At 64.8% G+C, this 57,376-nt stretch carries 56 protein-coding genes (1 of these 56 cut by a window edge); 30 read left to right on the forward strand and 26 right to left on the reverse strand.

What is annotated here, in order from left to right; all coding sequences use genetic code 11:
• The 3 genes from CH275_RS29100 to CH275_RS04455 form a co-directional block, all read left to right on the forward strand.
• Nucleotides 1-103 (forward strand): biotin/lipoyl-containing protein (locus tag CH275_RS29100; protein WP_143546678.1); only part of this gene is annotated, 103 nt, incomplete at its 5' end.
• A gap of 66 nt (nt 104-169) precedes the next feature.
• Entirely contained in the window at nt 170-586 is a 417-nt protein-coding gene (locus CH275_RS04450) for a DUF1707 SHOCT-like domain-containing protein (RefSeq protein WP_094675608.1), read from the forward strand.
• Nucleotides 583-1,269 carry a haloacid dehalogenase type II gene (locus CH275_RS04455; protein ID WP_094675610.1) on the forward strand — a complete coding sequence of 229 codons (687 nt, stop codon included), beginning with the start codon at nt 583-585 and terminating at the stop codon, nt 1,267-1,269. Before CH275_RS04450 ends, CH275_RS04455 begins: the two co-directional genes overlap by 4 nt.
• Nucleotides 1,270-1,282: 13 nt before the next feature.
• Here the strand turns inward: CH275_RS04455 and CH275_RS04460 are convergent, their stop codons facing one another.
• The 3 genes from CH275_RS04460 to CH275_RS04470 all read right to left on the reverse strand — a co-directional run bounded on the left by CH275_RS04460 (nt 1,283) and on the right by CH275_RS04470 (nt 3,356).
• The gene (locus tag CH275_RS04460) at nt 1,283-1,801 is read right to left on the reverse strand and encodes an AAA family ATPase (protein WP_256990852.1); all 519 of its coding nucleotides are present in this window, start codon (nt 1,799-1,801) and stop codon (nt 1,283-1,285) included.
• Nucleotides 1,802-1,922: 121 nt separating this feature from the next.
• The gene (locus CH275_RS04465; RefSeq protein WP_094675612.1) at nt 1,923-2,750 is read right to left on the reverse strand and encodes a hypothetical protein; all 828 of its coding nucleotides are present in this window, start codon (nt 2,748-2,750) and stop codon (nt 1,923-1,925) included.
• Between the two features lie 249 nt (nt 2,751-2,999).
• Nucleotides 3,000-3,356, reverse strand: coding sequence for a VOC family protein (locus CH275_RS04470; protein WP_143546679.1), 357 nt, complete (start codon nt 3,354-3,356; stop codon nt 3,000-3,002).
• Between the two features lie 258 nt (nt 3,357-3,614).
• Between CH275_RS04470 and CH275_RS04475 the strand changes: the two genes are divergently transcribed.
• Nucleotides 3,615-4,121: an alpha/beta fold hydrolase gene (locus CH275_RS04475; RefSeq protein ID WP_094675614.1), complete on the forward strand. Its 507-nt coding sequence runs from the start codon at nt 3,615-3,617 to the stop codon at nt 4,119-4,121.
• Between the two features lie 55 nt (nt 4,122-4,176).
• Here CH275_RS04475 and CH275_RS04480 read toward each other — a convergent pair whose 3' ends face one another.
• The gene (locus CH275_RS04480) at nt 4,177-4,710 is read right to left on the reverse strand and encodes a nucleotidyltransferase family protein (protein WP_094675616.1); all 534 of its coding nucleotides are present in this window, start codon (nt 4,708-4,710) and stop codon (nt 4,177-4,179) included.
• Between the two features lie 177 nt (nt 4,711-4,887).
• Here CH275_RS04480 and uraD (CH275_RS04485) point away from each other — a divergent pair, with 177 nt between their 5' ends.
• From uraD (CH275_RS04485) to pucL, 4 genes are read left to right on the forward strand one after another with little or no spacing between them, the layout of a single operon-like run.
• On the forward strand, nt 4,888-6,792 hold the full coding sequence (uraD, locus tag CH275_RS04485) for a 2-oxo-4-hydroxy-4-carboxy-5-ureidoimidazoline decarboxylase (protein ID WP_094675618.1): 1,905 nt from the start codon (nt 4,888-4,890) through the stop codon (nt 6,790-6,792).
• 10 nt (nt 6,793-6,802) lie between these two features.
• Nucleotides 6,803-7,306, forward strand: a complete 504-nt coding sequence (gene uraD, locus CH275_RS04490; RefSeq protein WP_032376866.1) for a 2-oxo-4-hydroxy-4-carboxy-5-ureidoimidazoline decarboxylase — start codon at nt 6,803-6,805, stop codon at nt 7,304-7,306.
• A complete protein-coding gene (uraH, locus tag CH275_RS04495; protein ID WP_094675620.1) occupies nt 7,303-7,629 on the forward strand; it encodes a hydroxyisourate hydrolase in 327 nt (108 codons plus the stop codon). The genes uraD (CH275_RS04490) and uraH overlap by 4 nt, the downstream gene beginning before the upstream one ends.
• A 1-nt stretch (nt 7,630) precedes the next feature.
• Nucleotides 7,631-8,551, forward strand: a complete 921-nt coding sequence (pucL, locus tag CH275_RS04500) for a factor-independent urate hydroxylase (RefSeq protein ID WP_094675622.1) — start codon at nt 7,631-7,633, stop codon at nt 8,549-8,551.
• Between the two features lie 10 nt (nt 8,552-8,561).
• Here the strand turns inward: pucL and CH275_RS04505 are convergent, their stop codons facing one another.
• Together CH275_RS04505 and CH275_RS04510 are read right to left on the reverse strand one after the other, a co-directional pair.
• Nucleotides 8,562-9,194, reverse strand: a complete 633-nt coding sequence (locus CH275_RS04505; RefSeq protein WP_094675624.1) for a DUF2461 domain-containing protein — start codon at nt 9,192-9,194, stop codon at nt 8,562-8,564.
• A gap of 9 nt (nt 9,195-9,203) precedes the next feature.
• Entirely contained in the window at nt 9,204-10,817 is a 1,614-nt protein-coding gene (locus CH275_RS04510; protein ID WP_256990853.1) for a PucR family transcriptional regulator, read from the reverse strand.
• Between the two features lie 157 nt (nt 10,818-10,974).
• Between CH275_RS04510 and CH275_RS04515 the strand changes: the two genes are divergently transcribed.
• Both CH275_RS04515 and CH275_RS04520 read left to right on the forward strand, forming a co-directional pair.
• Nucleotides 10,975-11,787 (forward strand): FAD binding domain-containing protein, encoded by an 813-nt coding sequence (locus CH275_RS04515; protein ID WP_094675626.1) that lies wholly within the window; start codon nt 10,975-10,977, stop codon nt 11,785-11,787.
• Nucleotides 11,784-14,498 (forward strand): molybdopterin-dependent oxidoreductase, encoded by a 2,715-nt coding sequence (locus CH275_RS04520; RefSeq protein ID WP_094675628.1) that lies wholly within the window; start codon nt 11,784-11,786, stop codon nt 14,496-14,498. The genes CH275_RS04515 and CH275_RS04520 overlap by 4 nt, the downstream gene beginning before the upstream one ends.
• Here the strand turns inward: CH275_RS04520 and CH275_RS04525 are convergent.
• The 3 genes from CH275_RS04525 to CH275_RS04535 all read right to left on the reverse strand — a co-directional run bounded on the left by CH275_RS04525 (nt 14,470) and on the right by CH275_RS04535 (nt 16,899).
• A complete protein-coding gene (locus CH275_RS04525; RefSeq protein WP_032376860.1) occupies nt 14,470-14,907 on the reverse strand; it encodes an Lrp/AsnC family transcriptional regulator in 438 nt (145 codons plus the stop codon). The two genes, CH275_RS04520 and CH275_RS04525, sit on opposite strands and share 29 nt — an antisense overlap.
• Nucleotides 14,908-15,004: 97 nt before the next feature.
• Nucleotides 15,005-15,715: a CPBP family intramembrane glutamic endopeptidase gene (locus CH275_RS04530; protein ID WP_094675630.1), complete on the reverse strand. Its 711-nt coding sequence runs from the start codon at nt 15,713-15,715 to the stop codon at nt 15,005-15,007.
• Entirely contained in the window at nt 15,715-16,899 is a 1,185-nt protein-coding gene (locus CH275_RS04535) for an NAD(P)H-binding protein (RefSeq protein ID WP_094675632.1), read from the reverse strand. The genes CH275_RS04530 and CH275_RS04535 overlap by 1 nt, the downstream gene beginning before the upstream one ends.
• 54 nt (nt 16,900-16,953) lie before the next feature.
• Here CH275_RS04535 and CH275_RS04540 point away from each other — a divergent pair, with 54 nt between their 5' ends.
• Nucleotides 16,954-17,556: a ribulose 1,5-bisphosphate carboxylase large subunit gene (locus CH275_RS04540; protein ID WP_094675634.1), complete on the forward strand. Its 603-nt coding sequence runs from the start codon at nt 16,954-16,956 to the stop codon at nt 17,554-17,556.
• A 3-nt stretch (nt 17,557-17,559) separates the two neighbouring features.
• On the opposite strand, the gene CH275_RS04545 is transcribed toward CH275_RS04540, so the two are convergent.
• Nucleotides 17,560-18,678: an acyl-CoA dehydrogenase family protein gene (locus CH275_RS04545; protein ID WP_094675636.1), complete on the reverse strand. Its 1,119-nt coding sequence runs from the start codon at nt 18,676-18,678 to the stop codon at nt 17,560-17,562.
• A gap of 376 nt (nt 18,679-19,054) precedes the next feature.
• Between CH275_RS04545 and CH275_RS04550 the strand changes: the two genes are divergently transcribed.
• A complete protein-coding gene (locus CH275_RS04550) occupies nt 19,055-20,284 on the forward strand; it encodes an aminotransferase class I/II-fold pyridoxal phosphate-dependent enzyme (RefSeq protein ID WP_094675784.1) in 1,230 nt (409 codons plus the stop codon).
• Complete coding sequence (locus tag CH275_RS04555) at nt 20,281-21,846, forward strand: NAD-dependent epimerase/dehydratase family protein (protein WP_094675638.1); 1,566 nt, start codon at nt 20,281-20,283, stop codon at nt 21,844-21,846. The genes CH275_RS04550 and CH275_RS04555 overlap by 4 nt, the downstream gene beginning before the upstream one ends.
• On the opposite strand, the gene CH275_RS04560 is transcribed toward CH275_RS04555, so the two are convergent.
• Complete coding sequence (locus tag CH275_RS04560; protein WP_094675786.1) at nt 21,830-22,351, reverse strand: J-domain-containing protein; 522 nt, start codon at nt 22,349-22,351, stop codon at nt 21,830-21,832. The genes CH275_RS04555 and CH275_RS04560 overlap by 17 nt on opposite strands.
• A 97-nt stretch (nt 22,352-22,448) precedes the next feature.
• Nucleotides 22,449-22,700: a modification methylase HgiDII gene (locus tag CH275_RS04565; protein ID WP_094675640.1), complete on the reverse strand. Its 252-nt coding sequence runs from the start codon at nt 22,698-22,700 to the stop codon at nt 22,449-22,451.
• Between the two features lie 97 nt (nt 22,701-22,797).
• Between CH275_RS04565 and CH275_RS04570 the strand changes: the two genes are divergently transcribed.
• Entirely contained in the window at nt 22,798-27,375 is a 4,578-nt protein-coding gene (locus tag CH275_RS04570; RefSeq protein ID WP_256990854.1) for an ATP-dependent helicase, read from the forward strand.
• A gap of 37 nt (nt 27,376-27,412) precedes the next feature.
• Nucleotides 27,413-28,195, forward strand: coding sequence for a DNA-formamidopyrimidine glycosylase family protein (locus CH275_RS04575; RefSeq protein WP_094675790.1), 783 nt, complete (start codon nt 27,413-27,415; stop codon nt 28,193-28,195).
• Nucleotides 28,196-28,348: 153 nt separating this feature from the next.
• On the opposite strand, the gene glpD is transcribed toward CH275_RS04575, so the two are convergent.
• The 3 genes from glpD to CH275_RS04590 form a co-directional block, all read right to left on the reverse strand.
• Complete coding sequence (glpD, locus tag CH275_RS04580; protein WP_094675642.1) at nt 28,349-30,079, reverse strand: glycerol-3-phosphate dehydrogenase; 1,731 nt, start codon at nt 30,077-30,079, stop codon at nt 28,349-28,351.
• 85 nt (nt 30,080-30,164) lie between these two features.
• On the reverse strand, nt 30,165-31,406 hold the full coding sequence (locus CH275_RS04585; RefSeq protein ID WP_094675644.1) for an aminotransferase-like domain-containing protein: 1,242 nt from the start codon (nt 31,404-31,406) through the stop codon (nt 30,165-30,167).
• 139 nt (nt 31,407-31,545) lie between these two features.
• A complete protein-coding gene (locus CH275_RS04590; RefSeq protein ID WP_094675646.1) occupies nt 31,546-32,949 on the reverse strand; it encodes an NAD(P)H-quinone dehydrogenase in 1,404 nt (467 codons plus the stop codon).
• Nucleotides 32,950-33,130: 181 nt separating this feature from the next.
• Here CH275_RS04590 and CH275_RS04595 point away from each other — a divergent pair, with 181 nt between their 5' ends.
• Entirely contained in the window at nt 33,131-33,595 is a 465-nt protein-coding gene (locus CH275_RS04595) for a gamma-glutamylcyclotransferase (RefSeq protein WP_094675648.1), read from the forward strand.
• A gap of 13 nt (nt 33,596-33,608) precedes the next feature.
• On the opposite strand, the gene CH275_RS04600 is transcribed toward CH275_RS04595, so the two are convergent.
• The 4 genes from CH275_RS04600 to CH275_RS04615 form a co-directional block, all read right to left on the reverse strand.
• On the reverse strand, nt 33,609-34,073 hold the full coding sequence (locus tag CH275_RS04600; protein ID WP_094675650.1) for a TrmO family methyltransferase domain-containing protein: 465 nt from the start codon (nt 34,071-34,073) through the stop codon (nt 33,609-33,611).
• 14 nt (nt 34,074-34,087) lie between these two features.
• Nucleotides 34,088-35,281, reverse strand: coding sequence for a M20 family metallopeptidase (locus CH275_RS04605; protein ID WP_094675652.1), 1,194 nt, complete (start codon nt 35,279-35,281; stop codon nt 34,088-34,090).
• Nucleotides 35,278-36,441, reverse strand: a complete 1,164-nt coding sequence (locus tag CH275_RS04610; protein WP_094675792.1) for a M20 family metallopeptidase — start codon at nt 36,439-36,441, stop codon at nt 35,278-35,280. The genes CH275_RS04605 and CH275_RS04610 overlap by 4 nt, the downstream gene beginning before the upstream one ends.
• Before the next feature lie 111 nt (nt 36,442-36,552).
• Nucleotides 36,553-37,257 carry an enoyl-CoA hydratase/isomerase family protein gene (locus CH275_RS04615; RefSeq protein WP_094675654.1) on the reverse strand — a complete coding sequence of 235 codons (705 nt, stop codon included), beginning with the start codon at nt 37,255-37,257 and terminating at the stop codon, nt 36,553-36,555.
• A 119-nt stretch (nt 37,258-37,376) separates the two neighbouring features.
• Between CH275_RS04615 and CH275_RS04620 the strand changes: the two genes are divergently transcribed.
• Together CH275_RS04620 and CH275_RS04625 are read left to right on the forward strand one after the other, a co-directional pair.
• A complete protein-coding gene (locus CH275_RS04620; RefSeq protein ID WP_094675794.1) occupies nt 37,377-38,171 on the forward strand; it encodes a purine-nucleoside phosphorylase in 795 nt (264 codons plus the stop codon).
• Nucleotides 38,168-39,769, forward strand: a complete 1,602-nt coding sequence (locus tag CH275_RS04625; protein ID WP_094675656.1) for a phospho-sugar mutase — start codon at nt 38,168-38,170, stop codon at nt 39,767-39,769. Before CH275_RS04620 ends, CH275_RS04625 begins: the two co-directional genes overlap by 4 nt.
• Nucleotides 39,770-39,782: 13 nt before the next feature.
• Here the strand turns inward: CH275_RS04625 and CH275_RS04630 are convergent, their stop codons facing one another.
• Together CH275_RS04630 and upp are read right to left on the reverse strand one after the other, a co-directional pair.
• The gene (locus CH275_RS04630) at nt 39,783-40,631 is read right to left on the reverse strand and encodes a DUF2797 domain-containing protein (protein ID WP_256990855.1); all 849 of its coding nucleotides are present in this window, start codon (nt 40,629-40,631) and stop codon (nt 39,783-39,785) included.
• An 80-nt stretch (nt 40,632-40,711) separates the two neighbouring features.
• Entirely contained in the window at nt 40,712-41,335 is a 624-nt protein-coding gene (gene upp, locus CH275_RS04635; RefSeq protein ID WP_094675658.1) for a uracil phosphoribosyltransferase, read from the reverse strand.
• 132 nt (nt 41,336-41,467) lie between these two features.
• Here upp and CH275_RS04640 point away from each other — a divergent pair, with 132 nt between their 5' ends.
• The 5 genes from CH275_RS04640 to CH275_RS04660 are packed head-to-tail and all read left to right on the forward strand — an operon-like array spanning nt 41,468 to nt 44,917.
• On the forward strand, nt 41,468-41,800 hold the full coding sequence (locus CH275_RS04640) for a type VII secretion target (protein WP_143546680.1): 333 nt from the start codon (nt 41,468-41,470) through the stop codon (nt 41,798-41,800).
• A 5-nt stretch (nt 41,801-41,805) separates the two neighbouring features.
• Nucleotides 41,806-42,948 (forward strand): C40 family peptidase, encoded by a 1,143-nt coding sequence (locus CH275_RS04645; protein ID WP_094675660.1) that lies wholly within the window; start codon nt 41,806-41,808, stop codon nt 42,946-42,948.
• A gap of 26 nt (nt 42,949-42,974) precedes the next feature.
• A complete protein-coding gene (locus CH275_RS04650) occupies nt 42,975-43,313 on the forward strand; it encodes a hypothetical protein (RefSeq protein WP_094675662.1) in 339 nt (112 codons plus the stop codon).
• Nucleotides 43,310-43,624, forward strand: a complete 315-nt coding sequence (locus CH275_RS04655; RefSeq protein ID WP_094675664.1) for a YbaB/EbfC family nucleoid-associated protein — start codon at nt 43,310-43,312, stop codon at nt 43,622-43,624. The genes CH275_RS04650 and CH275_RS04655 overlap by 4 nt, the downstream gene beginning before the upstream one ends.
• Nucleotides 43,625-43,639: 15 nt before the next feature.
• On the forward strand, nt 43,640-44,917 hold the full coding sequence (locus tag CH275_RS04660; RefSeq protein ID WP_094675666.1) for a primosomal protein: 1,278 nt from the start codon (nt 43,640-43,642) through the stop codon (nt 44,915-44,917).
• 20 nt (nt 44,918-44,937) lie between these two features.
• Here CH275_RS04660 and CH275_RS04665 read toward each other — a convergent pair whose 3' ends face one another.
• Nucleotides 44,938-46,062: an adenosine deaminase gene (locus CH275_RS04665; protein ID WP_094675668.1), complete on the reverse strand. Its 1,125-nt coding sequence runs from the start codon at nt 46,060-46,062 to the stop codon at nt 44,938-44,940.
• Nucleotides 46,063-46,306: 244 nt separating this feature from the next.
• Here CH275_RS04665 and CH275_RS04670 point away from each other — a divergent pair, with 244 nt between their 5' ends.
• Nucleotides 46,307-47,809: an APC family permease gene (locus CH275_RS04670; protein WP_094675670.1), complete on the forward strand. Its 1,503-nt coding sequence runs from the start codon at nt 46,307-46,309 to the stop codon at nt 47,807-47,809.
• A gap of 21 nt (nt 47,810-47,830) precedes the next feature.
• Nucleotides 47,831-48,685, forward strand: a complete 855-nt coding sequence (locus CH275_RS04675) for a universal stress protein (RefSeq protein WP_094675672.1) — start codon at nt 47,831-47,833, stop codon at nt 48,683-48,685.
• A gap of 75 nt (nt 48,686-48,760) precedes the next feature.
• Here the strand turns inward: CH275_RS04675 and CH275_RS04680 are convergent, their stop codons facing one another.
• Complete coding sequence (locus CH275_RS04680; protein WP_373453677.1) at nt 48,761-50,182, reverse strand: NAD(P)/FAD-dependent oxidoreductase; 1,422 nt, start codon at nt 50,180-50,182, stop codon at nt 48,761-48,763.
• Entirely contained in the window at nt 50,179-51,684 is a 1,506-nt protein-coding gene (locus CH275_RS04685) for a gamma-aminobutyraldehyde dehydrogenase (RefSeq protein WP_094675674.1), read from the reverse strand. Before CH275_RS04685 ends, CH275_RS04680 begins: the two co-directional genes overlap by 4 nt.
• A 142-nt stretch (nt 51,685-51,826) precedes the next feature.
• Here CH275_RS04685 and CH275_RS04690 point away from each other — a divergent pair, with 142 nt between their 5' ends.
• Both CH275_RS04690 and CH275_RS04695 read left to right on the forward strand, forming a co-directional pair.
• A complete protein-coding gene (locus tag CH275_RS04690) occupies nt 51,827-52,291 on the forward strand; it encodes an Lrp/AsnC family transcriptional regulator (RefSeq protein ID WP_032376836.1) in 465 nt (154 codons plus the stop codon).
• Nucleotides 52,288-53,655, forward strand: a complete 1,368-nt coding sequence (locus tag CH275_RS04695) for an aspartate aminotransferase family protein (protein WP_094675676.1) — start codon at nt 52,288-52,290, stop codon at nt 53,653-53,655. The genes CH275_RS04690 and CH275_RS04695 overlap by 4 nt, the downstream gene beginning before the upstream one ends.
• Nucleotides 53,656-53,664: 9 nt before the next feature.
• On the opposite strand, the gene CH275_RS04700 is transcribed toward CH275_RS04695, so the two are convergent.
• Nucleotides 53,665-54,948, reverse strand: coding sequence for a thymidine phosphorylase (locus CH275_RS04700; protein WP_094675678.1), 1,284 nt, complete (start codon nt 54,946-54,948; stop codon nt 53,665-53,667).
• Nucleotides 54,941-55,354, reverse strand: coding sequence for a cytidine deaminase (locus tag CH275_RS04705; protein WP_094675680.1), 414 nt, complete (start codon nt 55,352-55,354; stop codon nt 54,941-54,943). The genes CH275_RS04700 and CH275_RS04705 overlap by 8 nt, the downstream gene beginning before the upstream one ends.
• 334 nt (nt 55,355-55,688) lie before the next feature.
• Between CH275_RS04705 and sdhC the strand changes: the two genes are divergently transcribed.
• The 3 genes in view from sdhC to sdhA are tightly spaced (at most 16 nt apart) and all read left to right on the forward strand, a layout consistent with a single transcriptional unit that may run on beyond the window.
• Complete coding sequence (gene sdhC, locus CH275_RS04710) at nt 55,689-56,030, forward strand: succinate dehydrogenase, cytochrome b556 subunit (protein WP_032378103.1); 342 nt, start codon at nt 55,689-55,691, stop codon at nt 56,028-56,030.
• Nucleotides 56,030-56,482: a succinate dehydrogenase hydrophobic membrane anchor subunit gene (locus CH275_RS04715; protein WP_094675682.1), complete on the forward strand. Its 453-nt coding sequence runs from the start codon at nt 56,030-56,032 to the stop codon at nt 56,480-56,482. Before sdhC ends, CH275_RS04715 begins: the two co-directional genes overlap by 1 nt.
• A gap of 16 nt (nt 56,483-56,498) precedes the next feature.
• On the forward strand, nt 56,499-57,376 hold the 5' portion of the coding sequence (gene sdhA / locus CH275_RS04720; RefSeq protein ID WP_032376833.1) for a succinate dehydrogenase flavoprotein subunit. 874 nt of this gene lie beyond the right edge of the window; only the first 878 of its 1,752 coding nucleotides appear in the window; it begins with the start codon at nt 56,499-56,501; the stop codon falls past the right edge of the window.

The raw sequence follows: 57,376 nt of genomic DNA on the forward strand, positions 1-57,376 counted from the left end.
GGAAAACCCCGTCACCGCCCACAAAGCAGGCACCGTCACCGGCCTGACCGTCACCGCAGGCGACGCCATCACCCAAGGCACCGTCCTCACCGAAATCAAATGACGACATATCGGTAGCGACGCGAAATTCGGCACTGTTCCATGGCGCGGATAGCGTTACCCTGTAGCAATGTCCGAGCTTCCGGAAATTCGTATCGGCACTGTCGATCGGGAAAAGGCACTGGAGGCGCTGAGCCTGCACTTCAGCGAGGGTCGTCTCACCGTTCCCGAATTCGACGAGCGCAGTGCCACCATCGCTTCCGCTACGACGCGCGGGGAGCTCGACAGGGTATTCGTCGACCTCCCCGCTGCGTCGGCTGCGCCTCAGACCCCTGATCGACTGGAGAAGTCACCCGCACCGACCGAGCCCGCCTCCGGAATCGATTGGCGTGCAGTGGTGATGCCGCTGGTCATCTTCGGTTCACTCGCCTTGTTCTTCCTCACCGATTTCGACCAGAAGTGGCTCTTCTTCCTCCTCATCCCCGTGGCCGGTGCTCTCCTGTCTGCAAGCGGACATTCCAAGGGCAAGAAGACGAAAAATCGTTGAAGGCACTCCTGTTCGACGTCTTCGGTACTGTCGTCGACTGGCGTACCAGCATCGCCCGTGAAGTTCGGTCCCTCGGTGTTCCCGGGGTCGACGGTCACGCCTTCGCCGACCGCTGGCGCAGCATGTATCAACCGGCGATGGACGAGGTCAGATCCGGTCGAAGGCCCTTCACCCGGCTCGACGTGTTGCATCTGGAATCTCTTCGAGTCGTACTGTCGGAGTTCGACGTTCGGCTGGCCGAGGATAGTATTACCGCGCTGAATCAGGCGTGGCATCGATTGGATCCCTGGCCGGATTCGGTCCCCGGACTCAACCGGCTGCGCACCGAATTCATCATCGCCCCGCTCTCGAACGGGAATATCTCGCTGCTGCTCGGCATGGCCAAGAACGCCGGACTGCCGTGGGATGCAATCCTCGGCGCAGAACCGGTACAGGCGTACAAGCCCACCCCTGAGGCCTATCTGCGGACCGCGGACATTCTGGGTCTGGAGCCGAGCGAATGCATGATGGTGGCCGCGCACAACAGCGATCTCGTGGCGGCAGCCGACTGCGGGTTCGCGACGGCGTTCGTCGCCCGTCCGCTCGAACACGGGCCCAGCCAGACCGCGGACCTCGTTGCGGAGTCGGACTGGACCTACAGCGTCGACTCGATCGAGTCTCTGGCATCAGAACTGGGCTGCTGACCGCACTCGGCGCTCAGTGACCCGCCAGAGGAATCAGCTGGTGCGCAATCCATGCGTCCACGTCCCGGTGCGACCGGAAGCGAACAATCGTCAGCTCTGGGCGGTCCACACTCAGTCGCTGCACCCGCTCGGAAGTCGACCGATAGGTGTTCCATGCCCATCGGATGATGTGCTCACGGTCGAGGACGATGCGGTGCAGTGGCGGCTCGGTGTTCCCGTTCCACAGCTCACGCCTACCGAACCTGCGGCGTAGCGTCCGAATTGTCACCTGCCGCATGACTGTTCGACGCGGTAGGTCGAGCCACAGGAACAGCTCGGCTCGAGCCGCGAGACGGTCTCGGACGATGCTGTATTGCCACTCGGTGACCCACGACTCGCCCGCGACGAATTCGTCGACATCACGCTCGAAGGTCGGACGCGGCGTCCAGTTCGGGCCGTGGAACAGGCTGTCGATCTCGACGTGTTCGATATCGAGCAAACACCCGAGGCGAGCGGCCAGCGTTGTCTTGCCGGAACCGGACGTCCCAGCCACGACAATCCTCGAGGGGCGTCGGGACACCGCATCGTTCGGTCCGAGAATCACGGAGACGACGGTAGCGAATTGTGAGCACCGATGCGGTGTCGAGCGTGCTGTACCCGACTGGTTTCTCCCTCTAGGGTTGGGCACCCAGCGCCACGATCGCTTCCGCCATGTGGTTCACGAACTCTCGACGCGACGACTCGGGCAGCCGGTCGAGTGAGAGGTACGGGTTCAGGTCTTCGAGCTCGACCAAGAGCAGAGCTCCGTCGACGGTGCGGCATGCGTCCACCCGGGTGATCCCGTGTTCGATGTCGTTCCAGTCGACGAATAGTTGCGCGAACACTTCGTCCTCAGCAGTAGTCGAGTACGGCTCCAGGTCCCAGCGTCGGCCAGGGTCAGGAGCGTACAGGGAGTATTGCAATGTGCGGCCGATGAAGTAGAACGACACTTCGTACACGAAATCGATTCGCGGCTGAATGAGATTGTGCTGCTCTACTTCCGACAGTTCGGCGCGCCGGATGTTTCGCATACCGATCGAGTCGGCGCCCCATTTCGGTTTCACCACATAGGTATCGACTTCGGGTAGACACGAGACGTCCCGCGGGCTGTCGACGGTAGGGATAACTGGAAAACCATCTGCAAAGAGATCGACCAGGTACTGCTTGCCTCTCTGGTCGCCTTTGCCGGTGAGCTGGGTGAAGACCCTCGCGTCGTTCTCGCGCGCATGGCGAGTGAACGCGTCGAATGCATCCTGGTACCCCAGCACAGGCCCGGAGTTCCGAACAACGACAACATCGAAGGCGTCCATCAGCGCACGCGCTTCGAGCGGGTGACACAGCGCAATGTCGACCCACTCGCGGAGCTGCGACGACAGAAAGATGTCCTCGTCGCAGTAGCGTCGGCCACTCGACAGATACGCCAAGTCGGTGACGAAGAGAACGCGTGGACGGGGTGCACACATCGGGCAAATCCTACCGGGCTCGAGACGAGACGATGTTCGATTGCGCGCCATCGGATAGGCCTGCGGTGTCGGCTCGCATCCCACCGGGGCCCGGTTTCACTCGAACCTCGATCTCGAAGTTGGCGTCGACCACCATCTGCGCAGCGGCGTCGGGGTCCAGTCGTCAGGCGTACGAGACGTAATGGCCGGCTGGCATAGTTCTACGCAACGGTGTCGCCGGCAGTCCTCGTCATCGAAACATGCTGCTGCTCAGCAACAACCGCTACGGTACCGGCTCACCCGGGGGGTCAGATACGAGTGGGTCAGCATCTCGAAGAAGTGTCCGGTGGGGTCACGAAAATACACCCCACGGCCACCGTGGCCGGTGTTGACGGTGCCGGGTTCGGTCATCCGAGGGTCGGCCCAGTGTTCGAAATGCGTAGTGCTGGAACTGAATGTCATCGAAGGGGGCTCGGCGAATTGAACGAGAGTGCCGTCGGTGAGCTGCACGTTGACGAACGGCCCCCACGACGGCGCCTCTGGCAGAGCGAACAGCTCGCGAAAGAACGCCGCAGAGTCGGAACTGTTCTTCGCAATGACGGTGGTGTGATCGAACGAAATGGACATGCGCTGCCTCCTGGGCAGTACGACGCCTCCATGTCTGACGCAGTCCGTCATCGACACGCGACGCTGAGCCGGATGGTTCCATGCACGCCTGTTCGACGTCAACCCCCTCGTGCGCGTTTTGCGTACCTCTGACTACGCAAAACGCGCACGACACATGTGTGTGTGGCGACCGGTGAATTCACCGGCGAGCACCGGTCTTCTTCGGTGACAGCATTGCCGAGGATTCGGTGACAGCGTTACCGAAGAGAGGAACCCAGGATGGTCGGTCGACTGCTGTTCGTTCACGGTGCCGGCGGATTCGTCGACGACGCACCGCTGGCGAACGGGCTTGCGCAGGCTCTGCACCTCGACCTGCACATGCCCGAACTGCCCGACAGCGCCATGGGTTTCGAGGACTGGGCCGAACCGGTTCGGCAGCACCTGGACCGGCTCGGACCGGAGGACTCGGTGATTGCGCATTCCTTCGGCGCGTCGATCCTCGTCAGAGTCTTGGCAGAATGCCGCAGGAAACGGCCTCAGCGGGCCGCTCTACTGGCGATGCCGGACTGGACTCCGCGTGGGTGGGACGTCGCCGTCTACGCGTTCACCGACCCGGAGCCCGAGACCGATCTGACACTCGTTCACTGTCGGGACGACGACGTCGTTCCTATTTCTCACCTGGCGCTGAACTCTGCTGCTCTCCCGTCTGCGACGGCGGTCGAATACCCGACGGGTGGTCACCAATTCGACGGCAGGATCGCGGCACTCGTCGCTGCCTGGGCGTAGCACCCCCTCGTGCGCGTTTTGCGTAGTCAGAGGTACGCAAAACGCGCACGACCGGTTACTGGTAATCGTGGTCGATTCCCGTTGCCCAGTGCGAACATTCGACGGCAATCACATCGTCTCGTCCGCGGAGGAAGTCCCGGGCACCGAAGTCGCCCGACGCCGATGCCACGGCTGCGTCGACATGTCGACGCGCCAGGACCACAGGATGACCGGGGCGACCGTCGAACACGGCTCTGGCGAGACCGGTCTCCTTCGCTGCGGCGAGCACTGCCTGCACCACCTCGGGTCCGACGTCCGGGGTGTCGACCACATGCACCACCGCGTACTCCGCGTCCGACGCCGCCGCCAGACCGGCAGCGAAGGATGCGCTCATGCCCTGCTGCCAGTCGGGCGTGTGCACCGCGATCGCACAGTCAGGTACGGGCGTGTCTGCGGCACCGAGCACCACGACCACGCGATCACAGCCGCCGTCGCGCAGTGCCCGCACCGCCGTTCGAAGCCACAGCCCGTCGTGAGCGAGTACTTTCGGCGATCCGTACCGCGTTCCGGCACCCGCGGCCAGCAGCACCCCGACGGCGAAGTCCGACACCCTCGCTCCTTTCGTTGTTCGGTCGAGTCTTGGACGTTCGCACAACGTCCACGTCGAGTACGTCCGAAATTTTGTGCCTGCTCGACTAGCGAGGATAGGCGCGATGACCGATTCTTAGTGCACTTCTCCTGCAGCGTCGCAGGATCCTGCCCTGTTGCTTCCGCGAGGAGCCCACCCATGTCCGTTCAGCCCACCAGACGCAAACGCGTCCATCCCGTCGACGAAGTTCTCCCTGTTCCGAAACTTGCCGCCTACGGGTTCCAACACGTCGTGGCGTTCTACGCCGGCGCTGTGCTGGTGCCGATCATCATCGGCAGTGCGATCGGACTGACCAACGAACAGCTCATCCACCTGATCAATGCGGACCTGTTCACCTGCGGTATCGCATCGATCATTCAATCGGTCGGGTTCTGGAAGATCGGTGTCAGACTCCCGCTGCTACAGGGGGTGACGTTCGCCGGTGTATCGCCGGTGATCGCGATCGCGCTGGCCAACGGCGGCGGCACCGAGGGGTTGCTGTACGTCTACGGTGCCGTCATTGTCGCCGGACTCGTCACCTTCTTCATGGCTCCGTACTTCAGCAAGCTGTTGCGCTTCTTCCCGCCCGTCGTGACCGGTACCGTCATCACGATCATCGGTGTCGCGCTGCTCCCGGTGGCCGTCAACGATGCGGTGACCAATCCCGCTACGCACGAGCAGGATCCGACGAACGGCCGGTGGATGGCGTACGCGATCGGCACGCTGCTGATCATCGTGCTGATCCAACGTTTCTTCAAGGGCTTCATGGCCACCATCGCGGTGCTGCTCGGCCTGGTGATCGGTAGTGCTGTCGCATTCGTACTGGGGGACATGAACTTCGACGGCACCTCGGAAGCATCGTGGGTCGGTTTTACCCAGCCCTTCTTGTTCGGTGTGCCCAAATTCAGTGTCATTGCCATCATTTCGATGATCGTCGTCATGCTGATCATCGCCGTCGAGACCACCGGCAGTGTGTATGCGACGGGTGAGATCGTCGGCAAGCGCATCAAGAAAGACGACATCGCAGCGACTCTGCGCGCGGACGGAGTGGCCACCGTAATCGGCGGTACGTTCAACTCGTTCCCGTACACGGCTTTCTCGGAGAACGTCGGCCTGGTGCGCCTGACCGGTGTGCGCAGCCGCTGGGTGGTGGCCACGGCAGGCGGCATCATGATTCTGCTGGGCTTGCTACCCAAAACGGCAGCCGTCGTGGCATCCATCCCGGCGCCGGTGCTCGGCGGAGCCGCACTCGCCCTGTTCGCGACCGTCGCCGTGGTCGGAATCCAGACCCTGTCGAAGGTGGACTTCACCGATCACCGCAACCTGATCATCGTCGCCACGAGCCTCGGGCTCGCGATGCTCGTGACCATTCAACCGTCGGTCTCCGAGGGCGTGCCGGATTGGCTGGAAATGTTGTTCGGCAGCGGCATCGTCCTGGGCGCGGTCTCCGCGATCGTGCTCAACGTGTTGTTCTTCCACATCGGCAGCCGCGGTCAGGCCGTTGCGGGCGGTCCGGGTAAGGGCATCACCCTCGACAAGGTCAACGAGATGTCCGCCGAGGACTTCGCTGCCACGTTCGGCGGCTTGGTGCAGGGCACTCCGTGGGTTGTCGAGCGCGCCTACCAGCAGCGGCCTTTCGCCGATGCTCACGGTCTGCGGGAGGCCTTCCAGGAGGCACTGTTGGCCGGCACAACCGAGGAACAGATCGAGCTGATCAACAGCTACCCCGATCTCGGCAGCGAGGACGCCACCGGCACCCTCAATGCCGCAGATCACGTCGGCCTGTCCAACCTGGAAGAGGACGAGCACGACAACATCGTCCAACTTGCCGCCGAATACCGCGAACACTTCGGCTTCCCGCTTGTGATCTGCGCGCGGGAGACCGAACGCTACGATCGAGTCCTGGCCAACGGTTGGTCCCGCGTCGAGAATGCGCCGTCGGCAGAGCGGTCGTTCGCGATGATCGAGATAGCCAAGATCGCGAACTACCGATTCGACGATCTCGTGGCCGATGCCAACCCGATCGCGGCCGCGCGGTTCGGTCGCATCAACGACTTCAGATAGCGAGCGCGAGTTGCTACACGAATGGATAGGGCTCGACGGGTTCAATCGGCTCAGTGATCGGCAGGCGATGCACGCGCTCTACGAGTGCTGCGCGTCGTCGATCTGGGCCCGTCGAGTAGCCCAAGGCCGACCGTTCGACAGTCGAGATCTACTGTTGGACAGGGCAGATCGAGTGCTCGCCGAGCTACCCGAGGCCGAGATCGACCACGCACTCGACGGTCATCCCCGCATCGGTGGAAAGGCCGACAACCCGTCGTCGAAGCGCGAGCAGGCCGCGGTGACGACTGCAGGCACCGAGGTGCGCGAGAAGCTGGCGGCGGGCAACAGAACGTACGAGGACAAGTTCGGGCACGTCTACCTGGTGTGCGCCACCGGCAGGTCCGCGGAGGACCTGCTCGCTATCCTCGAGGAGAGGCTCGACAACGATGCCGAAACCGAGAGACGGGTGCTCCGCGTGGAACTGGCCAAGATCAATCGAATTCGCCTCGGCCGCATGCTGGGTCCGGAGCAGTGACCGGCCTGTCCACACACGTGCTCGACGCCACCTCGGGGACACCGGCGGTAGGGATGCGGGTTCGGTTGTTCCACCCCGAGAAGGGCGAGATCTCCACCGCGACCACCGATGGAGACGGACGCATCGGCGAGGTCGTTCCCGGGCCGATGGATCAGGGTATCTACCGTCTCTCGTTCGACACGGGCGACTATTTCGAGGCAACGGCGACACCCAATTTCTACCCGGAGGTGTCCATCTCGTTCACCGTGACCGATCCCGATGCCCACTATCACGTCCCATTGCTGTTGTCCCCCTTTGCTTATTCGACCTATCGCGGGAGCTGACATGACCGACCTGACCGGCAAGATCGTCCTCGGATCCAATCAGTACGGCAAAGCGGAGAACCGTGTGGTGCGGATCTATCGGGACTCGCCTCGGCACGAGATCCACGACATCAACGTCTCGAGCGCGCTACGCGGCGACTTCTCCCCCGCGCATCTGGTGGGCGATCAGTCCAATGTTCTTCCCACCGACACCCAGAAGCAGACCGCCTACGCGTACGCCAAGACCAAGGGCCTACTGCACCTGGAGAGTTACGGCCTCGATCTGGCTCGCCACTATGTCGACGACGTCGAGCCGGTCGAGGGTGCCCGCATCGAACTCGAGGAGTACGCCTGGGCTCGCGCGGTGATCGACGGCGTCGAACACGACCACACATGGACGCGCAAGGGCGAGGAGATCCGAACGGCGGCGGTCACTATCGAGGGCAAGGGCGATGCGCAGCAGACGTGGGTGATCAGCGGCTTCAAGGAGCTGGTGATTCTCAAGTCCACGGGGTCGGAGTTCCACGGCTTTCTCGAGGACGACCTGACGATTCTCGAGCCCACCACCGACCGGGTGATGGCGACGTCGCTGACGGCACAGTGGCGGTACACCACCACCGATGTCGAGTGGGACGACGTGTACGCGGGCGTGAAGGCGACGATGATCGAGCGATTCGCGAATCTACAGTCGCTGGCCCTCCAGCAGACTCTGTACGCCATGGGCGAGGCGGTGCTGGAGAAGTACCCGTTCATCGCCGAGATCTCGATGTCGGCACCGAACAAGCATCACTTCGTCTACGACCTGGGCAAGTTCGGCATCGAGAACAACCTGGAGGTGTTCAACGCGGACGATCGCCCGTACGGTCTGATTCAGGCAACGGTCGAACGCGAGGACGCTCCGGACGCCGGAAATGCCTGGCGCACATACTCCGTCGTCGGATAGAGCGCTGTGCTCACGAGTGCAGAGCCGCAGACCACTCCACCAACGGGGTCAGGGCACGCCAGGCGTCGCGCACCTTCGTCGCGGCCTTGGGTGTCTCCAGCCACGCTGGTGAGCCGAAATGCTTACCGGCGGTGAGCGACTTGTGGCGCAGAAGGTCGATCCGTGGGTGATCGAGCTCGTATCCCCGCGGCTTGGTCTTGAGCTTGTCGCCGCCGATCTCGTAGCCGGCCTTCGTCAGCGTCGCCAGTATCCGTTCGAGCTCGGCCCCGCGCACGTCGTCGTCGACGGTGTTGCGGTAGCGGGCAATGCCGTCGGTCGAGGAGTTGTAGAAGCCGCCGGCGACGAACAACCCGGCGGGATCGATCTGCACGTAGTAACCGAGACTGTCACCGCGAGCGACGAAGCCGCCCTGATGGGTCTTGTACGGTGTCTTGTCCTTGGAGAATCGAACATCACGGTACGGGCGGAAGACCTTGGCACTACCGAACTCCGATTCGAGGTTCGCGAGCAACGCTGTCATCGGTCCCTTGACCGCGTTGTCGTAGACATCCTTGTGTTCGTTCCACCAGAGCTTGCTGTTGTCGGCTTCGAGGTCCTCGTAGAAGTCCAGGGCAGCGAAAGGTATTCCGGTGAAGCCAGTCATCGTTCGATCCTATGCCGCTCCCGTGGCCGACGAACGAGGGATCGACTGCAACGCGAGATACACGTCCAGTCTGTCTGCCGTGGAACCCAGATCACGGCCGAGCAACTCCTCGACCCTCTTGATTCGGTACCGGACGGTGTTGAGGTGAACATGCAACGACTCCGCGGTTCGGTTCCACGATCCACCGGTGGCGAGAAACTCACGAAGGGTGTCGGTCAGGCCTGCGTCGGTACGCCGGTCGTACTCGAGCAGAGGAGCAAGAACATGTTCGACGAACGACCGACGCACCTCGTCCGGTAACGCCGAGAGCATCGACACCGCCGAGGTCAGCTGCGCACCCGCGGTAACCGTCACCGGGCCGGTCCCCTGCCTGCTCACTTCGAGTGCGTGACGGGCAGATCGAAGCGCGCCGTCGACGGTGATACCGGTTGCTTCCGAGCTGACGCCCACGAGCAGACGGCTGTGTCCGATTCCGGAACCCAAGCGGCTCAATCGAGTTCGCAGGGTCTGCGCGAAGTTCGGATCGTCGGTGTTCACGATCGCGACGATGTCGCCGTGCGAGCTGCACCCGACGCAGCCACCTCCGAACGAGGTCAGCGTGTCGCTGAGAACGGTGCGCAGCATCTCGCGCAGGTCGATCCGACCGCTGTGGACGACCCGTACGACGACGAGCGAGCGATCCGGGTCGACACCTGCCTGACGCAACCGTGTGAGTGCTTCGGGCCTGGTGCTGTCGGCTTCGATCAACGCCACTGCCTGGTCGGCGATCTCGCGCCGGACCAGCCGTCCCTCTTCGCGTCGAGCACGATCGAGGGCGGCGATGGCAGCGAGTTGCCCGAACGCGTCGGAGATGGCAGGTCGGAACGTCGCCAGGTCACCCGCCACCGCGAGGAACCACCGTGTGGTCCGCTGCGCGAGCGACGGTCCCACGCCGAAGATGCTGTAGGTTCCGCCGTCGCTGAGAGTGGTTGTCGTGGGCAGTCTTTCGGAGGACAGTGCGGAGTGCGTCAACGTGTCGACGTCGGCGTCGGTGAACGCCGAGACCTCGGCCACCAGCCGACGTCCGGTCGCCGTGAATATCAGACACGCCATTCCGGTTTCCCTGGAGGTGTGCAGCGCCAGCTCGTCGAGCGCCCTGCCGTCCGCGATCGCGGTGAGCAGCTGACGTTGCCGCACGAGCGCTGTATTCAGCGAGGCGATTCGGTCACCGGTGACGCGGCCGACGAGAAACTCGGTCACCTCGCCGAACGAGACGGTCTCGGGTACCGCGAGCAGAGGGAGTCCGTGCCGCTCGCAGGCATCGATCAGGTCGGGAGGAACGTGGCCCAGCAATCCTTCCCCGGCAGCAAGCGCCGAGGCCCCGGATTCGGCGACGGCCTGGACGAACACTTCGCTGTCGGCGGGCGCTCGATGCCACACGAGTCCGGTGATGACCAGTTCGCCGCCGGCGATGTAGCGCGACGGGTCGGGCAGATCTGTCGTGTACGTCCACTTCAAGGTGCGGCCGATCGCGTCCGCGTCGGAAGTGAGCAGTCGAATGCCGAGCTGCGTGGCGTCGAGCAAGTCCTTGACCTGCACTGCTGTTCCTCCCCCGGCCCGGAGCCAGCTGAGCGAGTCGGACACAGCTGAGCGTGTACGAAGAAACAGTATGTGTGGGTTGTTTCCGCCGAGTTTCGGGCGTATCGCCGAACGACCGAAGATCGGTAACAGATACTCATTACAGTTCGAGACGACACATTGGGTGGCGGATCTGCCGGCGAGGACGAGGTGAGCGAAAGCCATGGATCTCGGTACTGTCGACGACATACTCGTTCCTGGCTCCCGCGCGGACCTACCGCCCGGACGCGCGGACACCGCCGTGCTCGCGGGCGGTACCTGGCTGTTCTCGGAGAGGCAGGATCACCTCGGCACTCTCGTCGACATCACTGCCTTGGGCTGGGAACCGTTGACCGTCACCGAGACCGGCCTCGAGATCGCCGCGACGTGCACCATAGAGGCTCTCGCGCGCTACACCTCGCCGTGGCCTGCCACCGTGCTGTTTTCCCGCTGTGCTGCAGCGTTGTTGGCCTCGTTCAAGATATGGAAGACCGCGACGGTCGGTGGCAACATCGCACTGGCCCTCCCCGCCGGTGCGATGATCTCGTTGACCGCAGCCCTCGACGGCGTCGGGCTGGTGTGGTCGAGCGAGGGCCCCGAGCACGACTACCGCATCGCGATCGCAGATCTGGTCACCGGGCCGCATGCCAACGCCCTACGGCCGGGAGATGTACTGCGAAGCATCGAGATTCCGTTGCACGCGCTCGAGGCGAGGACGGCGATGCGCAAGCTCGCACTGTCGCCACTCGGCCGCTCGGCCGCGGTGGTGATCGGCCGAGTCGACACCGGCGGCGAATTCGTCCTGACGGTCAGTGCGTCCACCGTCCGTCCGTTCGTTCTACGCTTTCCGGCTCTGCCGACAGCGCGCGAACTCGACGACGCGCTCGCCGAGACCATCGACCCCCAGCACTGGTACGACGACCCCCACGGCGCACCGGACTGGCGTCGACACATCAGTTGTGGTGCAGCGCAGCAGATTCGCGAGGAGTTGTCATGATATTCGACATCAACGGTGTACCGACCGAAGTCTCTCCCCGCCCGGGTCAGTGCCTGCGCACAATGCTGCGTGAGCACGAACATTTCGAGGTGAAGAAAGGCTGCGACGCGGGCGATTGCGGCGCATGTTCGGTGCTCGTCGACGGTGAACCGGTGCATTCGTGCATATTCCCCGCGTTCCGGGCGGCCAACCGATCCGTCACCACCGTCGCGGGGCTCGGTACACCGGACGACCTCCATCCGATGCAGCGTCGGTTCGTCGAGGCCGCCGGGTTCCAGTGCGGATTCTGCACCGCGGGAATGGTCGTCACCGCTTCGACACTGACCGAGGAGGATCTGGACGAGCTTCCCGAGCGGCTGAAGGGAAACCTGTGCCGCTGCACCGGGTATCGCGCCGTATCCGACGCCGTCTGCGGCGTGGTCAACACCGAGAAGTCCGTCGACGGTCCGGCGTGCGGACGGTCCCTCGCGGCACCCGCCAGTACGCGCATCGTCACCGGAACCGAGCCCTACACACTCGACCACGCCCCTCCGGGGTTGCTGCACGCCAGTGTGCTCGGAAGTCCACACGCGCACGCACGCATCGTCTCCATCGATACCACCGCGGCCGAGCAGGTTCCCGGGGTGCAGCTGGTGCTCACCGCGAAAGACAGCCCGGCAACCGCATTCTCGACGGCTCGCCACGATCGCCGCGTCGACGATCCGGACGACACCCACGTGCTGGACACCGTCGTGCGCTTCATCGGCCAGCGGGTGGCCGTCGTGGTCGCAGATTCGGTCGCGGCTGCGCAGGAGGGGTGCCGCGCATTGATCGTCGAGTACGACGTGCTGCCCGCAGTGTTCGATCCCGAGTCCTCACTCGCACCCGGCGCACCGAAGATTCACGGCGACAAGGACGCGTCGGCCCGGATCGCCGATCCGTCTCGCAATCTGGTGGCCGAGTTGCACGGCAGTACCGGCGATGTCGACGCAGCTGTCCGCGACGCGGTGGCGGTGGTCACCGGTCGGTGGACGACGCAGCGAGTTCAACACGTACACCTGGAGACGCACGGCACCATCGGGTGGTTGGACGAGAACGGGAAGCTGAATCTGCGCACCAGCACACAGGTTCCGTTCTTGGTGCGCGACGAGATCTGCGAGATCTTCGGATTGCCTCGAGATCGGGTTCGCGTGTTCACCGCTCGAGTCGGCGGCGGCTTCGGTGGCAAGCAGGAGTTGCTCACCGAGGACGTGGTGGCACTGGCAGTGCTCCGCACCGGTAGACCCGTGCAGTTCGAATTCACGCGGACCGACGAGTTCACCGTCTCACCGTGCCGTCACCCGTTTCGGGTCGACGTCACCGCTGCCGCGGGTGCCGACGGTCTACTGACCGCCCTGTCGATCGATGTGCTCACCGATGCCGGTGCCTACGGCAACCACAGTGCCGGTGTGATGTTCCACGGGTGCGGCGAATCCGTGGCGATCTACCGGTGCGCCAACAAGCGGGTCGACGCGAAAACCGTGTACACCAACAACATTCCGTCCGGAGCCTTCCGCGGCTACGGACTGGGACAGGTGATGTTCGCGATCGAATCGGCGATGGACGATCTCGCGCGCGAGATCGACGTCGATCCGTTCGAGTTTCGCCGACGTAATGTGATCGTCCCCGGCGACGACATCGTCGCTGCCCACCTCGAGGAAGACGACCTGCAGTTCGGCAGCTACGGCCTCGATCAGTGCATCGATCTCGCGGAGGCCGCGCTGCGACGGGGTAACGGTGAACATGCCCCGGCGGGGTGGAAAGTCGGCGAAGGGATGGCGGTGGCGATGATCGCCACCATTCCGCCACGCGGACACCGCGCCGAGACATCGGTGGTCTTGCTCCCGGAGGGTCGATACGAGATCCGCGTCGGGACAGCGGAATTCGGAAACGGCACCACCACCGTGCACACCCAGATCGCAGCCAGCGAGCTGTGCACCTCGGTCGAGCGAATTCTCGTCGATCAGTCCGACACCGACTCCACCACCTACGACACGGGCGCGTTCGGTTCGGCAGGCACCGTGGTGGCAGGCAAAGCGCTCTATGCAGCTGTTCGAGCGATGTCTGCCCGCATCCTGAACCTCGCCGCGACCGCGACAGGACACCGGTATTCGGACTGCACACTGGGGCCGGAGGGCGTGCGGTGCGGAGATCGATTCGTCACCCTCGACGAGATACTGGAACGGGCGGGGGGCTTCCTGGTCACCGAGGGGAACAGCGGCGGGCTACCGCGTTCTCTGGCGTTCAACGTGCAGGCATTTCGGGTGGCGGTACACGAGGACACCGGCACCGTGAAGATTCTGCATTCGGTGCAGAGCGCGGACGCAGGGACCGTGATGAACCCGCAGCAGTGCCGCGGGCAGGTGGAAGGCGGCGTCGCTCAAGCGATCGGAAGCGCGCTGTACGAGGAAATTCGCACCGACGGTGCCGGTCTGGTCACCACCGATTCGATCCGCAGCTATCACGTCCCGCAGTTGGCAGACATTCCTCGTACGGAGGTCCTGTTCGCCGACACGTACGACCGGTTGGGCCCGTTCGGCGCGAAGTCGATGAGCGAGTCGCCGTACAACCCGGTCGCTCCCGCGTTGGCGAACGCCATCCACGACGCCGTGGGGGCCAGACTCTACGACCTGCCGATGTCCTCGGACCGCGTCTGGCGGGCAGTCAGCGGTCGTAGAACGTCTGCAGAATGATCGTGCTGCGGGTCTGGACGTTGGCAGTGGCTCGGATCTCCTGCAGCAGACGCTCCAGCGCCCGCGGCGACTCGACTCGCACCAACAACACGTAGCTTTCCTCGCCGGCAACCGAATGACACGACTCGATGGCCGACAGATGCTTCAATCTCGCTGGAGCGTCGTCCGGTTGAGCCGGATCGATCGGAGTGATGGCGACGAACGCCGACAGCGGCCGGCCCAGGGCCTCCGGGTCCACCTGCGCCGTGTACCCACGGATCACGCGCCGTGACTCGAGCCGCCTGACTCTGGATTGAACGGCGGAAACGGACAGGGAAGCTTTCTCCGCCAGCGTCGCCAGAGTGGCGCGGCCGTCGGACACAAGCTCGTCGATGATCAAGCGATCGACGCGATCGAGATTTTCACTCACTTGCGCAATCTAGCCCAGATCCGAGAAGAATCAGCGCGCAGGACCGATTCTGCTGATCGAATCGGTGTTTTCGCCTCTTTCCGTTCGGACACCGGTGTCATACGAACAGAGGGGGCAAGGCGAGAACCATGACCGCCGACCAACTGACGTGCGTCAGGATCGGAGCCAGAATTCCGCCGGATGCGCGCCGCTGCAGACCCATCACGTACCCCAGCAGCACGGCGGCGAAGCCGAGCATCGGATTACCCGAGGCGAGGGTGGCGATCGCGTAGATGACGGTCGAGATGATCACCGGGTTCTTGACGCCGATCGCCGAGTACAGCGCTCCGCGGAAGAAGATCTCCTCTGCGACACCATTGAGCAGCGCGATGAACACGATGAGCACCAGTGAGCCGACTCTGGCGTGCGCGAGCACGTTCTCGGTGAAGTCGGCCAGCGGCGGAATCTGTCGAACGACGAGACCGCCGAGCATGAACACCCCACCGACGGCGAGACCGATCAGGATGGGAGTGACGATCGGCCTTCGGATCGACCCGCCGACCACGATGCGTCCCAGATGCAACGGACCCGAGAGCAGTCCGCCCACCGTCCACACCGCCGCCAGCACCAGGGTCAGTGCGTAGAACGACGGATCCCCCGGCTCGGCCTTGAGCGAGAAGTAGAGCACCGTGGCCCCGAGCACCAAGGTGATCACCACGACGATCCGCCGCTTGCGGAATGCGGCGTCGGATTCTCGGTGATCGCGTTCGACAGGATCGACCAGAGCGGACTTCATCACGTTCAGCGCGGTCGTCGACCACGTTCCCATCACGCCTCCTCGGTATCGGTCAGGCGACGCACGGCCGACGACACTCGTCGATTCACACCGGCCACCACGTCGAGGTTGGTACGCACCGCTGCCGCAACGGGCTTCGAGGACAGCAGCCGACGCCCACCGAGGGCTTCGATCAGGCCCCAGGTCCGGTCCGAGGACGCCGCAACACCGCGACGCCTGATCCCCAGCGCATCCCCGCCGCTCCATGCTGCATCGGTGTTCGCGAGCCGAAGCGGATCCTTCAACGCGCACACACCGGGAGGCTCGCCCACCATCCCCCGGACACTACGGGCCATCGCGTCTGCGATGGTGGTCAGACCGCGCGGAGGGTCGGGAACGAGCTCACGTATGCGGCTCTCGGACGTCGTCATCGTGTTGTGCAGCGACCCCACCAGATCCTCGGCGAGTCCGGCAGGAACCGGAATGATCTTCCCGATCACCTTGCCTGCGAGCGAGGTCGGCACGAACGGCACCGGGACTCCGACCCGCTGGAGACCGGCAGCTTCGACATAGGCGAACACCAGATCTCGATAGGGCACCACGTCCGGCCCGCCGATGTCGTACGAACCCGCCGGGACCGTCTCGGTGTCGGCGGACGCCAACAGATAGTGCAGCACGTCGTCGACGGCGATCGGCTGCACGGGCTCGGCGAGCCAACTCGGCAGTGGTAGCACCGGTAGGCGGTCGGCGAGGTAGCGCAACATCTCGTACGACGTCGAACCGGCTCCCATGACGATGGCTGCGCGCAGCCAGACCAACTCGACGCCGTCGACCGTCAGAGCCTCACCCACGTCCGCGCGACTGGCCAGATGCTCGGACAGGTGGTCGTCATCGGGCACGAACCCGCCGAGATACACGATTCGCCGCACGCCCGCTCGAGCAGCCGCCGCGGCGAACTGCTCGGCCGAGGCGCGGTCCTGCGCCCGGTAATCCGATTCGCCGATGGCGTGCACGAGGTAGTAGGCCACGTCGACATCGCCCGATCGGGCGAATGCGTCGGCACAGGATCGTTCGTCGGTCACGTCGAGCGCAACTGCCGTGACGGACTCGTAGAAGTCGAACGTCCGCAGGTTGTCGGGCCTCCGAGAGCCGACGACGACGTCCGCGTCCTCGGCCAGCAGAGCTGCCACCAGTCGCGATCCGATATACCCGCTGGCACCGGTGACGAGGGCTCTCATGCGTCGAGGCTAACGGCAGTCGGGGCGTTGCGTCGGTGTGGCATTGTCGCTCCTATGGCTCTGGTGTTGGCAGGTGTGGTTCTCCCCGATCCTCTCGGTACCGAAACGGTGCTCCGGCGCGGAGTAGCGGTGGCGCGGGCGGGTGCAGGCTGGATGCTCACCACGACCGCTTTCGCGCTTACCCTGCCCGGCCGAATCGAAGCGTTGTTGACACGGATTGAGACGTTGATGACACGCATCGACCACGTGATCGATTCTGCCGATGCGGTGGTCGCCAGCGTGCAGCGGACGACCGGCGCCGCCGACGAGGTGGTCGCGTCGGCGTCGGTCGCCTCCCACACTGCGCTCGAACTGATCGAAATGTTCGATCCCATCGCCAAGAAGTCCGAACCCATGGCTCGTAAGTTCGTCGACAATCTCTCCGAGGAAGAGGTCGACGCCGCCATCGCCATGGTCGATCAGCTACCCGGCCTCCTCGATCACATGGAAGCTCTGCTCCCCATTCTCGCCACCCTCGACACGGTGTCGCCCGAGATTCACGAGCTGCTCGGAGTCACCAAAGATGTCCGACGCGCGGTCATCGGCATCCCCGGGTTCAAGTTCTTCCGAAACCGAGGCGAGGACAAGCTGGCCGAAGACGAGCGAACCGAAGACTGAGCACTACTTGACGAAGGCGAAATCTTCACCTGCGTGGAAGCGGGCCAGGGTCTCCGAAATGGATCGCCGTGATGGCGGATGAAACGCGAAGGCATGCAATGCCGCTGCGACGTAAGCAATTTCGGGTGACTTGATGAAGCCGATCCCGCCGAGCGATTCGATCGCAGCCGAACTACTACGGACCAGGGCGTCGCGTATCGCGATGCGGTTGAACAACAACTTCACCGAGATGTCCTGTCCGCGTTCACCTTCGTCGAAGGCGCGGGCCACGTTCTCGATGGCCGCCATGGACGCCTCGAGTTCGGCCGCCGCCCGAACGTAGCCCTCGTAGTCGCCCTTGTCCTGCTCGATCATCCGCTCGAGCAGGGAGGTCGCTGCACCGATGTAGTTGGCGGAGATCAACATGCCGAACCAGAGGTAACCGGTCATCTCGTGCACGCCATCGGGATCGTCGTCCTTGTTGGGCAGGACCAGGCTCGCAGGCACCTCGACGTCTTCGAGCAGGACTTCTTCGCTTTGCGCGCCGGCCAGAATGTCGGTGGTCCAGAACGGCTTCACACTCATACCCGGGAGGCTGGCAGGAATCAGAGCGACGGCCCGGTCACCGGAGTCGATTTCGACACTGCAGGTCAGCAAATCCATCGAACGAGCAAGGCTGCACGGCTTCTTGCTTCCGTTGACGATGTAGTTGTCGCCCTTCTTCACGGCTGTCATCGTCGGAATGAACACACTCCCGCCGGTGACGCCCTCGGAAAATCCGGATGCAACGATCGCCTTTTGTTCGACCAGCCCCTTGATCAACGCGCGGTCGTCCTCGGTGGCACCGCGAGCGAACTCCGTCAGCGAGGCGAGCGAGAGATGGTGCATCGTGGTTCCCGCCCCGAGAGAGGGCGAACGAGAACCGATTGCCCTCTGCGCCCTGACGGCGTCGATGGCCGGAGCACCGAGACCGCCCAGTTCGACCGGAACCACCAGACCGGTGCCGCCGAATTCCCGAAATTTGTCGATCGCGTCCGACTCGCGTGACTCGAGCTGCTCCAGCGGGGTCGTGTCCAGATAGTGCAACAAACCCGGCATGTACTTCTCCAGGGTTTCCCTTTCACGCACCATTAATCCAGTCACAGTTCATCTCCTTGTGTCACTAATCGATTGTGTGCCACTAATTGATTGCGGCGACGACCATTTGTACCATCACCTGATCGCGACAAATCGGTCGACGATCTCTATATACAGCGGTGGAGCGGGTGAATTCGCGCTGACCGTCGACAATACCCCGTGACCTGCGCAGATAAACTAAAGATATCGTAAAATCTTCGCGACGAAAGATACTCGAATCATTTTTTCGGCTCGATTTACCGACTAATTTCCGTTGCGGCAGCGTCTTTCGAAACATCGAATATTCTTTCGCCGAATAGCAATCGATCTCGCTACCTGCTCCGAATCAACGTATGAATTCGCGACAATCCACAATCAACTCTGTGAGGAGTTCTGGTACACGATGGTTGTCAACAGATTGATGAAACGACTCGGCGGCGACGAGAGGGTGGACCTGCTGCGCGCGGTTCGAGAAGCCGATGTGGTCCCGTACTTCCGCAGAATGGAATCGGCAGTCGCGCCTGTCGTTCGCGTCGAGGGCGAAGACAAGATCATGCTCGGTTCCAACAACTATCTCGGGATCGCCGATCACCCGAAAGTCGTCGAGGGGGCCCAGAACGCGCTGAACACATTCGGCAGCGCCGTCACCGGAAGTCGTCTGCTCAACGGGACCATGGATCTCCACCTCGAACTCGAGCACGAAATCGCCCAGTGGCACGGAACCGACGACGCACTCGTCTTCACCACGGGCTACCAAACGAATCTCGGAACGATCAGTGCGATAGTCGGCCCAGGGGACACGATAATCGTGGATTCGGCAGCACACGCATCGATCCGCGACGGCAGTACTCTCTCGGGCGCGTCGGTGGTCAAGTTCAAGCACAACGACATGGCCGATCTCGAAGCCAAACTCCAGCAGCCCGTCGTCGACGACGGGGCCGTTCTGGTCATCGTCGACGGCCTGTATTCGATGGAGGGCGACCTCGCACCGCTCGACACCGTATCCGAGCTGTGTATCCGCTATCACGCAGCGCTGATGGTCGACGAGGCCCACAGCCTCGGCATCTACGGGCCCGAACTCACCGGAGCCGCCGAACTGTTCGGCATCACCAAGGACGTCGACGTCACGATGGCATCGCTGTCCAAGAGCCCCAGCTCCACCGGTGGTTTCGTCACCGGATCGAGTGACTTGATCGACACGCTCCGGGTCAAGGCCCGGGCCTTCCTGTTCACGACCTCCGGCGTGCCTGCTGCGGTGGGTGCCGCGTTGGCTTCGGTCCGCCTGATCCGTAGCGACGAAGGTAAGGACCGGGCTCGGCGAGTACTCGAGAATGCCGAGATCTTGCGCGGCGGACTGCAATCGGCTGGGCTCGACGTCGCTGGCCGCTCCGCGACCCCGCACGGCGATACGGCCGCGCCCATCGTCTCACTCCACATCGGCGACGACCTCGTGGCCATGAGTCTGTGGAAGAACCTTTACGACCGTGGCATCTTCACCAGTGCTGCATTGCATCCCGCCGTGCCGAAGTCCGGTGCCATACTTCGCCTGTGCGTGATGGCAACGCACACCGATCAACAACTGTCGACTGCCACGGAACAGATCATCGAAGCCGTGGCAGGGCTGCCCGAATGAGTGAGCACGTCCGCGGTTTGCGTATCGCGGTCACCGGAGCCACCAGTGACTTCGCGGCCGCGATACTTCCCAGGCTGTTCGAGGATCCCGAGGTGGACGCGGTCATCGGGATAGCCCGTCGCCCAGCCCGAATCACGCACCCGAAGTTCACCTCGCTCCGCTCGGACATTCGCTCTCCCGACCTCGAGGAGACGTTTGCCGGATGCGACGTCGTGCTGCACTTGGCGTTCGTGGTCGAGGAGCTCAAAGACAAGGCCGAAACCCACGACATCAACCTGCGCGGCTCACGCAACGTCATCGATTCGGCCTATCGAGCGGGCGTCGCGCGAGTGGTGATCGCGTCGAGCATCAACGCATACGGTGCCGACATCGCTCCGGAGCCGCTCACCGAGAACAGTTATCCTGCAGGCGATCCCAATCGCTACTACTTCTACGACAAAGCCGAGGTCGAACATTACGCGGAGTGGTGGCTCCGTAGGCACCCCGGCGAGATGACCATCTCCATGTTGCGGTGCACCTACATCGTCGGACCCGACTTCGCCAACGACGGGATCGACCAGTTCACCGGCCCGGTCGGTGCATTTCCTGAGGCGGATCGGGCGTCGTATCAATTCCTGCACCAGGACGACATGGCCGACGCCTTCCACCGCGCGGCCAAGACCGACCTCATCGGCCCGTACAACCTGGGTCCGGTGGACTGGGTCGGTGTGCGCGAACTCGCTGCGATGCAGGGGCAGTTGATGTTCGACGTTCCGCAGAAAGCTGCAACGCATGTTGCGAACGTGGCGTTCCGACTGGGGCTCACCCCGTTCTCCGGCCAGTGGGTCACACCAGGGGAACCCATCGTCGATTCCTCGGCTCTCGGCCGCGCCACCGGCTGGGCACCGACGCTCACGGCACACGAGAGCGCGGCGATGATGATTCTGTTGCAAGGCAAGTCGCTGTTGCGACGTGGCGACGCCCCGGCCCGCGGCATCGCGTGCGAAGCGGCGCTGCGCCCGGCATCGGAGGCTGTTGCGCTGAGCCGCGCAGATGTCGCAGCACTGCAGGTGGAACATCGACAGCTCGATACCGGCCATGGAAGCGTGCACGTCGAGATACATCGACCATCCGTCGGATCCGGACGGTCGGTGGTGCTCGTCGCCGACGCGGGTCTGCATGCGCGCTATCTCACGTCGCTGGCCTCGGACATCGCTTCCGGGGGCGTCGATGCTGTCGTGCTCGATCTACCCGGACACGGCTTGAGCACCGGTCCGCGCGGTCGATCGTCGGCAGAGCAGACCACCGAGGCTGTGGATGCGGCACTTCGATTCGCACGAGTCGAACTCGATACCGCGCCCATCACCGTACGCAGCGGAACCCGTCACGCAGCGGATACTCTGCTCGGCGGAATTCTCAGGCGGGCCACCGGCTGGAAGACGATGGAAGAACCGGCACGCTCCGACGGGCTGCTGCCGTCGAGAATTCGGGTCGACGGAACATCCGGCATCCCGTTCGTGTCGACAGCCGCCGATGCGCTGGCCCTGTGTACGACCACAACGGGTCTCAGCGCCGCCAGGTGAATGTTCGACGCACGCGCGTCCACCACGATCGTCGAGAGGTATCGGAGTCTGCCGCAGGGGGCTCGACCGACTGCGAGCGATGCTCACGCTCCAGTCGGTCCACCTCGGCTCGGTTGGTTCGCCACTTCTCCAGCCACATCTCGACGTCGACGGGCCCCAACGGAACGATCGGGGGCGTCGGGAACCGAATCCAGTCGACGATGCGAGCGTTCAACTCGTCCAGGACATCTCGTGCCGAGTCCTCGCGCCGAATACCGATCAGTGTGGACGGCAACCGCTCGATCTCCTTGCGCAACTGCAGCGCAGTGGGCAACAACGCGTCGGCCGGCAGATTCTCCCGTTTCAGGTAGCCGCGCACCCACCACAGCTCGTCCCGAGGATCCCCCAGCGGGATCGGCTTGCCTGCCCCCTCGAGCCCATCGAAGGCACCCTCGTCCTGGGCCTGACGGATTTGCTTGTCCACCCAGGACTCGAACGTGACTCCTGGCTTCTTGCGTTCGGTCACCCCATCGACTGTAGATCCGATGCCGCGGTGTTCGCCAGGTTCGCCGGACACGACGGAACTCCGGCCTTGCCGGGCCGGGGTCGATGCCAGAGCTGGATCAGCCGTACTCGGCAACCAACCGGTCGAATTCGTCGCGGTCGATCACCTGTGGCTCGTTGATGGCAAGCGCCTGCGCGTACTTGCTCGCCAGGTGGTAGTCACGACCGAGTGGCCCTTGCTCGGCGTCGTCCTCGTCGGACTGGATGCTCGCACCCGGAGGCACCTCGTTCTGCAGGCCGTTGGTCTTGCTGCCGAGCAGAGCGTCGAGTTTCGCGGAAATCTTCTGCATGATCTCTTGGTCGTCGTTCATGGCGACGGGGTACCCGAATCGATCGAAACCACACGGGTCCGGTGAACCGGGGCCTGCACGGGGATTACGTGTCGGCGCCCCGGGGCATGATGGTGGGATGGCCAGGCAGAGTATCGGCACCGACGTCGCGGGTGAGCTGTCGGTGACGCAGAAGCTGTCTCGGCCCACTCGCGAGTGGTTCACCGGTGCCTTCCCGGCACCCACGTCCGCGCAGCTGGGCGCGTGGTCGTCGATCTCGAGCGGCGCTCACACTCTCGTCGTCGCACCGACCGGTTCGGGCAAGACCCTCTCGGCATTTCTGTGGGCTCTGGACGAGCTGGCGCAACTGGGTGCGGACAGCAAGCGTAAGACCAAGGTCCTCTACATCTCCCCGCTCAAAGCCCTTGCGGTCGACGTCGAACGCAACCTGCGCGCGCCCCTGGTCGGGATCACTCAGACGGCCAAGCGACTCGGCCTCGACCCACCCGAGATCTCGGTGGGCGTTCGCTCCGGCGACACCAGCGCCGCCGATCGACGGAACATGGTCAAGACTCCTCCGGACATCCTGATCACCACCCCCGAGTCGCTGTTCCTCATGCTCACCTCCGCAGCGCGGGACATTCTTGCCGAGGTCGACACCGTGATCGTCGACGAGGTGCACGCAGTGGCCGGCACCAAACGCGGCGCACACCTCGCAGTGTCGCTCGAACGGCTCGACGGCATGCTGGACAAGCCCGCGCAACGCATCGGCCTGTCCGCGACGGTGCGCCCACACGAGGAGGTCGGCCGCTTCCTGGCCGGAGCCGCTCCCATCGAGATCGTCGCCCCGCCGGCACCGAAAACCTTCGACCTGACGGTGCAGGTACCCGTCGAGGACATGACCGAGCTGGGTGTCACCGATCCGAATGCCGACACCTCCGCCGCTCCCCCGGCTCAGGGATCGATCTGGCCGCACGTCGAGGAGAAGATGGTCGATCTCATCCTCGAACACAGCTCGTGCATCGTCTTCGCCAATTCCCGACGTCTCGCAGAGCGGCTCACCGCACGGCTCAACGAGGTGTACGCCGAACGGATCGGCGACGGCGTGGAGACACAGCACAAGCCGCCGTCGCAGGTCGGCACTCCCAACGACGTGAACCACGGTGCCGATCCGTTGTTGGCCCGGGCCCACCACGGCAGCGTCAGCAAAGACCAACGCGCACTGATCGAGGACGACCTCAAGACGGGGCGGTTACGTTGCGTCGTCGCCACCAGCAGTCTCGAACTCGGAATCGACATGGGCGCAGTCGATCTGGTCGTGCAGGTCGAAGCGCCACCATCGGTGGCCAGCGGGTTGCAACGCGTCGGGCGCGCGGGGCACCAGGTCGGCGAGATCTCCAAGGGCGTGCTGTTCCCCAAGCATCGCACCGACCTGATCCACTGCGCGGTCACTGTCGAACGCATGACGTCGGGCAAGATCGAGGCACTCTTCGTACCCGCCAATCCGCTCGACGTGCTGGCTCAGCAGACCGTCGCGGCCTGCGCCCTCGAACCCATCGACGCCGAGGACTGGTTCGACTCCGTCCGTCGCACCGGCAGTTTCGCCACACTGCCCCGATCTGCCTACGAGTCCACCCTGGATCTGCTCTCGGGTCGCTACCCCTCGGACGAGTTCGCGGAACTGCGGCCGCGACTCGTGTGGGATCGCGATGCCAACACCCTCACCGGCAGGCCCGGGTCGCAGCGATTGGCGGTCACCTCGGGCGGCACCATCCCCGACCGCGGACTGTTCACCGTCTACATGGTGGGCGAAAAGCAGTCCAGAGTCGGCGAACTCGACGAAGAGATGGTCTACGAATCACGAGTGGGTGACGTCTTCGCGCTCGGTGCCACCAGCTGGCGCATAGAGGAGATCACCCACGACCGGGTGTTGGTCAGTCCGGCGTACGGCCAACCGGGCAGGCTCCCGTTCTGGCACGGCGACGGTCTCGGTCGACCGGCCGAACTGGGACAGGCGCTGGGCGAGTTTCTGCGAAGCACCACCGACCGCAGCAACCTGGCCGAGCGACTGAGCGCCGACGGTCTCGACGCCAATGCCGTCAACAACCTGATCGCGTTGCTCGACGAGCAACTCGAGGCGACGGGCCAACTGCCCACCGACAAGACGATGATCGTCGAGCGGTTCCGCGACGAACTGGGCGACTGGCGGCTCGTGCTGCATTCCACCTACGGTCAGCAGGTACACGCGCCGTGGGCACTCGCAGTCGGCGCGAGGCTGATCGAGCGCTACGGCATCGACGCCGCGCCCACTGCCTCCGACGACGGCATCATCGTCCGGCTCCCGGACACCGACGACCAGCCGCCCGGCGCAGAGCTGTTCGTGTTCGAGCGCGACGAGATTGCCGACATCGTCACCGAGCAGGTCGGCGGGTCTGCCTTGTTCGCATCGAGGTTCCGCGAATGTGCCGCTCGCGCACTGCTTCTGCCTCGCCGCAATCCGGGCAAGCGTGCGCCGCTGTGGCAACAACGGCAACGTTCGGCGCAGCTGCTCGACGTGGCTCGTAAGTACCCCACGTTCCCGATCCTGCTCGAGACCGTGCGCGAGTGCCTGCAGGACGTCTACGACCTCCCCGCCCTCGAAGACATCCTGGCCCGGATCGGTCGACGCCAGATCAGGATCGTCGACGTCGAAACGCCGTCACCGTCCCCGTTCGCCAATTCACTGCTGTTCAACTACGTCGGCGCATTCATGTACGAGGGCGACAGCCCGCTCGCCGAACGACGGGCCGCCGCGCTGTCACTCGATTCGGCACTGCTTGCCGAGCTACTCGGACGCGTCGAACTGCGAGAGTTGCTGGACGACAGCGTCATCACCACCACCGAACTCGAACTACAGCGTCTCCCCGAAGACCGACATGCGAAAGACATCGAAGGCGTCGCGGACCTGCTGCGGCTACTCGGTCCGCTGACCGTGGACGAAATCGGCCTGCGCACCGACGGCGACGAATATCCGCAGTGGCTCACCGAACTCGCCGAGGCCAAGCGGGCGATGGAGGTCTCGTTCGCCGGCCAGAGCTGGTGGACGGCCATCGAGGACGCCGCTCGGCTGCGCGATGCCTTGGGAGTCCCGCTTCCCATCGGTACTCCCGCTGCCTTCATCGAGCCGGTCGACGATCCGCTGGTGGACCTGATCAGCCGGTACGCCCGAACCCACGGCCCGTTCACGCTGGACGACGCAGCGGCGCGGTTCGGCGTCGGGACCGCCGTGGTGCGGGACGTACTGCGCAGATTGGCCGTCGACAAACGCGTCGTAGAAGGTGAGTTCCGTCCCGGTGCCACGGGCAGCGAATGGTGTGACGCCGAGGTTCTCCGGCGACTGCGGCGTCGGTCGCTCGCAGCGGCTCGGCAGGAGGTGGAACCGGTCTCCACCGCCACCCTCGGCCGCTTCCTGCCCGCCTGGCAGCACGTGGACAGCCGACGCCTGAGTGGTATCGACGGCGTCGCGACCGTCATCGAACAGCTTGCGGGCGTTCCTGTTCCGGCATCTGCCTGGGAATCTCTCGTGCTCTCGTCGCGGGTGACCGATTACAGTCCGGCGATGCTCGACGAACTCACCTCCACCGGCGAGGTGTTGTGGTCGGGGCACGGTGCGATCTCGTCCAAGGACGGCTGGGTAAGCCTGCACATGGCCGACACCGCCCCGCTCACCCTCGTGCCCGCAGCCGAATCCGACCTGTCGGAGTTGCAGATTCGCATTCAGGACGCCGTCGCGGGCGGCGGTGCGTACTTCTTTCGGCAACTCTCCGACACCGTCGGCAGTACCGACGACACTGCACTGCAGGCGGCGCTGTGGGAGTTGGTGTGGGCAGGGCGTCTGAGCAACGACACGTTCGCCCCGCTGCGCGCCCTGTTGAACTCCACAGCCACTCGCTCGGCTCCGAGTCATCGAGCACCGCGCCGAACACCGCGCCTGCGCTCGTACCGGCAGTTCGAGCGCCCGTCGCTGCCCACCAGAACGGGGCCACCGACGGCGGGTGGTCGATGGTCGAGGTTGCCCGAGCTCGAACCCGATCTCACCGTCCGCGCCCATGCGACCGCTGACGTTCTGCTCGAACGCTACGGCGTGGTGACCCGTGGTTCGGTGATGAACGAGGGTGTCCCCGGCGGATTCGCCACGATGTACAAGGTGCTCACCGGATTCGAGGACTCCGGTCGCTGTCGTCGCGGCTACTTCGTCGATTCGCTCGGTGGGGCCCAGTTCTCCACCTCCGACGTGGTCGACCGGTTGCGCAGCTACGACGAACCGAAGAAGAACGCCACCGCTGTGGTACTCGCGTCGTGCGATCCGGCCAATCCCTACGGCGGAGCGCTGCCCTGGCCGAAGGCCGGCAGTGGCGAGGCCGGTGTCGGAGAGAAGCCGGACGGAACGACGAAGCATCGCCCGGGTCGCAAGGCCGGTGCACTGGTCGTCCTCGTTCGGGGCGAATTGACGATGTTCGTCGAACGCGGCGGGAAGTCGGTGCTGACCTTCGGCGAGAACACCGACGATATCGGCGCGGCAGCAACCGCGTTGGCGGCCACCGTTCGCCGCGGCGGTGTCGACAAGTTGCTGGTCGAGCGGATCAACGGTCACGACATCCACGGAACAGAGTTCGCCAAGACGCTGACCGAGGCCGGTTTCTCGGCGACACCCCGGGGACTCCGTCTCCGACGCTGAAGCACCGCAACACTTCCAGAAACAAGAAGGGATGCAGATGCCCGAGGGCGATACCGTCTGGCGCGCGGCCAACACCCTGCGCGCCGCGCTGGAGGGCCAGCAGCTCACGACGTGCGATGTGCGCGTTCCTCGGTACGCCACGGTGGATTTCACCGGCGAGACCGTCGATTCCGTCGCCTCGCGCGGCAAGCATCTGCTGATCAGAGTCGGCGGCTACTCCATTCATTCGCATCTGAAGATGGAAGGCACCTGGCACGTCTACGCACCCGGTGCGAAGTGGCGTCGCCCTGCCTTCCAGGCGCGGATCATCTTGAACACCGCGAACGCGCAGGCCATCGGTTTCGAACTCGGAGTGCTCGACATCATCGAGGACGAGGAGGAGGCCGTCGGTTACCTCGGACCCGACCTGCTCGGTACGGACTGGGACCCAGAAACCGCCCTGACCAATCTGGAGTCCGATCCGGCTCGTCCCGTCGGACTCGCTCTGCTCGACCAGCGCAATATCGCCGGGCTCGGCAATGTCTATCGAAACGAGATCTGCTTTCTGCGTGGAATCGATCCACGTACTCCGGTCGGCGACGCCGGCAACCTGAAGAAGACGATCGACCTGTCCTATCGGTTGATCATGGCCAACAAGGACCGGAACCAGCGCGTCACCACCGGGGATCGGCGACCCGGCCGACACTTCTGGGTGTACGGCCGCGAGAACAAGCCGTGCCGGCGGTGCGGAACCACCATCGAGTTCGGCCTCATCGGCGACAACCCCCTCGAGGAACGGCAGATCTACTATTGCCCGCACTGCCAACCCGGACCCATCTGACGGCGTCCTGTCAGCGAGGACCAAGCCTGCTCACAGCTTCGCCGATCACCATGGATCCCATGTTGACATTGGCGATACTCACCCTGCTGGTCATGGCCGTCTCCGGCGCAACGGCGGCTCGCGCACCCAGGACACTGGTCCGGACTCGCTGACTCAGAACCCGCGAACCGGTTCCAGAATTTCCTGTCGGGCCTCCGGAGCGACGACACGCAGCGCGTCCGCCGACTCGTCGTCGGGCTGGCGCTGCGATTCGATCTCGGCCTCCACCCGGGCGCGGTAGGTCTCGACTTCACGATCGACCGTGGCCTCGTCCCACCCCAGAACGGGTGCGATCAACGCTGCCACCTGACCCGCGCAGTTCATCCCGCGATGCGAGTACTCGATGGAAATCCGGGTACGACGCGACAGCACGTCCTCGAGATGCAACGCGCCTTCCGCCGCCGCCGCATAGACCACCTCGACCTGCAAGTAGGACGGTGCGTCGGTGAGTGGTTGCAGCAGTTCGGGTTTGCCGTCCGCCATCGCCAACACCTCGTCGATCAGCGAGCCGTATCGGTCCAGCAGGTGCGTCACCCGATGTGGATGCAAGTTGTACATCTCGCCCAGATGCGGTGCCTGATTGACCAGGGCGAAGTAACCGTCGGCTCCGACGAGGGGCACCTTCTCGGTGATCGATGACGCCACCCGCACCGGGATGTCCTCCGCCGCCAGATCGACGGCGTCCTCGGCCATCACTCGGTAGGTCGTGTACTTGCCGCCGGCGATGGCGATGAGTCCCGGTGCCACGCGAGCGACCGCATGCTCTCGTGAGAGCTTGGAGGTCTCGTCGCTCTCGCCTGCCAGCAGTGGCCGCAGGCCCGCGTACACACCGTCGATGTCCTCGTGGGTGAGCGGCGTGACGAGCACCCCGTTGACCTCACCGAGGATGTAGTCGATGTCGGCTTTGGTCGCGGCCGGATGCGCGAGATCGAGATTCCAGTCGGTGTCGGTGGTGCCGATGATCCAGTGCGCACCCCACGGAATGATGAACAGTACGGATTTCTCGGTGCGCAGAATGATCGCGGCTTCACTGACGATTCGATCGCGCGGCACCACGATGTGCACGCCCTTCGACGCACGCACCCGAAACCGTCCGCGCATGTTGGACAGGGACTGGATCTCGTCGGTCCACACGCCGGTGGCGTTGATCACTACGTGTGCGCGAACGTCGGTGGTGGCCCCGGTCTCCGAATCACGTACTCGCACACCGGATACCCGATCGGCCTCCCGTAGGAACCCGACGACCTGTGTCGACGTACGCACCACAGCGCCGTAGTGAGCGGCCGTTCTGGCGACGGTCATGGTGTGCCGGGCGTCGTCGACGACGGTGTCGTAGTACCGAATTCCGCCGATCAGCGACTTTCGCTTGATTCCCGGCGACATCCGCAGCGCACCGGACCGCGTCAGATGCTTCTGTTGTGGAACCGATTTGGCCCCGCCCATCCGGTCGTAGAGAAAGATGCCTGCGGCGATGTACGGGCGTTCCCACAGCCGGTGGGTGAGCGGGAACAGGAACTTCAACGGCTTGACCAAGTGCGGTGCCAGCGTGGACAGCGACAGTTCGCGTTCGTGCAGCGCTTCGCGTACCAGCCCGAACTCGAGCTGCTCGAGGTAACGCAGGCCGCCGTGGAACATCTTGGACGAGCGAGACGAGGTGCCCGATGCGTAGTCCCGCGCCTCGACCAGAGCTACCTTCAGGCCCCGCGTCGCGGCGTCGAGGGCTGCACCGGAGCCGACGACGCCTCCGCCGACGACCACGACGTCGAACTGCTCGGTTCCGAGCTGGTCCCACGCCTCCACCCGCTGGGTGGGTCCGAGGAACTTCGTGTTCGATCGGTTGCTCACTGTGACGCTCCCTATCCGTCGAAAAACCCCGCGCACTACGTGAATGTCAGGTTACCGCCCCAGGTCCGCCACGCGCAGAACCTGCCTACGAGGTTCCGCGTGGTCGGTGCGCGCGGATGGACGCGTGTGCGGTGCCCAATCGCCGCACCGCGTCCGCCAGCTCTGCCGGGGTCGATCCCGCGAAGCTCAACCGGAGCGAGCGTCGATACTGCTCGGCCGACGCAAACGCGGAACCGGGAACGAAAGCGACTCCATGCTCCAGGGCGGCCGCGAGCAACTCGTCCGTGTCGGTCCCATCCGAGAAGGTGGCCCAGGCGAACATTCCACCCGTCGGGTGCGAGACCGTGAGCCGCGTGGGGAACTCGGCATCGAGCGCATCCGTCAATGCCGTTGCACGGTAGGCATACTCGCGACGCAGTGTCGTCAAGTGCGCGTCCAACCATGCAGTGTCGCCGAGCATGTTCGCCGCCATCAGCTGGGTCATCGAGGAACCGCACAGATCGGCACCCTGTTTGAGCAACTCCACCGCGGCACACACGTCGTGCGGTGCGACGAACCAGCCGACACGCAGCGTCGGTGCCAGGATCTTCGACGCACTCGACAGCCGAATGACGCGATCGCTGAAGCATGCAATGGTCAGCGGCGGTGCGCCCGTCTCGTGTGCAGGGTCCGTTGCGGCAAACCAGATCTCGCCGTACGGGTCGTCCTCGATCACCCAGAATCCGTAGTGATCCGCCAGTGCCGCGAGGTGCCGCCGACGCTGCTCGCTCATCGTGACCCCGCGAGGGTTGTGGAAGTTGGCAACCGTGTGGACCACCGCAGGACGCGGTCCCGCCGTGAGCCGTCGTTCGAGTTCCTCGGTGTTCATCCCGTCGGCGTCGATTTCGATTGCCTCGATCCGCGCTTCGGCGATCGAGAACACCTGCAACGCACCGGTATACGCGGGCTCATCGACGACGACAACGGCACCGGGGTCGATCAGCGCCTGCGCGAGCAGCGTCAGGGCCTGTTGCGATCCGTGCGTGACGACGACGGTGTCCGTCGGAACCGCCGCTCCCCCGCGCACGGCGCTCTCTCTGGCCGCGATCACGCTGCGCAGCGAGCGATGGCCGGCGGTCTCGCAGTATTGGACGGCATCGGGGCTCCGCAGCACCGCCTCGGCAGCAGCTGCGATGCGGTCGACGGGGATCAGATCCGTGGCCGGCAGACCTCCGGCCAGGCTGATGACGTCGTCGCGTGCGGTGAGGGCGAGAAGATCACGGATGGCCGAGCTGGACAGTGATGAGGTGCGTCGGGCCAAGCCGACGGGGAAGTGAGTAGAAGACATGAAAGAGACTCCGGGGCAGCAGGAACGAAGGAACGGCCCGCGGATCCGCTGAGTCGAGGAGAGAGCGGACGGGTGTGTCCGCTCTCTCGACTGTCTCACGTGCTACCGAAACATGAAACGCAAATCTCAGATACTGAGATCAATCCAGATCGTCGTGCGCCATCAGCTGACGCGCGGCCTCGATGACCGAACCCGACAACGACGGATACACCGAGAACGTGTTTGCCAGATCGTTCACCGACAGATTGTTCTGCACCGCCATCGCAATCGGCAGAATCAGCTCGGAGGCGCTCGGGGCGACCACGACGCCACCGATGACGACGCCGGTGGCGGGGCGGCAGAAGATCTTGACGAAGCCTCGCTTGAGACCGCTCATCTTCGCTCGCGGATTCGTGGTCAAGGGCAGCATCACCACGCGCGCCGGTACGTCACCGGCGTCGATCGCGGTCTGTGCGACTCCGACCGACGCGATCTCGGGCCGCGTGAACACCGCCGAGGCCACGGTCTTGAGCTTGATCGGGCTGACGGCCTGACCCAGCGCGTGGTACATCGCAATGCGCCCCTGCATCGCCGCGACCGAGGCCAGCGGCAGCAGACCGGTGCAGTCACCGGCTGCGTAGATGCCCGCGACCACGGTACGAGATACGCGGTCCACCCGTAGGTATCCGCCCTTGTCGAGTTCGATGCCCACCTTCTCGAGTCCGAGACCGGAGGTGTTGGGAACCGATCCGACGGTCATCAGCGCATGGCTGCCCTCGACGGTGCGGCCGTCCGAGAGCGTGACGAGAACTCCATCGTCGGTGCGGACGACCGAATCGGCGCGGGCATGCTTGACGAGGGTGACGCCGCGCTCGTTGAATGCGTCTTCGAGGACCAGAGCGGCGTCCTCGTCCTCGTGTGGGAGGACGCGGTCACGGCTCGAGACAGCGGTCACCTTGACGCCCATCTCGGTGTAAGCCGAGACGAATTCGGCACCGGTGACACCGGATCCGACGACGACGAGATGTTCGGGCAGTGCCTCGAGATCGTAGAGCTGACGCCAGTTCAGGATTCGTTCGCCGTCCGGCTCGGCTCCCTTGACCACCCGAGGCCTCGCACCGGTCGCGACGAGAACGACGTCGGCATCGAGGATGCGCTCCTCGCCGTCGGCCAGCACTGCCTTGATCTGGTGGGATGCCATACCGACGTGTGTGTCGATCATCTCTGCGCGTCCGGCCAGCAACTGGACTCCCACCGAGGTGACTCGGTGGGCGATGTCGGCGGACTGCGCCTGCGCCAGGCTCTTCACACGATCGTGAATCTTCGGAAGCGCGACGGCCGCCTGCGATGGATCGAGTGAGATTCCCAGGTCGCTCGCTCGACGCATCTCGGTGCGAATGCCGGTCGACGCGATGAACGTCTTCGACGGCACGCAGTCCCACAGGACGCAGGCACCGCCGATTCCGTCCGAATCGACCAGTGTCACCTCGCCTCCGTGCTGGGCGGCTACCAATGCTGCTTCGTACCCTGCCGGACCACCACCGATGATCACAATCCGGGTCATTGATCCTCTTCTCGCGTGCTCGAAATCTCTCGCTGTGTCGCGTCAACGGTATTCCAGAGGCCGCCCACGTGGGTCGGTAAGGCTAGCTTCACTCCCTCGACGAGAGGGCGGACCTGCGGCGACTCACCGAAACACGACCACGACGCGTCAACCGGCACCGATACGGTTTAGGCTGGCCGACGTGCCAATTTATGCCGCCTACGGATCGAACATGCATCCGGAGCAGATGTTGCAGCGATGCCCTCACTCGCCCTTGTCGGGAACCGGGTGGCTGCACGGATGGCGGTTGACCTTCGCCGGCGGCGACATCGGCTGGGAGGGCGCGCTGGCCACGGTCGTCGAAGATCCCGACTCGCAGGTCTTCGTCGTGCTCTACGACGTATCGGACGAGGACGAAGAGAGCCTGGATCGTTGGGAGGGCTCGGAACTCGGCATTCACCGCAAGATCAGACTGCGCATCGAGACCGGCCGGGAGCCGGTGCTGGCGTGGATGTACGTGCTCGACGCCTACGAGGGCGGCCTGCCTTCGGCCCGATACCTCGGAGTGATGGCAGAGGCAGCCGAAATCGCGGGTGCTCCCGCCGAGTACGTGCGAGACCTTCGAACCCGCGACAGCCGGAACGTCGGTCCCGGTACAGCCTCGTAGCTCGGCGGACAGATCAGAAGTAGTTCTTCATCACCGACGCCACCCAGGCCGGCTCGGTCACGTCCGCACGCTCCGGAACCATCGACTGCAGGAACGGTTTGACGTCGAACACCGGTGAACCGTCGATCGCGTCGAGACCTCGAACTCGGATGCGCAGTCCGTCGACGTCGACGATCTCGCACCGCGACACCCCGAGAAGGTTGGGCCGGTCCTTCACGCGTTGGGCGAGGACACCCACCCGAGGCAGCGTCGTGTCGCCGCGGGGATGCCGCGAGCCGGTGGTCGTCGCGGCCGGATCACACAGGTGGAATCCGTAGACGACCTCGAGGTGCGAGAACTCGGCGAGACCGAGGGTCGCGTCGGCGTCGAGCACGTTCTCGTCGAGGTCGATGACGGACTCGACCGATCCCCAGTTGTCGTCCACCACCTCGGCGCGGTCGGATCGAACGATTCCGATCGGCGACACTTCGAAAGCCATCTCGTCCCCAGGTTCTAGTTCGGGTCCAGCGCGATACCGGTCATCACCTTGACGCCCACGGCCAGTGCTCGCTCGTCGAGATCGAAGGTGGGCTGGTGGATGTCGAGTTGCGGTCCGGTGCCCGGCCACACACCCAGCCGAGCCATGGCACCCGGCACTCGTTCGAGGTACCACGAGAAGTCCTCGCCGCCGCCGGACTGCGCGGTGTCGGCCAATGCGTCGGGTCCGACCCGGCCGATCGCCTTCTCGAACGTGTGCGTGGACGCCGGATCGTTGACCACGGGAGGCACACCGCGACGGTAGTGCAGCTCGAATCGTACGCCGGTCGGTGCCAGCAGGCCGGTGACGATCTCGCGGACCAACGGTTCGAGCAATGCCCAGGTCTCGTGGTCTCCGGTGCGGACGGTGCCGGTCAGCATGCCGGTCTGCGGAATGGCATTGGGGGCCTGGCCCGCCACCACCGCTCCCCACACCATCACGGTGCTGGTGCGTGGATCGATTCGTCTGCTCAGCATCCCGGGCAGACCGGTGATGACGGTTCCCAATGCGTAGACGAGGTCGGTGGTCAGGTGCGGCCGCGAGGTGTGTCCGCCGGGTGAATCCAGCCGCAGCTCGACGGTGTCGGCAGCGGAGGTGATTGCCCCGACGCGTACGCCCACCTGCCCTACCTCCAGGCGCGGATCACAGTGCAGCGCAAAGATCTTGGTGACGCCGTCGAGCGCTCCCGCGGCCACCGCATCCAGTGCGCCTCCCGGCATGACCTCCTCGGCGGGCTGAAAGATCAGGCGCACCCCGTACTGAAGATCCGGCAGCGATGCCAGCGCCAGACCGGTCGCGAGCAGCACCGTTGTGTGCGCGTCGTGGCCGCAGGCGTGGGACACCCCCGGCACCGTCGACGAGTACACCGCACCCGTGTTCTCCTGCAGCGGTAGGGCGTCCATGTCCGCCCGCAATGCGACGCGAGGCCCGTCCGGGCCGATATCGCAGATCAACCCGGTCCCGCCGGGGAGCGGCTTGGGTGACAGACCCGCTGCTTCCAGTCGTTCCATCACGAACGCAGTAGTGCCGAACTCGCGTCGAGCAAGTTCCGGGTTGGCGTGAATGTGCCGACGCCACAAGGACAGATCTGCCGTGTGCGACTGGATCCACCGATCGATCGCGGCTTCGGCAGCGCTGATCTCGACCACAGCGTCGTCGCCTGGGCTCATGGTCGCTCGGCCGATCTCGCGCTCACACCGTCGAGCAGACGCGCCCGAGTGCTGGGGTCGGCGGCGGCGCGCGCTGCGGTTCTGGCGAGACCGAGAGCGCCGTCGAGCAGCGCGCGGTCGGCCGACTCGGTGACACATGCAGCTGCGAACTCGGGCTGATGCGTCACCGCCCCTCCCGCATCGAGTCCGACGACGGGATGAATACCGGGTAGAACATTCGTCACGTTTCCCATGTCTGTGCTGCCCAACGGGCGAAATCCTTCCAAATCCGGAGCCAAGGGCGATCGGCCCAGCGCTTCGATCTCCTGACGAAAAGCCGCGACCAACCACGAATCCGGCGTCAATGCCGCGTACGTCGGTGACACCGTACGAATCTCATGGGTGCACCCGGTGGCAAGGGCCCCGGCCTCGAAACAGGCGAACGCCTTCTGCGTCAGCGTCGCGAGCGACTCCGTGGTGTTCGCCCGCAGGTAGTAGAGCAACTCGGCATGGCCGGGCACGATGTTCGGTGCCGCACCCCCGTCACTGACGATGCCGTGGAACTGCTGACCCGGCGCCAGGTGTTGCCGCAGTAGACCGAGAGCCACCTGACTGATGGTGACGGCATCGCCTGCGTTGATTCCCCATTCGGGGGCGGCCGACGCATGCGCTGCGCGACCGGTGAACTGCACGGCGACGTCGGCCAGCGCCAGCGAGGTCGCACCCACGATGTCGAACGGTCCTGGGTGCACCATCAACGCCGCGCCGATGCCGTCGAACACTCCTCGCTCGAGCATCAACACCTTGCCGCCGCCGGTCTCCTCGGCCGGGGTGCCGAGCACTCGAACGGTGATGCCGAGAGCATCGGCCACCGGAGCCAAAGCAAGCGCAGCACCCACCGCGGAGGCCGCAATGATGTTGTGTCCGCACGCATGACCGATCTCGGGCAGGGCGTCGTACTCCGCGCAGATACCGATAACCAGGTCACCACTGCCGAACGACGCCGTGAACGCGGTATCCATGTCTGCCACGTTCGACTCGACCTCGAAGCGGTGCGCGCGGAGGATGTCGAGGATCTTGGCGACGCTGCGATGTTCCTCGAACGCCAGCTCGGGCTCGGCATGAATCGAGTGCGACAGTGCGACCAGTTCGCCGGTCGCGGCGGCCAGGGCGCGGTCCATGGCACCGGCCACAGCAGCACTGTTCGATTCGTCCGTCACGAGAGACAGTGTGTCACTAGCGTGGCCGAGTGTCGGAACGGCTGTACCGAGTTGCGGGCAGAGACGGGCTTGCTACTTTCCGAAGCTGAAGTTGCTGTCGTCGGTTGCGGTGTTCAGCGCGGCAAGCAGATCCACGTGCATTCGCGCCTTGATACCGGCCAGATTCGCACCTCGGGTGCTCGTCAGCGCCGCAGCCTTCGCGACCGCGTCGGACACCAGAGACTCTTCCGGAGCCGTTGCCTCGACGATTCCGGCGGCCACGGCGTCGGCGCCGCCGTAACGGCGACCGGTCGTCATGGCCTCGACGGCCGTCTGCTTGGGCAGCCGGGAGTTGATCAACGCGGACATCCCCACGGTGAACGGCATGTTCAGATTCACCTCGGGCAGGCAGTAGTAGCCTCGGTCGGCGCGCTGGATGCGGAAGTCGTGCGAGGTGGCGAACATCGCGCCTGCTCCGAAGGCATGGCCCTGAACGGCCGCGACGGTGGCCATCGGAAACGCCAGCAGCCGGGTGTACAGCGTGTGGACACGGTCGAGGTACCAGGTGATCTTGTCCAGGTTGGCGAACAGCCAGTCGGTGTCGAGACCGTTGGTGTAGAACTTGCCTGCCGATGTGGTGACCAGCGCAGCCGGCCCGGCCGAGGCCTCCACCTCGTCGAGCAACGCATGCGTGGCGTCGATCCAGTCCGGGTTGAATCGGTTCTCGGGATTGTCCGCACCGTCCTGGGCGCCGAGGAACAGGATGTGGACGTCTCCGTCGCGTTCGAGATAAGGCATGCAGCGGATACTACTCGGCGGTAACTTGCCGGTGGCAACGTCGTCGGTCCCACATCCACCGCAGCGATCTCTTACTGTTGTTCATCGTGGCAACCACCGACGCACATGCGACCGACCCCGTGACCGATCCCGAGGGTGCCGCGCGCACCGCCGCCGACGCGCTCGCCGCAGCAACCGGAGTCGATACCCACACCGTGGCCATCGTCCTCGGCTCCGGCTGGCAGGGCGCAGCAGACGTGTTCGGCTCTCCCACCGCAACAGTGCGTATGGCCGACCTCCCCGGTTTCGCGCCACCGTCGGCATCGGGTCATTCCGGCACGATCACCTCGGTGGACGTCGGCGGTACCCACACCTTGCTGTTGCAGGGACGCACGCATGCCTACGAGGGCCACGACCTACGACGCGTCGTGCATCCCGTGCGCACCGCGATCGCCGCCGGTGCCACAACCGTCGTGCTGACCAACGCTGCGGGCGGAATCAGAGAGGGCATGACCGTCGGGCAGCCCGTCCTGATCTCCGACCACCTCAATCTCACTGCTCGCTCCCCTCTCGTCGGTGCCGAGTTCGTCGATCTGGTCGACGCGTACTCCCACGAACTCCGCGCGCTCGCGGCACAGATCGATCCGTCGCTCGAGACCGGCGTCTACGCCGGTCTGCCCGGCCCGCACTACGAGACGCCTGCGGAGATCAGGATGCTGCGCACGCTGGGAGCCGACCTCGTGGGTATGTCGACGGTGCACGAAACGATTGCCGCCCGCGCGAAGGGCGCTCGCGTCCTCGGCATCTCGCTGGTGACCAACCTTGCGGCCGGAATGACCGGCGAGCACCTGAACCACACCGAAGTACTCGCTGCCGGTAAGCAATCCGCAGCCCGGATGGGCGCACTGCTGCACGAATTGGTGTCTCGCCTGTGACCGAGGATCTCATCGAGCTCGTGCAGCGGTGGATCGCCGGCGACCCGGACCCCGCCACGCGAGAAGAACTCGACGGCCTGTCCGACGGCGAACTGGCCGACAGGTTCGGTGGGCCGTTGACTTTCGGCACAGCCGGCCTGCGTGGACCGGTACGGGCGGGACCCAACGGGATGAATGTGGCGGTGGTCGTGAAGACCTCCGCCGGGATCGCTGCATGGTTGATCGAGAAGGGTCTGGGCGGATCCACCGTCGTCGTCGGTCGCGACGCCAGAAACGGCTCCGAGCAGTTCGCTTTCGCGGCCGCCGAAGTCTTCTCCGCCCAGGGCTTTTCGGTGGTGATGCTGCCTCGCCCCCTACCGACCCCCGTCGTCGCCTTTGCGGTGCGAGCCCTCGATGCCGAGCTCGGCGTGCAGATCACGGCGTCGCACAACCCGGCTGCCGACAATGGGTACAAGGTCTATCTGCGTGGCGGATCGCAACTGATCCCACCCAGCGACGCTCAGATCGAATCGCTCATCGCCGCCACTCCCGACGCGACCGAGATTCCGCGCGCGATCGTGCAGCCCGGCGGCTCAGACATCGCCGCGCGATACCTCGATTCCGTTGTCGCACTACCGCGTTCGACACGGCGAGACATCCGCATCGCACTGACTCCCCTGCACGGTGTCGGTGGTGAGCTCGCGACGGCCGCACTGCGTGGTGCAGGGTTCCGCGACATCCGAGTGGTCGAGAACCAATTCGAGCCCGACCCCGCGTTCCCGACCGTGACGTTTCCCAACCCCGAGGAGCCGGGCGCGGCCGACGCGGTGCTTGCACTGGCGGCCGACGTCGACGCGGATATCGCGATCGCGCTCGACCCCGATGCCGATCGCTGTGCAGTCGGAGTTCCCGGACCCGACGGGTGGCGCATGCTGACCGGCGACGAGACCGGTGCCCTGCTCGCGAACCACCTGCTGAGCCATGCGCCCGCGGACCCGTTGGTGGCCAACACCATCGTCTCGTCGCAGCTGCTCTCGGCGCTCGCTCCCGCACGCGGCGCGCGTTATGCCCGCACCCTGACCGGTTTCAAGTGGCTCGTCCGGGCAGGCGAGGGCCTCGTGTACGCCTACGAGGAGGCCATCGGGCATTGCGTCGACCCGAACGTGGTGCGTGACAAGGACGGTATCTCGGCAGCGGTGGTGCTCGCAGATCTGACCGCCGGCCTGAAACAGGACCGGCGCACCCTGCTCGACGTGCTCGACGACCTTGCGGTCGAGTTCGGCGTACATGTGGGAGCACAGGTCTCGCGGAGGGTGCAGGACCTCGCCGAGATCGGGAACATGATGCATCGGTTGCGCGGCGAACCGCCGACGGAATTGGCCGGTCGTGCCGTCGCCGTGGTGGACTACGCCGAACGCGACGACGAATTACGCACCGACGCAGTCGAAATCAGTGGATCGGGACTGCGGGTGATCGTGCGGCCGTCCGGTACCGAACCCAAGCTCAAGGCGTACCTCGAAGTGATCGGGCAAGTCGAGAGCCGTGACGAACTGGCGAGCGCCCGGGTGGCAGCGGACGAGGTGCTGGCCGAACTGACCGACTTCGCCCAGCATCTCTAGGCATCGACGCCCCTCAGAACAGCGCCGACTGCACCGCGGGCAGGTCCGAGGTGAACTCCCCGAGTTCGATTCGCCGACCCTTCAGCGCAGCCAGGTCCACGACGTAGCTCTCGTCGTCGACGGTGGCGATCACCGCCTGCCCGACGCATGTCCTGATTTCGAGTCCATGAGTTCCGGTCGCGACATCCGCGGGGTAGGTGACGCGACTGACGTTCTCGCTCAACGCTTCGCGTCCGGCGGGCGGCGTCCATCTTTCGTCGATCGAGGTGCATCCGGCGATGCCTGCCGCGGTCAGCATCTCGCGGACCTGCTCGGCCCGGGCAGCGGTGGTGGCGTCGAGCCTGTCCACGTCGACCGGCAGACACAGCGAGGCCGCTTTCGCCGCGGAGCGCACCGCCTGCCGTAGCCCCATCGATTCGGTCACGAGATCCTCCGCCACCCGGACGGCCTTTCCGTCGTCGGCGTGGGCGACGTACCGCGCACAGATGGCCCCTTGCTCGGCGAGCCGGCCCCACTTACGTGTGTCCGCCGCCGTCCCGATCTTGAAGGTGCCGTTCGCGAATGCCGCCAGATAGAGCCAATGCGGTTGCATGACATGCTTTTCCAGATCACGCGAGACGAACCCGCTGCGATGCACGGTATGCACGAACCGAAAGCTGTCCTTGTCGGCGCACGTCGCGCACTGCCCCGACGCGACGGCCCGCTCGCGGCCGGGGCACGGCACGTAGCGAGGCGGGCCGTCGGCCCGAAATGCCATGCGCCCGGTGCAGTAGCGATCGGTCGACGGACCCGGAGCGCGGTAGCCGAGTGTGCGGCCGACCAGTTCGTGAAACTCGATCTGCTCGGTGTCGACGTCGAGCACACGCAAGCTCGGCTGCGGTGCAGGTGACGCCGCCGAGGGCCACGAGACGCCCAGGACCAACCGGGCCGCGGTGTCGGAGGTCAGCGCGGACCGAACTGGCGATCGCCCGCATCCCCGAGACCGGGCACGATGAAGGCGTTGTCGTTGAGACCGTCGTCGATGCTCGCGGCCACCAGTCGCACCGGCAGGCCCGAGGCTTCGAGAGCGGCAACGCCTTCGGGAGCAGCAACGACGCAGATGGCAGTGACGTCCGCCGCACCGCGGCCGACGAGAAGCTCGATCGTATGGACCATCGAACCGCCGGTGGCCAGCATCGGATCCAGTACGTAGACGGGCGTCTGCGACAGGTCGTCGGGCAGGGATTCCATGTAAGGCACCGGCTGGTGCGTGTGCTCGTCTCGCGCCATCCCGACGAATCCGACGCCGGACTGCGGGATCAGGCTGCTGGCCTTTTCGACCATGCCGAGGCCTGCGCGCAGAACCGGGACCAGCAACGGCGGTCGTGCCAGCCGGGTGCCCTCGGTGACTGCGACGGGGGTACGGATCTCGAAAGTGTCGATGTCGGCGTCGCGAGTGGCCTCGTAGACCAGCATGTGGGTGAGCTGACGCAGAGCCGTTCGGAACGTGGCGTTGTCGCTGCGCTCGTCCCGCATCGTGGTGAGCAGAGCTGCGGCCAGTGGGTGGTCGACCACGTGTGTTTCCATGCGTCCAGGATAGGACTTCGGGGGTCGGACGCGAACGGCAAGTCGGGGGAACCGAATGGCGGGCACCCGCGTCGAACCAGTTGGGCGTCGCACTCGGCGGCCCTGAATCGATTGCTTTCTCAGGGGGCACTGATGGCCGAACTCGTCGTCGATACCGAGGGGGTCCTGGCGTACGGTGCGGTGGCATCGACCATGGCCGAGCAGATCGCGGCGGCGGGTGCCGCGGCCACCGCATGCGGTCCCGCTGTGCTGGCACCGGTGTTCGGCTTGATCGGACAGGAATTTCTCGGTGCCGTCACCGGCACACATCTGGCGCACACCGACGCCGTGGTGCGCCTGGCCGGAGCGGTGGCCAGCATCGGTTCCGCGGCCACCGCGTCCGCCGTCTCGTACGCCCTCACCGATGTCGGCACCGGAGCAGCTGTTGCGGCCTCGGCCGCCGGTACAGCGCTGGACGCGCGGTAGCGGCCGTGATCGACCTGTTGGCCCGTCCGATCGTCGATCTGCTCGGAGCCTTCGGCAACGGTTCGCTCCCCACCGGTGGTCCTGCCGACGTACTACGCGCGTCCTCGGCCGCGATCGAGGCTGCACAGGGAATCGGCCGAGTCGCGATCACCGAACTCGCCGCCGGTTGGAACGGCGATGCGGCCGACGCGGCCATTCGCTACGCCGAGAGCGCGCACACGTCCGCGATCGCTCTCGCCGACCACGCCGACGACATCGCTGCCGTCGTCGATCAGGCGTGCCGCGACACCAATCAGGGCTTCCTCGAACTGCAGGCCATCGTGCAGTCGTTCGTGGGCATTGCTCTCTCTGCCGGACCGATCATCACAACACCGGTAGGGCAGACCATGCTGATCTCGGCAGCCATCGAGCATCTCGAACGGGCTCTGGTGGTGGTTGCCCGTGTCCGCGCCGAATTGGCCGCGCACACTGCGAAAGTCGGTGCACTCGCTGCTCCTCCGACGGTGCCCGCTCCCGTGGGCGGAGCTGCGCCCCCGGCCCCGGGCTCCCCCTCGAACCTCATGACCTCACCTGCGACGTCGCAGGTGATCGAGGCAGGAGAGAAGCTCGCGAAGACATTCGCGCAGTCGGTCGCCTCCTCTCCCGCCGGGGGCGAGTCGCCGAGCAGCGGTGTCGGTGGCGGTGGCGGTGGCGCACAGAACTATCTGGGCAACCAGGCCACAGATTCCTCCCACTCGACAAACAGCGCCGGCCGGGGAGTCGAGGTACGACTGCCCGACGGCAGTGTCGTCACCGCGCCCAACGCCGAGGCAGCGGGCGCGGTCCGCAGCGCTCTGACGCAACAGGGTGTGCCGTACGCGTGGGGCGGCACCACACCGGGCAGCGGGCTCGACTGCAGCGGATTGACGCAGTGGGCATATTCGCAACAGGGCGTCGACATTCCCCGTCTGGCTCAGGAACAGGACATCGGCTCCGCCGTGGCACCGGGTGACGTCATGCCCGGCGACCTCGCGGTCTGGGACGGACACGTGGCGATGGTGATCGGAAACGGTCAGCTCGTCGAAGCGGGAGACCCGGTGCAGGTCGGACCGATCCGAACGACCAACAGCGGTATGGGCTTCAAGGGCTTCTACCGTCCGACCGAATAACAGGCAGACCGAACGAAGGGCCAGCAATGACGGACTCGACCACCACCGTCTTCAGCGCGGTATCGGGAACCCGATCGGGATCGGTGACGGTGAGTGCCACCGAGCACGGGCTGCCGATCGCACTCGACATCGACGAACGCGAGCTGCGCTACGGCGGAGGCGCACTGGCTGCGACGATCCTCCAGCAGTGCGCGCGGGCGAGCGCGGCCGCTCGCGCCAAGCGCCGCACTCTGCTGGCCGAGGAGGGCGTTCCTGCCGAGGTTCTCGATCGCCTCGGACTACCCACGAATGCCCGAGTGGCTACCGCTGCGAACGAGAACCTGGCCGAGGACTTCGCACCCGCGAGTTGGCTGAGGCAGGTATGACCCACGCTCGAACCACCGAACTCGATGCTCTGGTCGGCCGCGTCCAGCACCGGCTGGACATTCTGCGCGAGACCCACGAGCAACTGGACCGCATCAGGTTTCGAGTCACCTCACCGGACAACCTGGTGACCGTCGTCGCCGACGGATCCGGTGCGATGGTCGAACTGGAACTCGCCGAGAACCTCCGATCCGTGTCGGCGCGCAGACTCTCGTCGACCATTGCCACTGTGGCTGCCGACGCTGCACTTGCGGCGCTCGACCAGCGCGAGGCCATCCTACAAAGTCTGCAGGCTTCGCTCACAGACTCCTGAGATAGGCTTCGCGCCATGGCTGGAGACATCATCCCGATCGAACTCGGTCTCACCGCCGGTGACTTCTCCACATTGTGGGCACCGGAGTGGCGAGAAGGCGACGACGAATGGGAGGCGTTCCTCGGACACGAGGAAGACCTGTACGGATTCCCGACCGTCGCCGAGCTCGCGGCGTTCGTCCGATCCGACGACGACAACGACCTCGTCGACCACCCGTCGTGGCCGGTGGTCTCCGCTCTGGCGGCGTACGAACTCGAGCCGGACGATCTGCATCGCTTCGATCTGGTTGCGGTACCGGAGCTGGTGGCCTCGGACCCCGAAGCCGACGTTCTCGCCGAACTGCAGGCAACCTTCGACATCGTCGCCTCCATCGGCGACGTCTGTGAACTGCGTCCCGTCACAAGCTTTTTCGGTACCAACCCGTTCGTCGGGGCCGTCGGCGGAGGCGTCGAGAACTTCCTCGGTCGCGAGGGCGGCGAATTGTGGGACCGCATCGGAGCTGCCGTCGCCAAGCACTGGGACGACGTATTGGACGCAGTCGATTCCATCGTCACCTCTCCCGACGTCGACGCCGCTGCTGTCTCCGTGGCCGAAGCCGAGATCACTGCGGCAGCGGAGAACGCCGTCGACGCCGATGACGCGACCGACGACATCGATTCCGATTCCGACGAAGAAGACGAAGACGACGAAGACGACGAAGACGAGAACGTCGATCGTGATCCGATTGCCGCGGCAGCCGCCGAGGAGACCTTCTGGACCACCGTCGGTATCGACCCGATTCGCATCATCACCTCCGACGACACGGTGTACACCCTGCGCTGCTACCTCGGCGACAAGCCGGTGTTCCTCGGCCGCGGCGGTGCCATCAGCGTGTTCGGCTCCGAGCGTTCGTTGGCTCGGTACCTGGCCGACGATCACGACCACGATCTGGCGCAGGTCAGTACTTACTCCGATATTCAGACGGCCGCCATCGACGGCTCTCTCGACATCGAGATCACCGACGACAACGTGTACGTGCTACCCGGCCTGGCCGACGATCTTGCCGAGGGTCCGACTGCAGTCGATGCCGACCAGCTGGATCTGGCTGTCGAATTGTTCACCGATGCAGCCGAATTCGCCGGCGACAACTCCGTCGAGGAAGCGCTCGCCACCTCCACGCCGTTGGGCTGGTACGTCTCGTACACACTCGAACCGAGCCAGGGTCGACTCGCTCCGAGCGCGCCGTTCGCCGTCGAGGCCGAAGCGTGGCGCGACCTCGAGCGCGAGTTCGAGAGCCGCCTGCGCAAGAAGTAGCGCCGGTCTCGTCTGCGAGGTCAGCCGATCAGGACTGCGTAGCCGGGCTTGATGACGTCGTCGATCAAGGCCAGCCGCTCGTCGAACGGAAGGAACGCGGACTTCATCGCGTTGATGGTGAACCGCTCGAGATCGCTCCACCCGTAACCGAAAGTCTCGACCAGCTTGACCATCTCGCGACTCATCGAGGTGTCGCTCATCAAGCGGTTGTCGGTGTTGACGGTGACCCGGAATCGAAGTCGCGCAAGCAGATCGAACGGGTGCGTTGCCAACGACTCGACGGCACCGGTCTGCACGTTCGAACTCGGGCAGAGCTCGAGCGGCATCCGGGTGTCACGCACGTACGCGGCCAGCAAGCCGAGTTCGGGCGTGCCGTCGGCGGCGCGGGTGATGTCGTCGATGATCCGGACCCCGTGACCGAGCCTGTCGGTACCGCAGAACGCCACCGCTTCCTGAATCGACGGCAGGCCGAACGCCTCACCCGCGTGAATGGTGAAGTGCGCGTTGCTCGCTCGCATGTACTCGAAAGCGTCGAGGTGGCGACTGGGAGGAAAGCCCGCTTCGGCACCGGCGATGTCGAAGCCGACGACTCCACGATCGCGGAAGCGAACCGTCAGCTCGGCGATCTCCCGCGAGCGAGCCGCGTGTCGCATAGCGGTGAGCAGGGTGCCGATCGTGATGTTCTTGCCTCGCACCTTGGCGGCAGAGATCCCGGCCTCGAAACCTGCGAGAGTATGAGCGACAACCTCGTCGAGGGTCAGTCCGCGTTCGAGATGCTGCTCCGGAGCGAAGCGCACCTCCGCGTACACGACGCCGTCGTCGGCGAGGTCCTCGGCACATTCGCGGGCCACTCGAAACAGTCCCTCGGGAGTCTGCATCACGGCCACGGTGTGCGCGAACGTCTCGAGGTAACGCACCAGCGAGCCGCTGTCGGCGGCCTCGCGGAACCACTCGCCCAGTGCTGCGCCGTCGGTGGCGGGTAGTCCGTCGTAGCCGCACTCGTCGGCCAGCTCGAGCACGGTCTGCGGACGGAGTCCGCCGTCGAGGTGATCGTGCAGCAATGCCTTGGGAGCTGTCCTGATCGACCCGAGATCGAGTGGCGCACTGCCACCGATGGACGACTGTGTGTTCTCCACGGTGCTCATGTGTCGACGGTAGCGCGCGGCCCGCGAGCATGCGCGTCTGCCGAAGCCTCTCGGCGAGTCCGCGGATTCCGGCGAACCGCACCACTTCTGCGACCTATTTCGTTGCATTGTTACTCGGATGAAAACAATTCCGTCGATACACAGCGAATCAGCGACGGAAATCGTAGTCTTCATCCAACACACGCGGCCGATTCTGTCGGGTCCCTCTCCGGCGTCTCGGTCGACTCGAGCCTCGGAGAGACCTATGTCCATTGCGGAACCGCCGAACACCCTTCCGGGCAAGGGACTCAACACCGGCGCTCTCGGGTTGGTCGGCAACATCGTCATCGGGCTGTCGGCGGTGGCACCGGCCTACAGTCTGGCGGCCACCCTCGGCTACGTCGTCCTGGCCGTCGGCGACAAAGCACCGTCGATGTTCCTCATCGCGTTCGTCCCGATGCTGCTCACGGCCTTCGCTTACCGCGAACTGGGACGCGACACACCGGACTGCGGAACGTCGTTCACCTGGGGCACCAAGGCCTTCGGCCCATGGGTCGGCTGGATGGCGGGATGGGGGCTGGCGGTCTCGGCAATCATCGTGCTCGCCAACGTTGCCGAGATCGCTGCCATCTACCTGTTCGAGTTTCTCGGCCTGTCCGGGTTGGCGGAGTCGACTGCGGCCAAGGTCGCCCTCGGTTCGTTCTTCATCGTCTCGATGACCTACGTCAGTTTTCGCGGCATCCTGATCAGCGAACGCATGCAGAACGTGCTCCTGGTCGTGCAGTTCGGTGTGCTCATCGGAGTGTCGGTGACGGCACTGGTCAAGGTGGGGACCGGTACCGCCGGACCCCAGGCCATCACGCCCCAGTGGAGCTGGCTGGTTCCCACTGGGGTGACGATGTCCGACGCGGCCCAGGCCATCATCCTGTGCATCTTCATCTATTGGGGGTGGGATGCCTGCCTGGCCGTCGGCGAGGAAACCAAGGACTCCGAGAAGACTCCGGGACGCGCCGCGGTGATCACCACGTTGATTCTGGTCGCGACCTACGTGCTCGTCGGATACGCAGTGCAGTCGTTCGCCGGGTTCGGCGATACCGGCATCGGGCTGAACAACCCGGACAACGTCGACGATGTGTTGACCATCCTCGGCGATCCGGTCGCCGGTTCGATCGTGGCGTCGCTGCTGCTGTTGACGGTCTCCATCTCGGCACTGTCCTCGACGCAGACGACCATCCTGCCCACTGCCCGCGGAACACTGTCGATGGCCGTGTACGAGGCAATCCCCAAGCGGTTCGCCAGCGTGCACCCCAAGTACATGACGCCCGGCTTCGGCACGCTCGTGATGGGTGCCGCGGCCCTGATGTTCTATTTGGTACTCACCTTCGTCAGCGCCAACGCCCTGCAGGATTCGGTGGCGTCTCTGGGACTCGCGGTGGCGTTCTATTACGGCATCACCGCGTACGCGTGCACGTGGTACTTCCGCCGAACGCTGCTGACGTCCGTCCGAAACCTGTTCATGCGCGGGATCTTTCCGTTCCTCGGTGGGTTGTCGATGACGTGGGCGTTCGTGCAGAGCGCGGTCGACATGATCAAGCCCGACTACGGTTACACCGTCTACGGTCCGATCGGCGGAGTGTTCGTCCTCGGAGTCGGCATGCTGGTACTCGGAATTCCGCTCATGCTGCTGTGCTTCGTGGGCAACAAGGACTTCTTCCAGGGCAAGACACTCACCGCATCCACCGAAGTCAAGGTTCCGGACACTTACTAGAAGAGAAGGACCGAAAAGCTCATGAAGATCACCGTCGGCTACCTCGCCACACCCAGCGGCGACGACGGCGTAGCCCTGGCCACCGCCCTCGCCCGCGCACTCGACGCGTCCATCGACATCGTGCTGGTCATGGCGGTGGACGAACCGGTCATGGAAGGGAGCGGGCCGTACCGGAAAGTTCTCGAGGCCAAGGCGCAGGGCTGGGTGGACGAGGCTGCCGCCCAGGTGCCGTCGGACATCTCGGTCACCACCCACGTGCTCTCGCACGAGTCGTTCGCCCGGGCCCTCATCGACTTCGCCGTACAGGCCGATGCCGACATGATCGTCGTGGGCGGAGCCGGCGACGGTCTGCTGAATCGGCATTCGATCGGGTCGGTGGCCGGTCAGCTTCTGCACGCATCCGAAGTTCCGCTGGCACTTGCACCTCGGGGCTACCGGCTCGCCAATGCACCGATCACCGACCTCACCGTCGCCGTCCCCACCCGGGCATCGGCTCCCAATCCGTTGCCGTTCGCGATCACTCTGGCCAGCGCGGCGCACGTGCCGGTCCGGTTGGTCTCGCTGGTGTCTCTCGAACCGACCGGTGCACCGAGCGACGAGACCTCACTGGACACGCGTCGACGACAGGTCGCCGCCGCGCAGGAGAATCTCGAGCTCGCGGTACGCACCCTCCCCGACATCGACGGCCTGGAGTCGATCGTCGCCGACGGGTCTTCCTTGGACGAGGCCATGGGCAACCTCGACTGGAAGCCGGGCGATGTCCTGTTCCTCGGCTCGAGTCGATTGGCGACTCCCAAGCGAGTGTTCCTCGGCTCCAGTGCGGCCAAGATCCTGCGTGCCGCTCCGGTGCCGGTGGTCGTCGTTCCGCACGATTAGAGCGGCTTCGCCGCAGGTGCACGAAACTTCGTAGCAGAGGTCGAGTTTCCGTGCACGTGCGGCGAAGCCGCTCCCTCAGCTGTCGAAACCCAGACCCAGCGCGTCCATACCCTTGAGCCATAGGCCGCGCTTTCCGCCGTTGCGGTCGGCTCGGGCGAACTCGGCCCGGGTGATGTTGATGCCGATGGATCTGATGGGCTCGGGCGGGAACGGCAGCGGCATGCTGCGCACCATCTTCAGTCGTGTTCGTTCGGTGTCCTTGCCGTCGAGCAGGTCGAGGGCGGTGCGGGCCCCGAAGTGGGACGCGCCGACGCCGAGTCCGGTGAACCCTGCCACCGTGGCCACCCGTCCGTTCATGCCGAGATCCCAGAAGGCGCTGAACCGCGAGCACGTGTCGATCGATCCGCCCCAGGCGTGGGTGGCACGAATTCCTTCGAGGCCGGGGAACATCTGCAGCAGGTGTTCGGCAAGCAATGCGAACTCCTCGGGATGTTGGGTTCGGCGCGGGTCGGTGTCGCTACCGTAGAAGTAGTGCGCGTCCCACCCGCCGAACAGGGTGCGATTGTCCGCCGTCAACCGGAAGTAGTGAAATCTGTTGCCGGAGTCGGCCAATCCTTCGCGGCCCGACCAGCCGATGTCGGCGAGCTGCGCGGACGTCAGTGGTTCGGTCATGATCACGTAGTCCCACACCGGGACGATCCAGTGACGGAGCTTGCGCCGCAACGATTTCGATGCCGAGGTGGCCAGCAGGACCTTGGCGGCCTCGATGGTGCCGTAGCCCGTCTTCACTCGAATACCATTGCCGGACTTGTCGATCGACAGCGCCTTGGTGTTCTCGTGAATGCGTACGCCGAGTGACTCGGCTGCGTCGGCCAGGCCCCAGGCCAGTTTGGCGGGGTCGATCATCGCGACGTCGGGGTCGAACAGTGCACCTCGCGCCATCGGTGAGGTGACTCTCGACGCCACCGCAGCGGCGTCGAGGTACTCCATCGGCTGCGACAGGCGCGCTGCCTCGTCGCCGAGCTCGCGTAGATCGTCGACCTGCCAGTCGAAGTTCGCGATGTCCAGCTCGCCGGTGCGCTCGATGTCGGCGTCGATTCCGTACTTGTGCGCAGTTGCGCAGATCGCGTCGAGTGTCTCCGTTCCCATCCGCAGCAACTCGGGTAGCTCGTCGGCATACCGGTCCAGGCCGTTGCCCAGGCCATGCGTCAGGCTGGCCGCGCAGAAGCCGCCGTTGCGACCGGTTGCGCCCTCGGCAATGCGGTCGCCTTCGAGCAACACGATCGACCTGTCGGGATTCTCTTCGGCCGCATGCACTGCCGCCCACAGGCCGGTGAACCCGCCACCGACGATCACCAGATCCGCTGTCGCAGAGCCGGTGTGCCGACTGCGCGGCGCGGGGCGTTCGACGCGATCGAGCCAGTAGGACTCCGGCGTGGCACCCGCCACCATTGCAACACCGCGTTCGGAGGGCTCGGTGGCCCACGTTCCGTTCACCGGGCATTCTCCTGACCGTTGGGGTTTTCTGCGGCGAAAACCGTTCGATGCCAGGGCTTTCGGGCCACACCGGTGATGTCGGTCATGACGTGTTTGACGGTGAGGTACTCGTCCAGCGAGTAGCTCGACATGTCCTTGCCGAAGCCCGAAGCCCCGAATCCTCCGTGTGGCATCTCGCTGATGATCGGAATGTGATCGTTGATCCACACACAACCGGCGGCGATCTCGCGCGTCGCTCGTCCTGCGCGGTACACGTCTCGGGTCCACGCCGAGGCCGCGAGTCCGAACGCGGTGTCGTTGGCGCGTCGGATCGCATCGTCGTCACCGTGATGCTTGGACACCGTGAGCACCGGGCCGAACACCTCGTCGCGATAGATTTCGTCCTGTTCGCCGACATCGGCGATCAATGTCGGCGGGTAGAACGCACCCGGGCCCTCCGGGACACGGCCTCCGGTGACGATCCTGGCTCCGGTGTCGCGAGCTCGATTCACCATGGCCGCAACACGATCGCGATGAGCGATCGAGATCAGCGAACCCATGTCGGTTGCCGGATCGGTCGGGTCTCCCACGACGACGCGTCCCATCAACTCGGCAACTCCGGCAACGAAGTCGTCGTAGAGGGATTCTGCGACGATGGCGCGGGTTGCCGCCGTGCAGTCCTGGCCGCCGTTGATCAGCGATCCGGCGACTGCACCGTGAATCGCGGCATCGAGATCGGCGTCGTCGAAGACCACCAACGGCGCCTTGCCGCCGAGTTCGAGCTGCACCCGAGTGCCATGGACGGCGGCCTGCGCCATGACTCGCCTGCCGACGGGGGTCGAGCCGGTGAAGGTCATCAGATCGAGGCCCCCGTGCGAGGACAGCGTGACTCCGGCGTCTTCCCCGGTTCCGGTGACGACGTTGAAGACGCCGTCGGGCACACCTGCCTCGGTGGCCAGACGGGCCAGCCGCAACGTGGTCAGCGGAGTGAGTTCGCTGGGTTTGAGCACAATGGAGCATCCGGCCGCCAGAGCCGGAATGGCCTTCCACACGGCCATCTGCAGCGGATAGTTCCACGGGGTGATCGACCCGACCACCCCGACGGCGTCACGCCGAACGGCCGAGGTGTGCTCACCCGAGTACTCCGCAGCGGCCTTGCCATCGAGATGCCGCGCCGCTCCGGCGAAGAACTCGATGTTGTCGATGCTGCCCGGTACGTCGAACTCCGTTGCCAGCCGCACCGATTTCCCGGTCTGCGCTACCTCCTCGGAGACGAAGCTCTCGGCGTCGGCCGCTACCAGGCGTGCCAGTTCCGTCAACACAGCGCTGCGGTGCGCAGGCGTGGCGGTGGACCATGCCGGAAATGCTGATCGGGCATGTGCGAGAGCGGAATCGACATTCGCTGCGGTGGCCAGACCCAGGTCGGCAACAACAGCCCCGGTGGCAGGGTCGTCGACGGCATACCGCTGACCACTGCCGTCCACCGCGCGCCCGTCGATCCAACATCCAGGAATGTTCGCCATGCCCGAAGCCTACCGCCCGAGCCACTGATTCTCTCTGTTTCCAGCCTCTTCACAACTGATTCTGTCGTTGAAATAGCAAATTGACACGCATTTCATCGTCGAAGGGTTGTGTTCACCGCCGCGACAGTGACAAGATCGACGCATGCCCGAGCAGCCACCCATCGCACTCGACGACGTCTCCAAGGCGATCATCGAACAACTCCAGGAGGACGGGCGACGCTCGTACGCCGCCATCGGCAAAGCCGTCGGCCTCTCGGAAGCCGCTGTCCGCCAACGTGTTCAGCGTCTGACGGACTCCGGCGTCATGCAGATCGTCGCGGTGACCGATCCGGTACAGGTCGGCTTCAAGCGGCAGGCCATGATCGGGATCAAGTGCACCGGAGACAGCTACGCGCTGTCCGAGGAACTGTCGGCGATCGACGCCATCGACTACGTGGTCCTCACCGCGGGGTCGTTCGACGTCGTCGTGGAAGTGGTGTGCGAGGACGACGAACAACTTCTACAGATTCTGAACAAACAGATCCGCAGTCTCGACGGCGTCACCAGTACCGAAACCCTGGTCTATCTCAAACTCGTCAAGCAGCAATACAATTGGGGAACACGATGACACGAACGACAGCCGAGCTCGACGCCTCCGCAGCCAAGCACCTGTGGGGCCACTTCACTCGCCACGGCGCAGGGGTCACTCCCCCGATCATCACCCGCGGCGAAGGTTCGACCATTTGGGACTCCAACGGCAAGAGCTACATCGACGGGCTCTCGGGCTTGTTCGTGGTGCAGGTGGGGCACGGCCGTGAGGAATTGGCCGAGGCCGCAGCCAAGCAGGCCAAGGAGTTGGCATTCTTCCCACTGTGGTCGTACGTCACCGAACCGGCCATCGAACTCGCCGAGCGGCTCGCCGGGTACGCCCCCGGGGATCTGAACCGCGTCTTCTTCACCACCGGTGGCGGCGAGGCCGTCGAAAGCGCATGGAAGCTGGCCAAGCAGTACTTCAAGAAGGTCGGCAAGCCCGGTAAGCACAAGGTGATCTCGCGGGCCATCGCGTATCACGGCACTCCGCAGGGTGCACTGGCCATCACCGGAATCCCCGCACTCAAAGAGCCTTTCGAGCCGTTGACGCCGGGCGCGTTCCGGGTGCCGAACACCAACATCTACCGCGCGCCCGCCCCACTCGACACCGACCCGAAGGCGTTCGGAATCTGGGCTGCCGATCGCATCGCCGAGGCCATCGAGTTCGAGGGCCCCGACTCGGTGGCCGCGGTGTTCCTCGAGCCGGTCCAGAACGCCGGCGGTTGCTTCCCGCCCCCGCCCGGATACTTCGAGCGGGTCCGCGAGATCTGCGACCGCTACGACGTCCTCCTGGTCTCGGACGAGGTTATCTGTGCGTTCGGCCGGATCGGATCCATGTTCGCGTGCAACGACTTCGGCTACGTCCCGGACATCATCACCTGCGCCAAGGGACTGACCTCGGGCTACTCCCCTATCGGCGCAATGATCGCCTCCGACAGGCTGTTCGAGCCGTTCGACGACGGCACGTCCAGCTTCGCGCACGGGTACACCTTCGGTGGCCATCCCGTCTCCGCCGCAGTGGCCATGGCCAATCTCGACATCTTCGAGCGCGAGGGAATCAATGCCCACGTCGCAGACAACGCACCTGCGTTTCGCTCGACGCTCGAGAAACTGCACGATCTGCCGATCGTCGGAGACGTGCGCGGCGAAGGGTTCTTCTACGGCATCGAGTTGGTCAAGGACAAAGCCACGAAGGAAACGTTCAGCGATGCCGAAGCAGAACGCATCCTCCGCGGGTTCCTCTCCACGGCTCTGTTCGACGCAGGGCTGTACTGCCGGGCCGACGACCGCGGCGACCCGGTCGTACAGCTGGCACCCCCGCTGATCTGTGGCCAGAAGGAGTTCGACGAGATGGAGCAGATCCTGCGCAGCGTTCTGACCGAGGCAGGGAACCTGATCTGAACGAGCTCGTCACCGACCGATGCGGTCGATCACGAGAGGGCTCGGCTCGACAGCCGTGGCACCGATGTCCCAGCTGCCGTCGAGTGCCTGCTGCGCGTACTCGAAACGCTCGGGAGTGTCGGTGTACAGGGTTGCGAGCCGATCCCCGGCCCGCACGCGATCACCGGGCTTGGCGTGCAGCCGGACTCCGGCTGCACTCTGCACGGGCTCACCCTGTCGCTCGCGGCCTGCCCCCAGCCGCCAGGCCGCGAGTCCGACTCCCATCGCGTCCAATCCGGTGACGACGCCGTCGGCGGTAGCGGTGAAGTCCTGGCTCTCGCGAGCGGTAGGCAACGCGGCATCGGGATCGCCGCCCTGTGCCGCGATCATCGTCCGCCAACGGTCCATGGCCGAGCCGTCGGCGAGTTTGTCGGCGGGATCGACGCCCTCGATCCCGGCGGCGGCGAGCATCGTCCGCGCCAACGTGACCGTCAGTTCGACGATGTCGGCCGGACCGCCTCCTGCGAGTACCTCGACCGACTCCTGGACTTCGAGTGCATTGCCTGCAGTGAGCCCGAGCGGGGTGTCCATTGCCGTCAGCACCGCCAGAGTGCGCACGCCCGCATCGGTTCCGAGCTCGACCATCGCAGTCGCGAGTTCGCGCGCATCGTCGACGTTCTTCATGAATGCGCCGGCACCGACCTTCACGTCCAACACGAGTGCGCCGGTGCCCTCGGCGATCTTCTTGCTCATGATCGAACTGGCGATCAGCGGTATCGACTCGACGGTTCCGGTCACGTCACGCAGTGCATACAGCTTCTTGTCGGCGGGAGCCAGATCGGCACCGGCCGCACACACCACCGCTCCTACCGTCGGATCCGCCAGGATGCGGTGCATCTCCTCACCGGTGAGATCTGCTCGCCACCCGGGTATCGACTCGAGCTTGTCGAGCGTCCCGCCGGTGTGTCCGAGCCCTCGACCCGACAGCTGCGGCACCGCAGCCCCACACGCTGCGACGAGCGGAGCCAACGGCAACGTGATCTTGTCTCCGACACCGCCGGTCGAGTGTTTGTCGACGGTGGGCAGCGGCAGCGCGGAGAAGTCCATGCGGGTACCCGAGGCGATCATCGCGCGGGTCCACGTGCTCAGTTCCCGACGGGACAATCCGCGCAACAGGATTGCCATCGCGAGTGCCGACATCTGTTCGGGCGCGACGGTTCCGCGCGTGAACTCCGCGATCACCCACTCGATCTGCTCGTCGTCGAGAACGCGGCCGTCGCGCTTGGCGCTGATGATCGATACGGCGTCAGGCATGGTTGTTCACGCGTCCTTCGTCGAGGTTGTCGGGGCCGAATGCGTCCGGGAGCAACTCTGCCAGTCGACGGGGCCCCGAGGTGGTGTCGACGAGCAGATCCGGGCCACCGAATTCGAGCAGCAACTGGCGGCACCGCCCGCACGGCATCAGGATTTCACGTCGAGAATCGCAGCAGGAGAAGGCCACGAGTCTGCCGCCGCCCGTCGAGTGCAGGTTCGAGACCAACCCGCACTCGGCACACAGGCCCAAACCGTATGAGACATTTTCCACATTGCACCCGGTGACTATCCGATTGTCGTCCACCAGTGCGGCCGCACCGACCGGAAAGTTCGAGTACGGGGCGTAAGCACGACGCATCGCCTCATGAGCATTGTCGCGCAACGTATTCCAGACGATTTCGTTCATGGTTCACCATCCAATCACGCCGTCTGAATTGATGCAGAGAACTGCCCGAAAGTTCGATTCCGAATTGGGAAGGCAAACCTAACACCGAATTTCGGCAGCGTACGAACCTCGAGTCGAATTAGTTCCGTGTTTCGAATGGGTTTACAGTTTCGAGTAAGCGGCTAGTACAACCAGCACTAGGGCCGAATCGCGACAAATCGAGCCAGGACAAGACCGGCCACCGGGCTCGAAGCGTCCACCAACGACGTTGGAGGCATTGCACTCGATGAGTAGCACGACGGAAGTCGCTCCGGTCAAGGAGCGCAAGCGGTCTCTGTACCGCGGGGACCCGGGCATGTGGTCCTGGGTTCTGCACCGCATCACTGGCGTGTTGACGTTCTTCTTCTTGTTCGTCCACGTCCTCGACACGGCGATGGTTCGGGTCAACCCCGAAACGTACGACGCCATCATCGAGACCTACAAGACCCCGCTCGTCGGCCTGATGGAACTCGGCCTCGTTGCCGCGGTGCTGTACCACGCACTGAACGGCATTCGGGTGATGCTGGTCGATTTCTGGTCCAAGGGACCGCAGTACCAGAAGCCGATGCTGTGGGTCATCGCAGTCGTCTGGCTCGTCGTCATGATCCCCGGCGCGGGACGAATCTTCTACAACATGTTCACGGCGGGTGGTCACTGATGTCGACGCACGGTCCCGAGGCAAAGGTTCTCGGCACGAACTACGACCGTCCGGCCAGCTTGGCCAACCCGCGCTCACCGCGTCGGCAGAGCAAGGGCAACTTCGAGCTCTACGCGTGGCTGTTCATGCGCTTCTCGGGTCTGGCACTCGTCGTGCTCGTGCTGGGGCACATGTTCATCATGCTGATGCTCGACGACGGCGTACACCGCATCAACTTCGCATTCGTCGCCGGTCGTTGGGCCAGCCCGTTCTGGCAGTTCTGGGATCTGACGATGCTGTGGCTCGCTCAGCTTCACGGCGGTAACGGCCTTCGCACGATCATCGCGGACTACTCCCGCAAGGACTCGACGCGATTCTGGCTGACCACGCTGCTGGTCCTGTCGATGATCCTGATCATGGGCGTCGGCACCTACGTCATCTTCACGTTCGATCCCAACATCTCGGCGAGCTAAGGACACTGACGCTTACATGCAGGAACATCGTTACGACGTACTGATCGTCGGCGCAGGCGGTGCCGGTATGCGTGCCGCGATCGAGGCCGGACCCCGCGCTCGTACCGCCGTACTCACCAAGCTCTACCCCACGCGTTCGCACACCGGCGCGGCCCAGGGTGGCATGTGTGCCGCCCTGGCCAACGTGGAGGAAGACAACTGGGAGTGGCACACGTTCGACACCGTCAAGGGCGGCGACTACCTCGCCGACCAGGACGCGGTGGAGATCATGGCCAAGGAAGCCATCGACGCCGTTCTCGACCTGGAGAAGATGGGTCTTCCGTTCAACCGCACACCCGAGGGCAAGATCGATCAGCGCCGCTTCGGTGGCCACACCCGCGATCACGGCAAAGCGCCTGTGCGTCGTGCGTGCTACGCGGCCGACCGCACCGGCCACATGATCCTGCAGACGCTCTATCAGAACTGCGTCAAGCACGACGTCGAGTTCTACAACGAGTTCTACGCGCTGGATCTGTGTCTGACCGAGACCGACGACGGTCCTGTCGCGACCGGCATCATCGCCTACGAGCTGTCCACCGGTGAGCTGCACATCTTCCATGCGAAGTCGATCATCTTCGCCACCGGAGGATCGGGCCGGATCTACAAGACCACGTCCAATGCCCACACTCTCACCGGTGACGGCATGAGCATCGTCTTCCGCAAGGGACTTCCCTTGGAGGACATGGAGTTCCACCAGTTCCACCCGACAGGTCTCGCAGGCCTGGGCATTCTCATCTCCGAGGCCGTCCGAGGCGAGGGCGGCATCCTGCGCAACGAGTCGGGTGAGCGCTTCATGGAGCGCTACGCACCGACCATCAAGGACCTCGCGCCCCGCGACATCGTCGCGCGCTCGAT

This window comes from Rhodococcus sp. 06-235-1A (assembly GCF_002258785.1).
Taxonomy (GTDB): Bacteria; Actinomycetota; Actinomycetes; order Mycobacteriales; family Mycobacteriaceae; genus Rhodococcoides.

Coding starts and splice junctions, on each gene's coding strand:
- CH275_RS04670 (WP_094675670.1), top strand. CDS start 46,307: ATGTCCATTGCGGAACCGCCGAACACCCTTCCGGGCAAGGGACTCAAC.
- CH275_RS04675 (WP_094675672.1), top strand. CDS start 47,831: ATGAAGATCACCGTCGGCTACCTCGCCACACCCAGCGGCGACGACGGC.
- CH275_RS04585 (WP_094675644.1), bottom strand. CDS start 31,406: ATGTCTTCTACTCACTTCCCCGTCGGCTTGGCCCGACGCACCTCATCA.
- CH275_RS04615 (WP_094675654.1), bottom strand. CDS start 37,257: ATGCCTTATCTCGAACGCGACGGAGACGTCCACATCCTGTTCCTCGGC.
- CH275_RS04590 (WP_094675646.1), bottom strand. CDS start 32,949: ATGACCCGGATTGTGATCATCGGTGGTGGTCCGGCAGGGTACGAAGCA.
- CH275_RS04555 (WP_094675638.1), top strand. CDS start 20,281: ATGAGTGAGCACGTCCGCGGTTTGCGTATCGCGGTCACCGGAGCCACC.
- CH275_RS04640 (WP_143546680.1), top strand. CDS start 41,468: ATGGCCGAACTCGTCGTCGATACCGAGGGGGTCCTGGCGTACGGTGCG.
- CH275_RS04540 (WP_094675634.1), top strand. CDS start 16,954: ATGGCTCTGGTGTTGGCAGGTGTGGTTCTCCCCGATCCTCTCGGTACC.
- CH275_RS04475 (WP_094675614.1), top strand. CDS start 3,615: ATGGTCGGTCGACTGCTGTTCGTTCACGGTGCCGGCGGATTCGTCGAC.
- CH275_RS04505 (WP_094675624.1), bottom strand. CDS start 9,194: ATGACTGGCTTCACCGGAATACCTTTCGCTGCCCTGGACTTCTACGAG.
- CH275_RS04570 (WP_256990854.1), top strand. CDS start 22,798: ATGGCCAGGCAGAGTATCGGCACCGACGTCGCGGGTGAGCTGTCGGTG.
- CH275_RS04715 (WP_094675682.1), top strand. CDS start 56,030: ATGTCGACGCACGGTCCCGAGGCAAAGGTTCTCGGCACGAACTACGAC.
- CH275_RS04665 (WP_094675668.1), bottom strand. CDS start 46,062: ATGAGCACCGTGGAGAACACACAGTCGTCCATCGGTGGCAGTGCGCCA.
- uraD (WP_094675618.1), top strand. CDS start 4,888: ATGTCCGTTCAGCCCACCAGACGCAAACGCGTCCATCCCGTCGACGAA.
- CH275_RS04650 (WP_094675662.1), top strand. CDS start 42,975: ATGACGGACTCGACCACCACCGTCTTCAGCGCGGTATCGGGAACCCGA.
- CH275_RS04470 (WP_143546679.1), bottom strand. CDS start 3,356: ATGTCCATTTCGTTCGATCACACCACCGTCATTGCGAAGAACAGTTCC.
- CH275_RS04685 (WP_094675674.1), bottom strand. CDS start 51,684: ATGGCGAACATTCCTGGATGTTGGATCGACGGGCGCGCGGTGGACGGC.
- CH275_RS04695 (WP_094675676.1), top strand. CDS start 52,288: ATGACACGAACGACAGCCGAGCTCGACGCCTCCGCAGCCAAGCACCTG.
- CH275_RS04450 (WP_094675608.1), top strand. CDS start 170: ATGTCCGAGCTTCCGGAAATTCGTATCGGCACTGTCGATCGGGAAAAG.
- upp (WP_094675658.1), bottom strand. CDS start 41,335: ATGGAAACACACGTGGTCGACCACCCACTGGCCGCAGCTCTGCTCACC.
- CH275_RS04565 (WP_094675640.1), bottom strand. CDS start 22,700: ATGAACGACGACCAAGAGATCATGCAGAAGATTTCCGCGAAACTCGAC.
- CH275_RS04530 (WP_094675630.1), bottom strand. CDS start 15,715: ATGGGAACGTGGTCGACGACCGCGCTGAACGTGATGAAGTCCGCTCTG.
- CH275_RS04605 (WP_094675652.1), bottom strand. CDS start 35,281: ATGAGCCCAGGCGACGACGCTGTGGTCGAGATCAGCGCTGCCGAAGCC.
- CH275_RS04660 (WP_094675666.1), top strand. CDS start 43,640: ATGGCTGGAGACATCATCCCGATCGAACTCGGTCTCACCGCCGGTGAC.
- CH275_RS04465 (WP_094675612.1), bottom strand. CDS start 2,750: ATGTGTGCACCCCGTCCACGCGTTCTCTTCGTCACCGACTTGGCGTAT.
- CH275_RS04520 (WP_094675628.1), top strand. CDS start 11,784: ATGATATTCGACATCAACGGTGTACCGACCGAAGTCTCTCCCCGCCCG.
- CH275_RS04690 (WP_032376836.1), top strand. CDS start 51,827: ATGCCCGAGCAGCCACCCATCGCACTCGACGACGTCTCCAAGGCGATC.
- CH275_RS04705 (WP_094675680.1), bottom strand. CDS start 55,354: ATGAACGAAATCGTCTGGAATACGTTGCGCGACAATGCTCATGAGGCG.
- CH275_RS04655 (WP_094675664.1), top strand. CDS start 43,310: ATGACCCACGCTCGAACCACCGAACTCGATGCTCTGGTCGGCCGCGTC.
- CH275_RS04515 (WP_094675626.1), top strand. CDS start 10,975: ATGGATCTCGGTACTGTCGACGACATACTCGTTCCTGGCTCCCGCGCG.
- CH275_RS04700 (WP_094675678.1), bottom strand. CDS start 54,948: ATGCCTGACGCCGTATCGATCATCAGCGCCAAGCGCGACGGCCGCGTT.
- CH275_RS04550 (WP_094675784.1), top strand. CDS start 19,055: ATGGTTGTCAACAGATTGATGAAACGACTCGGCGGCGACGAGAGGGTG.
- CH275_RS04535 (WP_094675632.1), bottom strand. CDS start 16,899: ATGAGAGCCCTCGTCACCGGTGCCAGCGGGTATATCGGATCGCGACTG.
- CH275_RS04610 (WP_094675792.1), bottom strand. CDS start 36,441: ATGGACCGCGCCCTGGCCGCCGCGACCGGCGAACTGGTCGCACTGTCG.
- CH275_RS04575 (WP_094675790.1), top strand. CDS start 27,413: ATGCCCGAGGGCGATACCGTCTGGCGCGCGGCCAACACCCTGCGCGCC.
- pucL (WP_094675622.1), top strand. CDS start 7,631: ATGACCGACCTGACCGGCAAGATCGTCCTCGGATCCAATCAGTACGGC.
- CH275_RS04600 (WP_094675650.1), bottom strand. CDS start 34,073: ATGGCTTTCGAAGTGTCGCCGATCGGAATCGTTCGATCCGACCGCGCC.
- sdhC (WP_032378103.1), top strand. CDS start 55,689: ATGTGGTCCTGGGTTCTGCACCGCATCACTGGCGTGTTGACGTTCTTC.